This is a genomic window from Streptomyces sp. NPDC000878 (genome assembly GCF_053599695.1).
In genome coordinates, this window is record NZ_JBSFMT010000023.1 from 1 (window position 1) to 57,671 (window position 57,671).

General features: G+C 71.1%; 46 protein-coding genes and 1 riboswitch (1 of these 47 running past the window's edge). Of the genes, 15 read left to right on the forward strand and 31 right to left on the reverse strand.

Annotation, left to right across the window (positions count from 1 at the left end; translation table 11 throughout):
• Nucleotides 1–102: 102 nt before the first annotated feature.
• The 3 genes from ACWDR4_RS21480 to ACWDR4_RS21490 are packed head-to-tail and all read right to left on the reverse strand — an operon-like array spanning nt 103 to nt 2,016.
• Complete coding sequence (locus tag ACWDR4_RS21480; RefSeq protein WP_369029369.1) at nt 103–867, reverse strand: DUF3710 domain-containing protein; 765 nt, start codon at nt 865–867, stop codon at nt 103–105.
• 1 nt (nt 868) lies between these two features.
• Nucleotides 869–1,420 carry a dUTP diphosphatase gene (dut, locus tag ACWDR4_RS21485; RefSeq protein WP_450410778.1) on the reverse strand — a complete coding sequence of 184 codons (552 nt, stop codon included), beginning with the start codon at nt 1,418–1,420 and terminating at the stop codon, nt 869–871.
• 11 nt (nt 1,421–1,431) lie between these two features.
• Entirely contained in the window at nt 1,432–2,016 is a 585-nt protein-coding gene (locus tag ACWDR4_RS21490) for a PaaI family thioesterase (RefSeq protein WP_450410634.1), read from the reverse strand.
• 58 nt (nt 2,017–2,074) lie between these two features.
• Here ACWDR4_RS21490 and ACWDR4_RS21495 point away from each other — a divergent pair, with 58 nt between their 5' ends.
• Complete coding sequence (locus ACWDR4_RS21495) at nt 2,075–2,551, forward strand: DUF3093 domain-containing protein (RefSeq protein ID WP_450410636.1); 477 nt, start codon at nt 2,075–2,077, stop codon at nt 2,549–2,551.
• Between the two features lie 118 nt (nt 2,552–2,669).
• On the opposite strand, the gene ACWDR4_RS21500 is transcribed toward ACWDR4_RS21495, so the two are convergent.
• The 4 genes from ACWDR4_RS21500 to ACWDR4_RS21515 form a co-directional block, all read right to left on the reverse strand.
• Nucleotides 2,670–3,593 carry a hypothetical protein gene (locus ACWDR4_RS21500; RefSeq protein WP_450410637.1) on the reverse strand — a complete coding sequence of 308 codons (924 nt, stop codon included), beginning with the start codon at nt 3,591–3,593 and terminating at the stop codon, nt 2,670–2,672.
• Between the two features lie 13 nt (nt 3,594–3,606).
• Nucleotides 3,607–3,903: a DUF4193 domain-containing protein gene (locus ACWDR4_RS21505; RefSeq protein WP_235474357.1), complete on the reverse strand. Its 297-nt coding sequence runs from the start codon at nt 3,901–3,903 to the stop codon at nt 3,607–3,609.
• 394 nt (nt 3,904–4,297) lie between these two features.
• A complete protein-coding gene (locus ACWDR4_RS21510) occupies nt 4,298–5,542 on the reverse strand; it encodes a sensor histidine kinase (RefSeq protein WP_450410638.1) in 1,245 nt (414 codons plus the stop codon).
• Nucleotides 5,543–5,548: 6 nt separating this feature from the next.
• Complete coding sequence (locus tag ACWDR4_RS21515) at nt 5,549–6,202, reverse strand: response regulator transcription factor (RefSeq protein ID WP_006380516.1); 654 nt, start codon at nt 6,200–6,202, stop codon at nt 5,549–5,551.
• Nucleotides 6,203–6,636: 434 nt separating this feature from the next.
• On the opposite strand from ACWDR4_RS21515, the gene ACWDR4_RS21520 reads away from it, so the two are divergent.
• Entirely contained in the window at nt 6,637–6,810 is a 174-nt protein-coding gene (locus ACWDR4_RS21520) for a hypothetical protein (RefSeq protein WP_167467697.1), read from the forward strand.
• 94 nt (nt 6,811–6,904) lie between these two features.
• Here ACWDR4_RS21520 and ACWDR4_RS21525 read toward each other — a convergent pair whose 3' ends face one another.
• Nucleotides 6,905–7,720: an inositol monophosphatase family protein gene (locus tag ACWDR4_RS21525; protein ID WP_450410640.1), complete on the reverse strand. Its 816-nt coding sequence runs from the start codon at nt 7,718–7,720 to the stop codon at nt 6,905–6,907.
• 8 nt (nt 7,721–7,728) lie between these two features.
• The gene (locus ACWDR4_RS21530; protein ID WP_450410641.1) at nt 7,729–8,856 is read right to left on the reverse strand and encodes a ferrochelatase; all 1,128 of its coding nucleotides are present in this window, start codon (nt 8,854–8,856) and stop codon (nt 7,729–7,731) included.
• Nucleotides 8,857–8,943: 87 nt separating this feature from the next.
• On the opposite strand from ACWDR4_RS21530, the gene ACWDR4_RS21535 reads away from it, so the two are divergent.
• The 3 genes from ACWDR4_RS21535 to sepH all read left to right on the forward strand — a co-directional run bounded on the left by ACWDR4_RS21535 (nt 8,944) and on the right by sepH (nt 12,947).
• Nucleotides 8,944–10,248 carry an MFS transporter gene (locus ACWDR4_RS21535; RefSeq protein WP_450410642.1) on the forward strand — a complete coding sequence of 435 codons (1,305 nt, stop codon included), beginning with the start codon at nt 8,944–8,946 and terminating at the stop codon, nt 10,246–10,248.
• Nucleotides 10,208–11,527, forward strand: coding sequence for a D-arabinono-1,4-lactone oxidase (locus ACWDR4_RS21540; protein ID WP_450410644.1), 1,320 nt, complete (start codon nt 10,208–10,210; stop codon nt 11,525–11,527). The genes ACWDR4_RS21535 and ACWDR4_RS21540 overlap by 41 nt, the downstream gene beginning before the upstream one ends.
• A gap of 406 nt (nt 11,528–11,933) precedes the next feature.
• Nucleotides 11,934–12,947: a septation protein SepH gene (gene sepH, locus ACWDR4_RS21545; RefSeq protein WP_450410646.1), complete on the forward strand. Its 1,014-nt coding sequence runs from the start codon at nt 11,934–11,936 to the stop codon at nt 12,945–12,947.
• Between the two features lie 137 nt (nt 12,948–13,084).
• On the opposite strand, the gene ACWDR4_RS21550 is transcribed toward sepH, so the two are convergent.
• Nucleotides 13,085–13,927 carry a sulfurtransferase gene (locus tag ACWDR4_RS21550; protein WP_450410648.1) on the reverse strand — a complete coding sequence of 281 codons (843 nt, stop codon included), beginning with the start codon at nt 13,925–13,927 and terminating at the stop codon, nt 13,085–13,087.
• Between the two features lie 381 nt (nt 13,928–14,308).
• On the opposite strand from ACWDR4_RS21550, the gene ACWDR4_RS21555 reads away from it, so the two are divergent.
• Nucleotides 14,309–15,112: a VOC family protein gene (locus ACWDR4_RS21555; protein ID WP_450410650.1), complete on the forward strand. Its 804-nt coding sequence runs from the start codon at nt 14,309–14,311 to the stop codon at nt 15,110–15,112.
• A 19-nt stretch (nt 15,113–15,131) separates the two neighbouring features.
• Here the strand turns inward: ACWDR4_RS21555 and ACWDR4_RS21560 are convergent, their stop codons facing one another.
• From ACWDR4_RS21560 to ACWDR4_RS21580, 5 genes are all read right to left on the reverse strand, one after another.
• A complete protein-coding gene (locus ACWDR4_RS21560) occupies nt 15,132–16,445 on the reverse strand; it encodes an NlpC/P60 family protein (RefSeq protein WP_450410652.1) in 1,314 nt (437 codons plus the stop codon).
• Between the two features lie 244 nt (nt 16,446–16,689).
• Nucleotides 16,690–17,340, reverse strand: a complete 651-nt coding sequence (locus tag ACWDR4_RS21565; protein ID WP_450410653.1) for a thymidine kinase — start codon at nt 17,338–17,340, stop codon at nt 16,690–16,692.
• A 67-nt stretch (nt 17,341–17,407) separates the two neighbouring features.
• Nucleotides 17,408–18,598, reverse strand: coding sequence for an alkaline phosphatase family protein (locus ACWDR4_RS21570; protein WP_450410655.1), 1,191 nt, complete (start codon nt 18,596–18,598; stop codon nt 17,408–17,410).
• Nucleotides 18,598–19,185, reverse strand: a complete 588-nt coding sequence (locus ACWDR4_RS21575; RefSeq protein ID WP_389356130.1) for a DUF5998 family protein — start codon at nt 19,183–19,185, stop codon at nt 18,598–18,600. Before ACWDR4_RS21575 ends, ACWDR4_RS21570 begins: the two co-directional genes overlap by 1 nt.
• A gap of 40 nt (nt 19,186–19,225) precedes the next feature.
• Nucleotides 19,226–22,162 (reverse strand): bifunctional acetate--CoA ligase family protein/GNAT family N-acetyltransferase, encoded by a 2,937-nt coding sequence (locus tag ACWDR4_RS21580; RefSeq protein WP_450410657.1) that lies wholly within the window; start codon nt 22,160–22,162, stop codon nt 19,226–19,228.
• Nucleotides 22,163–22,340: 178 nt separating this feature from the next.
• Between ACWDR4_RS21580 and ACWDR4_RS21585 the strand changes: the two genes are divergently transcribed.
• The gene (locus ACWDR4_RS21585; protein ID WP_006379745.1) at nt 22,341–22,622 is read left to right on the forward strand and encodes an HPr family phosphocarrier protein; all 282 of its coding nucleotides are present in this window, start codon (nt 22,341–22,343) and stop codon (nt 22,620–22,622) included.
• A 155-nt stretch (nt 22,623–22,777) separates the two neighbouring features.
• Here ACWDR4_RS21585 and ACWDR4_RS21590 read toward each other — a convergent pair whose 3' ends face one another.
• The 4 genes from ACWDR4_RS21590 to ACWDR4_RS21605 form a co-directional block, all read right to left on the reverse strand.
• A complete protein-coding gene (locus ACWDR4_RS21590) occupies nt 22,778–23,473 on the reverse strand; it encodes a GntR family transcriptional regulator (RefSeq protein ID WP_450410658.1) in 696 nt (231 codons plus the stop codon).
• 188 nt (nt 23,474–23,661) lie between these two features.
• Nucleotides 23,662–24,435: a M23 family metallopeptidase gene (locus ACWDR4_RS21595; RefSeq protein WP_450410659.1), complete on the reverse strand. Its 774-nt coding sequence runs from the start codon at nt 24,433–24,435 to the stop codon at nt 23,662–23,664.
• Between the two features lie 13 nt (nt 24,436–24,448).
• Nucleotides 24,449–24,616: riboswitch (cyclic di-AMP (ydaO/yuaA leader) on the reverse strand.
• Nucleotides 24,617–24,831: 215 nt separating this feature from the next.
• Complete coding sequence (locus ACWDR4_RS21600) at nt 24,832–26,220, reverse strand: M16 family metallopeptidase (RefSeq protein WP_450410661.1); 1,389 nt, start codon at nt 26,218–26,220, stop codon at nt 24,832–24,834.
• Complete coding sequence (locus ACWDR4_RS21605) at nt 26,217–27,557, reverse strand: M16 family metallopeptidase (RefSeq protein ID WP_450410663.1); 1,341 nt, start codon at nt 27,555–27,557, stop codon at nt 26,217–26,219. Before ACWDR4_RS21605 ends, ACWDR4_RS21600 begins: the two co-directional genes overlap by 4 nt.
• A 308-nt stretch (nt 27,558–27,865) precedes the next feature.
• Between ACWDR4_RS21605 and ACWDR4_RS21610 the strand changes: the two genes are divergently transcribed.
• The gene (locus ACWDR4_RS21610; protein ID WP_450410665.1) at nt 27,866–30,322 is read left to right on the forward strand and encodes a DNA gyrase/topoisomerase IV subunit A; all 2,457 of its coding nucleotides are present in this window, start codon (nt 27,866–27,868) and stop codon (nt 30,320–30,322) included.
• Between the two features lie 15 nt (nt 30,323–30,337).
• Here ACWDR4_RS21610 and ACWDR4_RS21615 read toward each other — a convergent pair whose 3' ends face one another.
• Nucleotides 30,338–31,429, reverse strand: coding sequence for a CobW family GTP-binding protein (locus ACWDR4_RS21615; RefSeq protein WP_450410666.1), 1,092 nt, complete (start codon nt 31,427–31,429; stop codon nt 30,338–30,340).
• Between the two features lie 200 nt (nt 31,430–31,629).
• Nucleotides 31,630–32,805: a citrate synthase gene (locus ACWDR4_RS21620; protein ID WP_450410668.1), complete on the reverse strand. Its 1,176-nt coding sequence runs from the start codon at nt 32,803–32,805 to the stop codon at nt 31,630–31,632.
• A 98-nt stretch (nt 32,806–32,903) separates the two neighbouring features.
• Here ACWDR4_RS21620 and ACWDR4_RS21625 point away from each other — a divergent pair, with 98 nt between their 5' ends.
• The 5 genes from ACWDR4_RS21625 (at nt 32,904) to ACWDR4_RS21645 (ending at nt 38,545) form a co-directional block, all read left to right on the forward strand.
• Entirely contained in the window at nt 32,904–34,160 is a 1,257-nt protein-coding gene (locus tag ACWDR4_RS21625) for a citrate synthase (RefSeq protein ID WP_450410669.1), read from the forward strand.
• Nucleotides 34,161–34,292: 132 nt separating this feature from the next.
• Nucleotides 34,293–35,231 (forward strand): sucrase ferredoxin, encoded by a 939-nt coding sequence (locus ACWDR4_RS21630; protein WP_450410671.1) that lies wholly within the window; start codon nt 34,293–34,295, stop codon nt 35,229–35,231.
• 120 nt (nt 35,232–35,351) lie between these two features.
• Complete coding sequence (locus ACWDR4_RS21635; RefSeq protein WP_450410673.1) at nt 35,352–37,076, forward strand: ATP-binding protein; 1,725 nt, start codon at nt 35,352–35,354, stop codon at nt 37,074–37,076.
• Nucleotides 37,073–37,753 (forward strand): response regulator, encoded by a 681-nt coding sequence (locus ACWDR4_RS21640; protein ID WP_450410675.1) that lies wholly within the window; start codon nt 37,073–37,075, stop codon nt 37,751–37,753. Before ACWDR4_RS21635 ends, ACWDR4_RS21640 begins: the two co-directional genes overlap by 4 nt.
• A gap of 99 nt (nt 37,754–37,852) precedes the next feature.
• Nucleotides 37,853–38,545, forward strand: a complete 693-nt coding sequence (locus ACWDR4_RS21645) for a response regulator (RefSeq protein ID WP_450410676.1) — start codon at nt 37,853–37,855, stop codon at nt 38,543–38,545.
• 64 nt (nt 38,546–38,609) lie between these two features.
• On the opposite strand, the gene ACWDR4_RS21650 is transcribed toward ACWDR4_RS21645, so the two are convergent.
• The 3 genes from ACWDR4_RS21650 to ACWDR4_RS21660 all read right to left on the reverse strand — a co-directional run bounded on the left by ACWDR4_RS21650 (nt 38,610) and on the right by ACWDR4_RS21660 (nt 43,023).
• Nucleotides 38,610–40,202 carry a solute symporter family protein gene (locus ACWDR4_RS21650; protein ID WP_450410678.1) on the reverse strand — a complete coding sequence of 531 codons (1,593 nt, stop codon included), beginning with the start codon at nt 40,200–40,202 and terminating at the stop codon, nt 38,610–38,612.
• Nucleotides 40,199–40,765, reverse strand: coding sequence for a DUF485 domain-containing protein (locus ACWDR4_RS21655; protein ID WP_450410679.1), 567 nt, complete (start codon nt 40,763–40,765; stop codon nt 40,199–40,201). Before ACWDR4_RS21655 ends, ACWDR4_RS21650 begins: the two co-directional genes overlap by 4 nt.
• A 137-nt stretch (nt 40,766–40,902) precedes the next feature.
• Nucleotides 40,903–43,023, reverse strand: coding sequence for a DNA gyrase/topoisomerase IV subunit B (locus ACWDR4_RS21660; protein WP_450410681.1), 2,121 nt, complete (start codon nt 43,021–43,023; stop codon nt 40,903–40,905).
• 451 nt (nt 43,024–43,474) lie between these two features.
• Between ACWDR4_RS21660 and ACWDR4_RS21665 the strand changes: the two genes are divergently transcribed.
• Nucleotides 43,475–43,705, forward strand: a complete 231-nt coding sequence (locus ACWDR4_RS21665) for a DUF7455 domain-containing protein (RefSeq protein ID WP_055532400.1) — start codon at nt 43,475–43,477, stop codon at nt 43,703–43,705.
• Nucleotides 43,706–43,888: 183 nt separating this feature from the next.
• On the opposite strand, the gene ACWDR4_RS21670 is transcribed toward ACWDR4_RS21665, so the two are convergent.
• From ACWDR4_RS21670 to ACWDR4_RS21700, 7 genes are all read right to left on the reverse strand, one after another.
• On the reverse strand, nt 43,889–44,767 hold the full coding sequence (locus ACWDR4_RS21670; RefSeq protein WP_450410684.1) for a S1 family peptidase: 879 nt from the start codon (nt 44,765–44,767) through the stop codon (nt 43,889–43,891).
• 227 nt (nt 44,768–44,994) lie between these two features.
• Entirely contained in the window at nt 44,995–46,530 is a 1,536-nt protein-coding gene (locus ACWDR4_RS21675) for an RNA polymerase sigma factor (protein ID WP_450410685.1), read from the reverse strand.
• Nucleotides 46,531–47,099: 569 nt separating this feature from the next.
• Complete coding sequence (locus ACWDR4_RS21680) at nt 47,100–47,987, reverse strand: FadR/GntR family transcriptional regulator (RefSeq protein WP_450410687.1); 888 nt, start codon at nt 47,985–47,987, stop codon at nt 47,100–47,102.
• 162 nt (nt 47,988–48,149) lie between these two features.
• The gene (locus tag ACWDR4_RS21685) at nt 48,150–50,165 is read right to left on the reverse strand and encodes an ABC transporter ATP-binding protein (RefSeq protein WP_450410689.1); all 2,016 of its coding nucleotides are present in this window, start codon (nt 50,163–50,165) and stop codon (nt 48,150–48,152) included.
• Between the two features lie 82 nt (nt 50,166–50,247).
• Nucleotides 50,248–51,006: an NUDIX hydrolase gene (locus ACWDR4_RS21690; protein ID WP_450410690.1), complete on the reverse strand. Its 759-nt coding sequence runs from the start codon at nt 51,004–51,006 to the stop codon at nt 50,248–50,250.
• 131 nt (nt 51,007–51,137) lie between these two features.
• Nucleotides 51,138–53,318 (reverse strand): glycogen debranching N-terminal domain-containing protein, encoded by a 2,181-nt coding sequence (locus ACWDR4_RS21695; protein ID WP_450410692.1) that lies wholly within the window; start codon nt 53,316–53,318, stop codon nt 51,138–51,140.
• Between the two features lie 545 nt (nt 53,319–53,863).
• The gene (locus ACWDR4_RS21700) at nt 53,864–55,468 is read right to left on the reverse strand and encodes a DUF4192 domain-containing protein (protein ID WP_450410694.1); all 1,605 of its coding nucleotides are present in this window, start codon (nt 55,466–55,468) and stop codon (nt 53,864–53,866) included.
• Nucleotides 55,469–55,699: 231 nt separating this feature from the next.
• Here ACWDR4_RS21700 and ACWDR4_RS21705 point away from each other — a divergent pair, with 231 nt between their 5' ends.
• Nucleotides 55,700–57,671: the 5' portion of a RecQ family ATP-dependent DNA helicase gene (locus tag ACWDR4_RS21705; RefSeq protein WP_450410695.1), read on the forward strand. It continues 194 nt past the right edge of the window; only the first 1,972 of its 2,166 coding nucleotides appear in the window; the start codon lies at nt 55,700–55,702; its stop codon lies off the right edge, out of view.

The following is a 57,671-nucleotide window of genomic DNA, read 5'->3' on the forward strand; positions in this document are numbered from 1 at the left end:
CCTTCCGGGGCGAAGCCCGGAAGGGGCGCGGGGCTGTATCTGATCTGCGGCTCCGCCGCGGGGCGCGACCAGCCCCCACCGGGCCGGCAGCAAACAACCGACCTAGCGAACCTCAGTGATCTCCGGCCCACGCTGCAGCTGGCCCATGCCGCCGCCGAAGCGGGACCCCTGCTCCTCCTGCTGAACACCCTCAGGCACCATCTGCGCGTCGTTCGGCAGCTTCAGGACGATCGGGTCGCGAGGCGCCATCGGCCCCTCGCCACGGACGACGACCGTGTCCCTGAAGATCTGCTCCAGCAGACCGGCAGCCTGCGGCTGCACAGCGCCCTGCCCGGAGATGACACCCCGCAGGAACCACCGCGGACCGTCCACCCCGACGAACCGCACGACCTGGAAACCGCCCGTGCCGTCCGGCAGCTGCACCGGCACCTGCGCACGCAGCTCCCAGCCCAGCGGCCCCTCGACCTCGTCGACGATGCCACCCTGCTGGGTGATGCCGCTGGCGATCTCCTCGCGCACCTCGCCCCAGATGCCCTCGCGCTTGGGCGCAGCGAAGGCCTGGAGCTGCACGGCGCTGTCGCGCAGCACGACGGTCGCCGCGACGATCGCGTCACCCGCGACCTCGACCCGCAGCTCCATGCCGTCGACCCCGGGCACGAACAGTCCGCCCAGGTCCACCCGGCCCTCGCCGGGCTCGCGGACCTCGGTGTCGTCCCAGGGCCCGTCGGGACGCGGTTCCGGCTCCAGCCGGACGCGTCCACGCCCGCCCGCGGCTTCCTCGTCCGCCTCAGTGCCGCTGTCGACGACCTGCTCGGCCTCGCCGGCCGCGTCCTCGGCGGCACCCTTCTTCTTGCGACGTCCGAACACGTCACTGTCCTTCCCGGTCGGATACGACCGAAGCGTATCGATTCCCACCCGTTGTGCCGCCCACTGCGGCCTGACCGCTGTGACCGCTCGCACCGCCCACCGAGGCGTGACCGCCGGTGGACCCGAAGCCCCCCTCGGCCCGCGCCGAGCCGGGAAGTTCCGCGACCTCCCGGAAGCGGACCTTCTCGACCTGCTGGACGACCAGTTGGGCAATCCTGTCGAAGCGCTCGAATCGCACGGGTTCGTGCGGGTCGAGATTCACCACGATCACCTTGATCTCCCCACGGTACCCGGCATCAACCGTCCCCGGGGCATTCACCAGAGCGACACCGCAGCGGGCGGCGAGCCCCGAACGAGGGTGCACGAAGGCCGCGTACCCGTCCGGGAGTGCGATGGACACCCCGGTGGGCAGAACGGCCCGTTCCCCCGGTTTCAGTTCGCGTTCCTCGGTCGTCCGCAGGTCGGCTCCGGCGTCGCCGGGCTGCGCGTACGACGGAAGCGGTACGTCCGGATCGACGCGGCGGATGAGGACGTCCAGGGGCTCACGGCCCATGGGTGCGGGGCTCACGGGTTCACCTCGAATGCGCGGGCGCGCCGGACCTGGTCCGGGTCGCTCATGGCGGCCCGGATCTCCTCCGGGCGGCCGTGGTCGATGAAGTGGTCGACCTTGACCTCGATGAAGAGGGCGTCGGCGCGCACCGCGACGGGCCCGTCGGGGCCGCCGATGCGTCCGACGGCGGTCGAGTAGATCTTCCGCCGGGCCACCGCGGTGACCTCGGCCTCCAGATGCAGCACCGTGCCGAGGGGCACGGGCCGGACGAACTCGGTCTCCAGCCGTCCGGTCACCGCGATGGTGCGCAGCAGCCAGTTCAGCGAGCCGAGCGTCTCGTCCAGGGCGCTGGCGAGCACTCCGCCGTGGGCGAGACCGGGGGCGCCCTGGTGGGCCTCCCGCACGGTGAACTCGGCGGTGACGGTGACCCCGTCGCCGGCCCGCGCGGCGAGGTGCAGCCCGTGGGCCTGTTCGCCACCACATCCGAAACACTGTTCGTAGTGGGCACCGAGCAGTTCTCCGGGCGCGGGCGCGTCCGGGTGTCGCACGGGCGCCACGGCGTCGGCGGGGGGCTTCAGAGCTGCGGATGTACCACTCACAGCCGCAGACCTTACCCGCGAGTCGGCCGTCGACCGACACCATGCCAAGCTTGGCTCCATGCAGCTTTCGGCCTCCCCGTACGAAGAACGCCTCACGGCCCCCCGCTCCTGGTGGCTGATCTCCTTCCTGGTCGGCGTCTCCTTCGCCCTGATCCTGCTCCCGTTCGGCACCCTGCCCCTGCTCGGCGGTCTGGTGGGCGGTACGGCGGCAGCCGCGGTGGCGGCCAGTTCGTACGGTTCGATCCGCATCCGGATCGTGGGCGACGCGCTGATCGCGGGTGAGGCGAAGATCCCGGTGGCGGCCCTGGGCGAGGCGGAGATCCTGGACGCGGAGGAGGCCCGCGCCTGGCGCACGTACAAGGCCGACACCCGTGCCTTCATGCTGCTGCGCTCCTACATCCCCACGGCGCTGCGCGTCCAGGTCACGGACCCCGAGGACCCCACCCCGTACCTGTATCTGTCGACGCGGGAGCCCGAGCAGCTGGTGGCGGCGCTGGAATCGGCGCGGGCGGCTGCCGCGCGCGACGCCGGCTGAACCGGGCGCGGCGGCGGCTCCGCGGGCGTCGGCGCGGGTCGGCAAATTCTTCCTCGGCGGCGGGCAAAGACTTGCCCGCCGCTCCTGTACCCGGGGTTTTCCGAGCCCCTGCGGGCCGCTACTTCCCGAGTTCCTTCGGACCGTTCCCGATGTCCAGCGCGTCGGTGGGCGGCGGCAGCGGAGGCAGTTCCGGGAGCTGGTCCCAGGGGACCTGGAACTTCCGCAGGTCCTTGCGGACGTGGCCCGCGAGCTTTCTGGTGTCACGCCGGTTCATGACCGCGCCGACGGCGGCGCCCACCATGAACGGGATCAGGTTGGGCAGGTCCCGGATCATCCGCTTCATGATCTGCTGGCGCAGTTCGCGCTTCATCTGGCCCCCGAGGGCCGAGTTGAACGTCGACGGCTTCGTCACGTCGATGCCACGCTCACCCGACCACGAGTTCAGGTACGCGGTACTGCGCTGCTTCAGATTGCCCGGTGGCCGTACGCCGTAGACCTCGTGCAGCTCGGCGATCATCTTCAGCTCGATCGCGGCCACACTGGTGATCTCGGCGGCCAGCTCGGTCGGCATGGCCGGTGGCACCGGCAGCATCGCCGCGGCCCCGATGCCCGCGCCGACGGCCGCCGTCGCGCTCGCGGCGCCCGCGACGAGCTTGTCCGCGATCTCCTCGGGCCCGAGGCCCGGGAACTGTCTGCGGAGGGTGGCGAGGTCGCGTACGGGGATACGCGGGGCGTTCTCGATGATCCGGTCGGTGAGGTACGCCAGGCTCGCCTTCGCCCGGCTGCCGCCCTTGCGGACGCCTTCCCTGGCCCTGTCCCGGATCGTGGCCGTCCGTCGCGGGACGACGGATGCGGAAGGCTCGGCCGACACCGGGAGGTCATCCCCGTGATCGGCCGGCCTGTCGGCCGGTTCGAGCGAGGCCGATCCTGGATCGGATGAGCCCCGCTCGTCGTCACGCACACCATGAGGGCCGTCCTGCGGCCCCTGGTCCGCTTCCCGCTTGGGGAAGCGGCGCTTCCAAGGAGGGGTCGAGCCAGTCACGGCCGACCCGCCCTCAGTCGCAGTCGCGGCAGATCGGCTGACCGTTCTTCTCGCGGGCCAGCTGACTGCGGTGGTGCACCAGGAAGCAGGTCATGCAGGTGAACTCGTCCTGCTGCTTGGGCAGCACCCGGACGGCCAACTCCTCGTTCGAGAGGTCCGCTCCGGGCAGTTCAAGGCCTTCGGCGGCCTCGAACTCGTCGACGTCCACGGCGGAAGTCGACTTGTCGTTCCTCCTGGCCTTCAGTTCTTCAAGGCTGTCCGAGTCGACGTCGTCGTCGGTCTTGCGTGGGGTGTCGTAATCCGTTGCCATGTCGCGCTCTCCCCCTCTGGGTGTCTGCGGTGTCTCAGCGCAGGTAACGCGTGAGAGGCCGGACTTGTGCCCGACCTGAGGCGGAGATTTTGCCTCACATCAAGGTCTGTTACTCAATCGACACCCAACCGACCTCCTCGAGAGAGATCGGCATGGATGGCGATGCGGACCGTACACGGTCCGAATACCGCACTTCAAAGGCGCCCCACCGTGTACTTCCCGTGATCAAGACCCCCGAAAACCCGGATTATCCGGGCCTTACGGCAGGTCACATGATCACGGACAGTAGATGGCCGGAATTTCGCCCTTGTGATCGATCACACACGAGGTCACCGGGAAAGCGCCCCGGAAATTCCGCGCAAAGCGAACATCCTCGCGTGTCGGCGACATGATCTCAGATAGGAAGGGCGACTCGCATCACGAGCCCACCCCCCTCACGCGGCTGGGCCGAGATATGGCCACCGTGAGCGCGCGCCACAGAGCGCGCGATCGACAGCCCGAGGCCCACACCCTTGTCACTGCCCGTTCGCTCCGTACGCAGCCGCCTGAAGGGCTCGAAGAGGTTGTCGACCTCGTACGCCGGGACCACTGGACCCGTGTTCGAGACGACCAGCACCGCCTGCCCGTGCTGGACCACGGTGTTCACCTCGACCCAGCCGTCCTCCGGCACGTTGTACCGCACCGCGTTCTGCACGAGGTTCAGCGCGATCCGCTCCAGCAGTACGCCGTTGCCCTGGACGACCACAGGGTCACGCTTCCCGCGGAACTCGACCCCCTTGGCCTCCGCCTCGGCATGCGTCTGGTCGACGGCCTGCGAGGCGACCTCCGCCAGATCGACCGGTTTCCGCTCGACGATCTGGTTGTCGCTGCGGGCCAGCAGCAGCAACCCCTCGACCAGTTGCTCGCTGCGCTCGTTGGTCGCCAGCAGCGTCTTGCCGAGCTGCTGGAGTTCCGGTGGCGCCGCCGGGTCCGACAGGTGCACCTCAAGGAGCGTGCGGTTGATCGCGAGTGGTGTTCTCAGCTCGTGCGACGCGTTGCCGACGAACCTCTGCTGGGCCGTGAACGCCCGCTGGAGACGCTCCAGCATCTCGTCCAGGGTGTCCGCCAGCTCCTTCAGCTCGTCGTCGGGGCCGTCCAGCTCGATCCGGCGGGACAGGTCCGAGCCGGCCACCGCACGGGCGGTACGGGTGATCCGGCCGAGCGGGGTCAGGACCCGTCCGGCCATGGCGTAACCGAAGGCGAAGGCGATCACGGCGAGACCCAGCAGCGTCAGCAGCGAGCGGCTGAGCAGGCTGTCCAGGGCGTGCTGGCGCAGGGCGTCACTGCACGCCTTGAGCGCGGCGTTGCGCTGGTTGTCGGTGGTCGCGGTGTCCAGCACCGGGCAGGTGTCACTGGTGATCCTGGTGACGGTGCCCTCGATCTGGAACGACTGGTTGCTGCCCTCACGGATGGCCTGGGCGGCCAGCAGATAGATGATCGACAGCAGCAGGATGCCGGCGATCAGGAACATGCCGCCGTAGAGCAGCGTCAGCCGTATGCGGATGGTCGGGCGCAGCCAGGGCAGCGGCAGCTGCTGCGGCTTCCTCGGGTCCCAGGTGGGCTTCGGAGGCGCTTTCGGGGGAGCGGGTGTCGTGGCCATCGAACATCAGATCCGGTAACCGGAACCCGGCACAGTGACGATCACCGGAGGCTCGCCCAGCTTGCGGCGCAGGGTCATCACCGTCACACGTACGACGTTGGTGAACGGGTCGGTGTTCTCGTCCCAGGCCTTCTCCAGGAGCTGCTCGGCGGAGACGACCGCGCCCTCGCTGCGCAGCAGCACCTCCAGGACGGCGAACTCCTTCGGCGCGAGCTGGACCTCCTTGCCGTCGCGGAAGACCTCGCGGCGGTTCGGGTCGAGCTTGATCCCGGCGCGCTCCAGGACGGGCGGCAGCGGCAGGCTCGTACGCCGGCCGAGGGCACGCACGCGTGCCGTCAGCTCGCTGAAGGCGAAGGGCTTGGGGAGGTAGTCGTCGGCACCGATCTCCAGTCCCTCGACGCGGTCGCTGACATCTCCGGACGCCGTGAGCATCAACACGCGCGTGGGCATGCCGAGTTCGACGATCTTGCGGCAGACGTCGTCGCCGTGCACCAACGGGAGGTCGCGGTCGAGGACGACCACGTCGTAGTCGTTGACGCCGATGCGCTCCAGGGCCGCCGCGCCGTCGTACACGACGTCGACGGCCATGGCCTCCCGGCGCAGTCCGGTGGCCACCGCATCGGCGAGCAGTTGCTCGTCCTCGACGACGAGTACGCGCACGTCGTTTGTCCTTCCTCGGGGTCGCCCGCGGGCCTGGACGGCACGTTGGCGGAATCTTTTCGTGTGGTCAGGCCTCCATCCTGCCGCTTTCGCCCGTAAACCGGTTGTAAGAGGGCTCAGGACGATCACCGCAGGACACCTTCCCGGCCGCCCCGGGCCGCCCTCGCCGACGGCGGAGGGAAGAATTTTTGGCGGGTTGGGGTTTCCCCGGAACGGAGCGGGGGGAGGACGGATTTACACCCCGCGATCACGCTCTGCGTGTGCCATGACACCTAGTGGCACAACGGACCGCTTTCCGCAGAGCGGGCGTGGGTGTCCGGCACCGTCGCCGCCCAGCAGGGCAGCGCTGGGCACCCAGTTGGAGACGTGATCGCCCCTTCCGAACGGCACACCCCCGTGCCATCGACCCACGACCCAGGACGAGGGGGCGCAGCATGGACGCATTCACCGCAGGACTTCTGCAGCGCATAAGGGCGACCGAGACCGACCTCACGCGGGCTCGCGACGAGGGCGACGACTTCCTCGTCGAGGTGGAACAGGCCGAGCTCGACGACCTGCGCCGCCTCGCCGCCGAACACGGTGTGGAGGTCGGCGCGACGAGCGTCTGACGTGGTGCGTACGCACTACGTCGCAGCAACAGCGGAACCCCGGCGAATCCAGCGCCGGGGTTCCGCTGTTTCCGGCCCCTGGGCCGGCTCCCCATCAGTCGTGCCAGGCGCCGAAGTCCTCCAAGAGCCCTTGGAGGGGTTCGAAGACGCCGGGGGTGCCCGCGACCGTCAGATCGCGTGACGGGCGCTCTCCGGGGCGTCCACCGGTCAGGGCGCCCGCCTCACGGGCGATCAGGTCACCCGCGGCCACGTCCCAGGCGTTGAGGCCGCGTTCGTAGTAGCCGTCCAGGCGGCCCGCCGCCACATCGCACAGGTCCACCGCCGCCGAGCCGCCGCGCCTGATGTCGCGCAGCAGCGGGATCAGCTGCCGGGCCACCTCGGCCTGGTGGGCCTTGACCTCGGCGACGTAGTTGAAGCCCGTCGACACCAGGGCCTGGTCCAGGGGCGGGGCCGGGCGGACGGTGAGCCGGCGTTCGCCCTCCCAGGCACCGGTGGCCCAGGCTCCCCCGCCGAGCACCGCGTGGTACGTCTCACCGCGCATCGGCGCCGCGACCACGCCGACGATCCGCTCGCCGTCCCGCTCGGCCGCGATGGAGACGGACCAGGTGGGCAGCCCGTACAGGTAGTTGACCGTGCCGTCGAGCGGGTCGATGACCCAGCGGATGCCGCTGCTGCCCTCGCTGGAGGCGCCCTCCTCGCCGAGGAAGCCGTCGTCCGGGCGGTGGGCGGAGATCACGTCGGTGATCAGCTTCTCCGCCGCGATGTCCATCTCCGTGACGACGTCGATGGGGCTGGACTTGGTGGCGGCGACCGCGAGGTCGGCCGGCCTGCCGTCCCGCAGCAGCTCTCCCGCGCGGCGGGCGGCCTCCTGGGCGAGCCGGAGCAGTTCGGGCAGCAGGGGGTCGGTCACTGGGTTCCTCACGCGTACGGGCTGTCGGCGCCCGCGGCGGCGGGCCTGGGGGCACGGGACGGGCAGCAGCCCACCGGGCAGAGGTCACGGGTCGCGCCGAGCGCGCCCAGGGCGCACGGTGTGATGTCCTGCCCGCTCTCGGTGGCGGCGCGCTCCAGGACGAGTTCGCGGATCGCGGCGGCGAAGCGCGGGTCGGCGCCCACGGTCGCGGAGCGGCGCATGGGCAGGCCCAGTTCCGCCGCCTTGTCCTTGGCCTCCGTGTCGAGGTCGTACAGGACCTCCATGTGGTCCGACACGAACCCGATGGGCGCGATCACGACGCCCGGGGCTCCGGCGCCGTGCCGCTCCTCCAGGTGGTCGCAGATGTCGGGCTCCAGCCACGGGATGTGCGGCGCTCCGGAGCGCGACTGGTAGACGAGCTGCCAGGGATGGTCGACGCCGGTCCGCTCGCGCACCGCGTCCGCGATCAGCTGCGCGGTGTCCAGGTGCTGCTTCACGTACGCCCCGCCGTCCCCGTGATCCTCGACGGGCCCGGAGGTGTCGGCGGACGCGGTCGGGATGGAGTGGGTCGAGAAGGCGAGGTGCGCGCCGTCCCTGACGTCCTCGGGGAGGTCGGCGAGGGAACTGAGCACGCCCTCGATCATGGGCTCCAGGAAGCCGGGGTGGTTGAAGTAGTGCCGCAGCTTGTCGACCTGGGGGAGGTCGAGACCTTCGGCCTCCAGGGCGGCCAGCGAGTCCGCGAGGTTCTCGCGGTACTGGCGGCAGCCCGAGTACGAGGCGTACGCGCTGGTGGCGAGGACGAGGATGCGGCGGCGGCCGTCCTGGACCATCTCGCGGAGGGTGTCGGTGAGGTACGGGGCCCAGTTGCGGTTGCCCCAGTAGACCGGCAGGTCGAGGCCGTGGTCCGCGAAGTCCTTGCGCAGGGCGTCCAGGAGGGCGCGGTTCTGGTCGTTGATCGGGCTGACCCCGCCGAACAGGAAGTAGTGCTGTCCGACTTCCTTGAGGCGTTCCTTGGGGATGCCCCGCCCACGCGTCACGTTCTCCAGGAACGGAACCACGTCGTCCGGGCCCTCGGGGCCGCCGAAGGAGAGCAGGAGCAGGGCGTCGTAGGGGGTGGCGTCGAGCGCATCTCGCATGGTTCCGATCCTGCCACCCCCCTCTGACAGCCGGGATCGCGGCCCGTCCCCGACGGCTGCGTCAGGGTCACCTGACCCGTAAGCTGTATGGGCTTTCTTCACACCTTACCCACGCGTCCCTCACGTCTCACCGGATCGACCGGAGTCTCCCGCGTGCCCAGCCCCTACCGCGCCCTGTTCGCCGCCCCCGGCTCCAGGCGCTTCACCGCCGCGGGGTTCCTCGGCCGGATGCCGCTGTCGATGATGGGCATCGGCGTGGTCACGATGATCTCCCAGCTCACCGGGCGGTACGGGCTGGCGGGCGCGCTCTCGGCGACGATCGCCCTGGCCGCCGCGGTGGCGGGCCCGCAGGTCTCTCGGCTGGTCGACCAGTTCGGGCAGCGCCGCGTGCTGCGTCCCGCGACGCTCTGCGCCCTGCTGGCCTCGGCCGGGCTGCTGCTCGCCGCGCACTTCGAGTGGCCGGACTGGGTGCTGTTCGTGTGCGGCGCCAGCATCGGCTGCGTGCCGAGCGTCGGCGCGATGACCCGCGCGCGGTGGGCGGCCCTGTACCGGGACACCCCGCAGCTGCACACCGCGTACTCCTTCGAGTCCGTGGTGGACGAGGTCTGCTTCATCTTCGGGCCGATCATCTCCATCGGGCTGTCCACGGTGTGGTTCCCGGAGGCGGGGCCGCTGCTCGCCGCCTGTTTCCTGGCGGCCGGTGTCTTCTGGCTGACGGCGCAGCGGGAGACCGAGCCCGCACCGCATCCGCGCGCGCAGCACAAGGCCGGCTCGGCGCTGCACTCCCCCGGTCTCCAGGTCCTGGTGGTCACCTTCGCGGCGACCGGGGCGATCTTCGGGGCGGTCGACGTGGTCACCGTCGCCTTCGCCGAGGAGCGGGGCCATCAGGGCGCCGCGAGCGTCGTGCTGGCCCTCTACGCGGCGGGCTCCTGCGTGGCGGGCGCGGTGTTCGGGCTGCTGCACCTTCCGGGGGCCCCGGAACGCCGGTGGCTGCTGGGCATATGTGCGATGGCCGTGAGTATGATCCCCCTCCTACTGGTCGGAAACTTGCCGTTTCTGGCCGTGGCGCTGTTCGTTGCGGGCCTGTCCATCGCTCCCACGATGATCACGACGATGTCCCTCATCGAACAGCACGTACCACGCGCGCAACTGACCGAGGGCATGACCTGGGTGAGCACCGGGCTCGCGGTCGGTGTCGCGCTCGGCTCCTCCGTGTCCGGCTGGGTGATCGACGCCGCCGGTGCGAGCGCCGGGTACGGGGTTCCGGTGGCGTCCGGGGCCGTCGCGGTCGCGGTCGGTTTCCTCGGGTACCGCCGGCTGAGCAGGCCGGCTCCGCGTCGGGGAGGCACCGTTGAGCAGCACAGCGAGCGGCAAGAGCGGCACGTGGCGTAACTGGGCGGGCAACGTCACCGCCCGGCCCGCCCGGGAGGTCACGCCCGCTTCCGTGGAGGAACTGTCGGCGGCGGTACGGAAGGCAGCCGCGGACGGTCTGAAGGTGAAGGCAGTCGGCACCGGGCACTCCTTCACGGCCGCCGCCGCCACCGACGGGGTGTTGATCCGCCCTCAACTGTTGACCGGTATCCGCAATATTGACCGCGAGAACCTGACGGTCACAGTCGAGGCGGGCACTCCGCTCAAGAGACTCAACATGGCTCTCGCCCGCGAGGGTCTGTCGCTCACGAACATGGGCGACATCATGGAGCAGACAGTCTCGGGCGCCACGAGCACCGGCACCCACGGCACGGGCCGCGAGTCGGGCTCGATAGCCGCCCAGATCAAGGGCCTTGAGCTGGTGACGGCGGACGGCTCGGTCCTCATCTGCTCCGAGAAGGAGAATCCGGAGGTCTTCGCGGCGGCCCGGGTCGGCATCGGCGCCCTGGGGATCATCACCGCGATCACGTTCGCCGTGGAGCCGCTCTTCCTGCTCACCGCCCGCGAGGAGCCGATGACCTTCGACAAGGTCACCAGCGCCTTCGACGAACTCTGGGCCGAGAACGAGCACTTCGAGTTCTACTGGTTCCCGCACACCGGCAGCACCAACACCAAGCGCAACAACCGCAGCGCCGGCCCCGAGAAACCGGTCGGTCGGGTCAGCGGCTGGATCGAGGACGAGTTCCTCTCCAACGGCGTTTTCCAGGCGGCCCAGTTGGTCGGCCGCACGTTGCCTGCCACGATCCCGACGATCGCCCGGATCTCCAGCAGGGCCCTGTCCGCGCGGACGTACACCGACATCCCGTACAAGGTCTACACGTCTCCGCGCCGGGTGCGCTTCGTGGAGATGGAGTACGCCGTTCCGCGCGAGGCCCTGGTGGAGACGCTGCGCGAACTCAAGGCGATGGTCGACCGGTCGGACCTGCGGGTCGGCTTCCCTGTAGAGGTGCGTACAGCCCCGGCGGACGACATCGCGCTCTCCACGGCCTCGGGCCGCGACAGCGCCTATGTGGCCGTCCACATGTTCCGGGGGACGCCCTATCAGGCGTACTTCACCGCCGCCGAGCGCATCTTCACGGCGCACGAGGGCCGGCCGCACTGGGGCAAGGTGCACACGCGGGACGCCGAGTACTTCGCGGGGGTCTACCCCCGTTTCGGGGAGTTCACCGCCCTGCGGGACCGGCTCGACCCCGAACGGCTGTTCCAGAACGACTACTTGCGACGGGTTCTAGGCGCGTAGCGAAGCAATTGGTTCCGTTTCCGATGTTTACGTGAACTGCGTTGCGTCCGAGGTCACGGAACCGGCGGGAGAACGGCCAACTCGCACTCCCCGGCAGGAATTGGGTGGCGTGCCAATCCACGCACGTGGCCCAAATGGAGTACTGTTGCGAGCCCTGGGTCCGGTCTCCCGCCTGGGCGTCCGGGACCTTCCGGGATCGCCAAGAGGGAGCCCGTTGCACAGGGTGACGGAGTTTGTCACTTAGCGTTGCGAATAGATAACCGTGACATAACGGCGATCTCGGGCCCGCGCCCGACACGCCGGGCAACTCGGCAAGGTTGTGGCAGGCTGCACCCGGGCAGGCCACACTCGACTAGCGGAAGCAGCGACGCACGTGACGTCGGCAGGCACCACCCGGGAGGTCCCCATGCCCGAACTGCGTGTCGTGGCCGTCTCTAACGACGGCACACGACTGGTGCTGAAGGCTGCGGACAGCACGGAGTACACGCTTCCGATCGACGAGCGTCTGCGCGCCGCCGTACGCGGCGACCGTCCCCGCCTCGGCCAGATCGAGATCGAGGTGGAGAGTCATCTCCGCCCCCGCGACATCCAGGCACGCATACGTGCCGGCGCGTCCGCGGAAGAGGTGGCGCAGCTCGCCGGGATTCCGGTCGATCGGGTGCGTCGCTTCGAGGGCCCCGTGCTGGCCGAACGAGCCTTCATGGCCGAGCGCGCCCGGAAGACTCCGGTCCGTCGGCCCGGTGAGAACGCCGGTCCACAGCTCGGCGAGGCCGTGCAGGAGCGGCTGACGATCCGTGGCGCCGACAAGGATACCGTTCAGTGGGACTCCTGGCGCCGCGACGACGGCACCTGGGAAGTCCTGCTGGTCTACCTGGTCGCCGGTGAACCGCACTCGGCGAGCTGGACGTACGACCCGCCCCGGCGGCTCGTCCAGGCCGTCGACGAGGAGGCCCGCTCGCTGATCGGCGAGTCGGACGACCTCTCGGCGCCCGAGCCCAGCTTCCCGTTCGTCCCTCGTATCGCCCGGCTGCCGCGCGACCGCCCGCTGGACCGTCCGGCCCTGCCCGCGCCGTCGCCGGAAGCCACCGAGGAGAGCGAGCGCGATTCGCTGACCAGCCTGCTGGAGGCGGTACCGAGCTTCCGCGGCGACATGGTCGTGCCGGAACGACCCTCCTCCACGGAAACCCCGGAGGAACCGGCACCCGAACCCGAGGTGGAGGAGCCCCCGGCTCCCGCGGCCTCGGCCGGTTCCGCGTACGCGGACGTACTGATGCCGCGCTCGGTCGGCGCCCACCGCGACCGGCTGGTCGGGGCGACCGACCGCCAGGCGGAGGCGGACGGGGTGCGTCCCGGGCGTAGAGCGGCGGTTCCGAGCTGGGACGAGATCGTGTTCGGCACGCGCCGCAAGAACAAGGAGTAGCTCCGCTGGAGGGGCCGCGAGGGGTTGTCGGTTTGCTGCGGCGCCGTCGTGGCCTGTCGCGCAGTTCCCCGCGCCCCTGAACGGGGCGCTGCGCGCCCCCCCCGTTCAGCCGAACGGGGGGGCGTGGAACTGTTGGTCTACTGCGGGTCCGGGCCCACGGCCACCGGGCGCAACGGATCACTCGACCACTCCGACCACGAGCCGACGTACAGCGCCGCCGGGATGCCCGCGACCGCCAGGGCCAGGACCTCGTGGGCGCCCGAGACGCCCGAGCCGCAGTACACGCCCACCGCGGTGGTGTCCGTCGTGCCCAGGGCCTTGAAACGGGCCGTCAGCTCGTCCGCGGGCAGGAAGCTCCCGTCGGGCCCCACGTTCTCGTTCGTCGGGGCCGAGACCGCGCCCGGGATATGGCCCCCGACCCGGTCGATGGGCTCGACCTCGCCCCGGTAACGCTCCCCCGCGCGCGCGTCGAGCAGCAGCCCGGAGCGGGCCAGCGCGGCGGCCCCGTCCGCGTCCAGCAGCTCGACCGCTCCCGGTACCGGCGTGAAGTCGCCCTCGGCGGGCGCGGGTACGTCCGTGTCGAGCGCCCCCTCCCAGGACGGCAACCCGCCGTCAAGGACCCGCACGTCCGGGTGACCCGTCCAACGCAGCAGCCACCACGCGCGGGCCGCCGCCCAGCCCTGTCCACCGTCGTACACAACGACCGGGACGCCGGACGAGACGCCCGCGCGGCGCATGGCGGCGCCGAACACCTCCGGGTCGGGCAGCGGATGCCGGCCGGCCGCCCCCGACGCGGAGGCGAGTTCCCGGTCCAGGTCGACGAAGACCGCGCCGGGGAGATGCCCGGCCACGTACGCGACACGCCCGTCGAAGGGGGCCGCGCCGGGCATGCTCAGCTGCCAGCGGATGTCGAGCAGGACCGGCGGACGGGAACCGGCCAGCTCGTTCACTAGTTCGAGTGCGGAGATGATGGCGTTCATGGCTCCATCCTTGCGCACGGGGTGGCCGCGGCGGCCAGGTCGGGCTACTCTCCCGCCGGACAGGTTCGATCACCAGGCGTACTGGATCGGGCACATGCTGTACGACCGATGGACACCCTGCGGCAATCGCACGGAAACGGGCGGGAAACGGCGGATCGGGCACCCTCAGGACGAGGACGTGCGGGGGTCGGCGCGGCCGGAGCGCGCGGTACCGCGGGTGGTGCGAGCATCGGCACGGGGCGTGCGTGCGCGTGGGATCACGGCACGGCACGACGGACGTACGGGACGAGGCACACCGTACGACGGCATGCGGCAGGTCCGCCGATGCGGCGGACAGCGGAAGTGACACGGCCACCGCGAGGGGTCGAGGAGAGAGTGACGATGACCGAGGCACGGGAGTCGGCCGGCCGGAACAGCGAGGCGCACGACCGGCACGCGCCCGGCACACCCTGCTGGGTGAGTCTGATGGTGCACGGAATGACCGCGACCCAGGACTTCTACGGAGACCTGTTCGGCTGGGAGTTCGAACCGGGCCCCCAGCAGCTCGGCTGGTACGTCCGGGCCCGGCTGGACGGCCATGAGGTGGCCGGCATCGGCCAGCTGCCGCCGGACCGCCATCTCCCGATCGCGTGGACGCCGTACCTCGCCTCGGACGACGCGGACCTCACGGCGGAGATGGTCCGGCACTCGGGCGGCACGGTGGGCGTCGGCCCGCTGGACGCGGCCGAGGCGGGACGGCTGGCGATCGCCTCCGACCCGATGGGAGCGGTGTTCGGCATCTGGCAGGCCGCCGCCCATCTGGGCACGGACATCACCGGCGTCCCCGGCACGCCCGCCTGGAACGAGCTGGTGACCCGGGACTCGTCGAGCGTCGCCAAGTTCTACAAGACCGTCTTCGGCTACGAGGAGGAGCCTGTGGTGTCGGCGAACTTCGACTACGTCACCCTGCACGTCGAGGGCCGTCCGGTCGCCGGCATCCACGGCGTGGGCAACGCCCTGCCCCGGGACCGGGGCCCGCACTGGATGACGTACTTCGAAGTCGCCGACGCGGACGCGGCGGTCGCCCGTCTGGTGGACCTGGGCGGCCATGTCGTCAAGCCTCCGCACGACAGCCCACACGGCCGCGTGGCGACGGTGACGGACCCGGAGGGGGCGATGTTCTCCCTGATCCAGGGGGCGCACTGAAGGCCCCCTGGAAGGGCCTTTAGGCCGGCCGCAGAACGCTGTGGATCGCCGCCTCGCCGGCCGCGAAGATCGAGTCCTCGCGCACCGTCGCGCCCGGACTCGGTGCGTGCATCATCGTTCCGTCGCCGACACAGATGCCCACGTGACCGACGTGGCCCAGGTCGCCGTGGAAGAAGACCAGGTCACCGGGCCGGATGTCGGCGAGGTGGATCGCCATGCCGGCGCTCGCCTGCTCGTGCACGGCACGCGGGAGGGCGACCCCGGCGGCCTTCCAGGCGGCCTGGATGAGACCGGAGTTGTCGTAGGACCCCGGTCCCACCGCGCCCCAGACGCACGGCCTGCCGATCTGCGCACGGGCGAAGGCGACCGCCTTCGCGGCCTTCGCACCGGGCTCCAGACCGAACGCGATGCCGTTGCCGATGCTCGCGCCCGCCCCGGCGCCACCGCCGCCAAGGAACGGGTCGGTGCCGTAGTAGGTTCCCGTGCCGTAGGACGTCTGCGCGACGTACGAGGTCTGCGCGACGTAGGGCGCCTGTGCGACGTAGGGCGTCTCCGCGACGGGGAACGGATCGGTGACGGGGAACGGGTCCGCCACCGGGAACGGGTTCGCGACCAGGGGGAGTTCGGTGACGAGGGCGTAGTTCCCGTCGCGGAGCGTGCCCGCGTAGAGGGGCGTGCCTTCGAGGGACGCGTCCGCTCCGAGGCCGGCCGGCTGGGGCAGTTGCGGCACCTCTGCCGGCAGGGAGCCGGCCGTCGGGAGCGGAGCGGTGCCCATGGCGGGCGTCGGGAACCAACTGGGCTCGGCGGGAAGCGCGGTCAGGCCCCCCGTGGCTTCCTGCCGTGGTGAGGGCACGCCCGGCAGCACGGTCGTGGGCGCGGCAGGCAGTTCGGCGACCGGCGCGGGCGGCAGTTCGGCCCTGGGTGCGGGCGACAGTTCGAGCGCCGATCCCGCGGGCAACGCGGCCATGGGTCCGGCGGTCAGCTCCGGCACAGGGCGGGCTGCCGGCTCGGCGGGAGGGCTCGCGGGGCGAGCGGGGCGGGACTCGGCCGCGCGGGCCGGCCTCCTGTCGGGCGGCAGTACGGCCGGCAGGGTCGGGCCCAGTTTGGCGCGCGCCGCGTCGAACCACGGCCGGGTGACCTCGTCGAGGGCGGGGTCGGAGCGCCTGCGGGCGGTGTCGGGCGTCGGGTTGACGCGCCTGCGCATGCCGACCTTCATCGCACGGGTGGCGTTGAAGGTCCCGGATGCGCTTTCGGCCTGGTCGTAGAGGCTGTTGATCCGCTGCTGGACCTCCTCACGGCTCGGCCCATCATTACGGGTTCGTTCCGGCGCCATGCGGGACGAGCTCCTTCCGTGTTCCACCCCCGAGTCAACTGTCAGCTTCGAACAGCGACTTGGGAAGAAGTCGTACGGAGGTCAACTTAGCCAACTTGTGCGGTTCAAGTGAAGGTTGAAGCGCGAAATGTCCGATACGTAATTGTGACCTTCGTCGTATCGGGGGTGGTTCGGGGTTCGGGCGAGGCGTTCGGGGAACGCGAGACGACCTGAGAAACGGAGTGGTCCGCTCGGTCTGCGGCGCTCAGGCAGGGCCGACCGGCAGGACGTCCGGTGAGAGCACGCCGGCGTGGGCGGAGGCGCTCGTCATACGGCGACGGTGGTGGCGTCGGCACAGCACCTCGTAGCCGACCTCCGCGGCGAGGCTGCTCACATCGCCGACCACGACCTGCTCGCCCTCCACCACCATCTCGCCGTTGACGGTGCGGGCGTTGTGCGTGGCACGCGCTCCGCACCAGCACATCGCCTCCACCTGGAGCGTCTCTATCCGGTCCGCCAGCTCGATCAGCCGCCGCGAGCCCGGGAAGAGCTTCGTGCGGAAGTCGGTGGTGATGCCGAAGGCGTAGACGTCGAGCCGCAGGTCGTCGACCACGCGCGCGAGTTGGTCGATCTGGTCCGGCGCCAGGAACTGCGCCTCGTCCACGATCAGATAGTCGACCCGGCCGCCCTGCGACACCCGGTCCACGACATAGCCGTACAGATCCATCCCCAGGACCGCCTCGACCGCGTCGGTCACCAGACCGAGCCGCGAGGAGAGCTTGCCCTCCCCCGCGCGGTCGTCCCGGGTGAAGATCAGGCCCTGCAGTCCCCTCGCCGACCGGTTGTGCGCGATCTGCAGCGCCAGGGTCGACTTCCCGCAGTCCATCGTCCCGGAGAAGAACACCAGCTCGGACATGGGAGGTTGAGCACCTTTCGGCGAGGGACACGGGGGAGGGTCGGGCGGGTCGGGAAGGGGGCGAGCGTCAGGAGCGTACTTGGAGCAGCGGGACGAGCTGTTCCGCGGGGGTCATCGAACCGTGGTTGCCGACCATCGCGGACTCCCTCGGCTCCCGCTCGGAGGCGACGATCAGGACGTCGTCCCGCGCCGCTGCGACGACATCGCCGATCCGGGCGTACACCCGTTCGTCGACCGTCGGTCCGAACCAGCCCGCCGCGATCGCCTCGTCGCGCGAGGCCACCCAGAACTGCTCACCGAGCACCTCGCGCCAGCAGGTCAGTACGTCGGACTGGGCACCCGGCACCGCGTACACGTGCCGCGCCCGGCCCTCGCCGCCCAACAGGGCGACGCCGGCGCGCAGTTCCCAGTCCTCGTCGAAGTCGATGCGGTGCTGCTCGTCGAACGGGATGTCGATCATGCCGTGGTCCGCGGTGACGTACAGCGCGGCGCGCGGCGGGAGTTGCTCCGCCAGTCGCTGGACGAGCCGGTCGACGTACATGAGCTGACCGCGCCAGGCGTCCGAGTCGACGCCGAAGCGGTGGCCCTTGCCGTCCACCTCGGCGTAGTACGTGTAGACCAACGAGCGGTCACCGGCGGCCAGTTGCTGGGCGGCGAGGTCCATGCGGTCCTCGCCGGAGAGCTTCCCCCGGAACGTTCCGCCACTGAGCGCGATCTTGGTCAACGGGGTGTTCTCGAAGGTCGGCGAGGAGACCTGAGCGGTGTGCACACCGGCCTCGTGCGCCCGCTGGAACACCGTGGGGTACGGCTGCCACGCGCGCGGGTCCGTCCACGGCTGCCAGCGCAGCTGGTTCATCAGCTCGCCGGTGGCCGGGTTGCGGACGGTGTAGCCGGGCAGGCCGTGCGCGCCCGGCGGCAGCCCGGTGCCGACCGAGGCGAGGGAGGTCGCGGTGGTCGCCGGGTAGCCGGCGGTGATCGGGCGGCCCGTGTCACCGCGTGAGCTGCTGAGCAGCGAGGTCATGAAGGGAGCCTCGTCCGGGTGGTCCCGGAGCTGCTCCCAGCCCAGTCCGTCGATCAGGAACACGCAGTTCCGGTCGGCGGGCGCCAGCTCCGGGATGGCCGGAGACATGCCCGGTACGTCCATGCCCGCTGCCAGGGTGGGCAGCAGGTCGGCGAGCGAGCCCGTGCCGTAGTGCGGGACGGGGGCGGAGGAGACTGCGAGTGGTTCCGGGTGGTCCCAGGTGGTGGGCTGGGACATCAGCGGGCGACGTCCGCGGTCGCCTCGGAGAGGGCCTGCGCGAAGACGAGGGCCTGGCGCACCGTCTCGGGACCGTCCCCGGCCTCGCTGACGCGCAGGCTCAGGTCGTCCGCCGTGGAGCTGCCCGTGTAGCCGTGGTCGGCCTCGCAGTTGGGGTCACCGCAGGCGGCCGGCTCCAGGTCGATGCGGGCGACGGCGCCCCAGCCGATGGTCAGGACGACCTCACGGGGCAGCGTGCCGGGCGTGTACGACTCCGGGTTGGCGACGACTCTGCTGAGCACGACGGACGAGATCCGGCCGAGCTTCACGGACTCCGTGGACGTGGTGGCGTACGGCGTCGGGGACGTGGTGTCCGCGGCCTGCTCGTCGGTGTGGCTGACGATGAAACGGTTGCCCGTGAGGACGAGCACGGTCACGTGCCGACGCACCTCGTTGGCGTCGAACGTCGTCTCCTGGTGGACCAGGTACGACCTGATGGAGTCGCCGCCGATCGCGGCCTCCACCGCCTCGGCCACGAGGGCCGGGTAGTAGCCGCTGCGCTCGATCGCCGCTCGCAGCCCCTGGGTCGTCGTACTGGTCTTGGCCATGTGCCCATCCTACGGGGGCCCACTGACTGCGAGGCACCGCTCAGTACACAGGAAGTGTCCTGGGACCCAGGTCGTCACGGACGGGCGGCGGCGCCAGCCGCACCGACGCCCCGAGCACGCTCAGACCGTGCTGTGCGACGACCACCGGCTCCAGGGACACCGCGATGACCTCGGGGTGGTCGTCGACGAGCCGCGACACCCTGAGCAGCAGCTCCTCCAGCGCCTCCGTGTCGACCGGAGCCGAACCACGCCAGCCGAAGAGGAGCGGCGCCGTCCGGATCGACCGGATCAGCGAGGCCGCGTCGCGGTCGGTGACCGGTATCAGCCGGTGCGCGGTGTCCCCGAGGAGCTGCGAGGCGGGCCCGGCGAGCCCGAAGGAGAGCACCGCTCCGGCCGCCGGGTCGATGACCGCCCGTACGACGGTGTCGACTCCCCGCGATGCCATCCCCTGCACGACGGGCCGCACCTCGTCCGGCTCCCCGAAGAGGTCGGTCAACTCGGCGTACGCCCGCCGCAGTTGCTCCTCGTCCGCGAGATCCAGGCGTACGCCGCCCAGGTCGGCGCGGTGGCGCAGGTGCGGGGCGGTGGCCTTGAGGGCGACGGGGTAACCGATGGTCCGCGCGGCGGCCACGGCGTCGTCGGGACTCAGCGCGGGGAGGGCCCTGCGCACCGGGATGCCGTACGTCCCGAGCAGCTCGCACGTCTCGTCCGTACCGAGGGTGAGCCCCTGCCCGCGCGCGAGGAGCCCGCCGATCAGCTCGGCGGCCCCCTTCTCGTCGATGTCCGCGTCGATGGACTCGGGCACCTTGCCGGGCTCGGCGGCCTCCCGCCGCCACTGCGCGTACTTCACGGCCTCGGAGAGGGCCCGGACGGCACGCTCGGCGGCGGGGTAGGCGGGGATGAGACGGGAGCAGGAGTCGGGGGAGGGTGGGGGCGGCGACGCCGGTGTCGGTGACACGGGTGCGGTGGGCGGCAGGCCTGGCCCCGCGGTGGGCGGCTGCCCCGGCCCCACGGCGAGCGGGCGGTCCGCCTCCTCGGTGGGCGGGCGTTCCGCAGGGCGGAGCCGCTGGGCACCGCCGGGTGCCGTGGAACCCGCCTGTGGTGCGGTGCTGGCGGCGGCCGACAGCGCCTCCGCAAGCCCGCCCAGCTCCACGTGCACCACCAGCACCGGCTTACCGGGAACCTCCGCCGCGGCCGACCGAAGCGCCTCGGCCAACGCGGCGTCCCGTGGGGGTCCCTCCCCCACCGTGGGGATCGCGGTCACGACCACCGCATCGCACCCCTCGTCCGCCAGCGCCTCCGACAGCGCCCGGCGGAAGTCCTCCGGCGACGCCCCCGTCGTCAGGTCCAGCGGCGCCGACGGCCGCAGCTCCTCGGAGAGGCACGCGTCGTACGTCAGCAGGCCCAGCGACTCCGAGTTCCCCAGAATCGCCACCCGCGGGCCGGCGGGCAGTGGCTGCCGGGCCAGCAGCAGCCCCGCGTCGACCAGTTCGGTGATCGTGTCCACCCGGATCACCCCGGCCTGCCGCAGCAGCGCGGACACCGTCGCGTGCGGCAGCCGCGTGGCCCGTACGGCATGCCCCTGGGGAGCGGCACCTCCGTGCCGCGTCCCCTGCACGACCACCAGCGGCTTCGCCGCCGCCGTGCGCCGCGCGAGGCGCGTGAACTTGCGCGGGTTGCCGATGGACTCGAGGTACATGAGGACGACATCGGTGTCCGGGTCGTCGTACCAGTACTGGAGTACGTCGTTGCCGGACACGTCGGCCCGGTTGCCGGAGGAGACGAACGTCGACACGCCCGTGACCCCGGTGACGCCTCCCCCGCGCCGGTGCAGCCGGGAGAGAAGTGCGATCCCGATGGCACCGGACTGCGCGAACAGGCCGATCCTGCCGGGCCTCGGCATCTCGGGGGCGAGCGACGCGTTCAGCCGGACGTCCTCGGCCGTGTTGATGACGCCGAAGGCGTTGGGGCCGATGATGCGCATCCCGTACGTGCGCGCGTGCCGTACGAGTTCGCGCTGCCGCTCCCGTCCCTCGGGGCCGCCGCTCTCGGCGTACCCGGCGGAGACCACGACGAGCCCCTGTACTCCGTGCTCTCCGCACTCGGCGACGACATCGGGGACGTACGCGGCCGGGACGGCGACCACCGCGAGGTCGACGGAGCCCTCGATCTCACGCACCGACCGGTGGGCCGGCACTCCGTCGATGTCCTTCTGCTCCTCCGGGAAGGCGCTGTTGACCGCGTACAGGTCACCGGTGAAACCGGCCTCCCTGATGTGGTCGAGGACGCTGCGGCCGACACCGCCGGGGGCGCGGCCGACGCCGATGACGGCCACGGCGCCCGGGACGAGCAGCCGCCGTACGGAACGTCCCTCGGCCCGCTGCTCCCGCGCGCGCTGGACGGCGAGCGAGCGGTCGGTGGGCTCCAGGTCGAACTCCAGGCGGACGACGCCGTCCTCGAAGCTGCGCTTCTGGGTGTACCCGGCGTCCGTGAACACCTTGATCATCTTGTTGTTGGCCGGCAGCACCTCGGCGGCGAAGCGGCGGATGTCGCGCTCGCGGGCGACGGCCGCGATGTGTTCGAGGAGGGCGGAGGCGACACCCCGGCCCTGGTGGGCGTCCTGCACCAGAAAGGCGACCTCGGCCTCGTGGGCGGGGCCGGACGCGGGCAGGCCGTCGGCATCAATGCGGTCATAGCGTACGGTGGCGATGAACTCGCCGCCGACCGTGGCCGCGAGCCCCACCCGGTCCACGAAGTCGTGGTGGGTGAAGCGGTGGACGTCCTTTGCGGACAGGCGCGGGTAGGGCGCGAAGAAGCGGTAGTACTTCGACTCGTCCGAAACCTGCTCGTAGAAGCTGACCAGCCGGTCGGCGTCGTCCGCGGTGATGGGCCGGATGCGCGCGGTGCCGCCGTCACGCAGCACGACGTCCGCCTCCCAGTGGGCGGGGTACTCGTGCCGGTCCGACGAGTTCTGCATGCGCCCCAGAGTACGGCTCGCGTCCGACAACGTCGCGAGGCAGTCTGTGGGGAACCGAAGTCGGGCCCAGGCCGGTGTCCGAACGCGGTTCCGGGACAGGTTTCCCCCTGCTTCCCGGCACGCTTCACGCTATGGAACAATGGTCTAGACAACCCTGAGAGCTGAAGGGCAGCATCACATGGCTGAGCGCCGCGTCAACGTCGGCTGGGCGGAGGGCCTCCACGCCCGCCCCGCCTCCATCTTCGTCCGTGCGGCCACGGCCGCCGGCGTCCCCATGACGATCGCCAAGGCCGACGGCAACCCCGTCAACGCGGCCTCCATGCTGGCGGTCCTCGGCCTGGGTGCCCAGGGCGGCGAGGAGATCGTCCTCGCTTCTGAGGCAGAGGGCGCCGACGCGGCACTCGACCGCCTGGCGAAGCTGGTGGCCGAGGGACTGGAAGAACTCCCCGAGACGGTCTGAGAAATTGAGGGCGGCGACAGCCGTCGCCCCAAAGGCGCCACCCGCACACGCGAAGGGCTCACCCGGAATTCCGGGTGAGCCCTTCGCGTTTATCGTTTACGGGCAGCAGAAATAATCCCCCGCGAATTCCACCCTCTTTGTATACGGCGCCCGTGTTAATGCCGCAGGCCCGTCATGTTTACGGGATGTTGCGAAGTCCTCACACGCTCCGGACGGTCTCCGTTGCCCGGAAAGCGCAGCCGGTGCGCGCCGGTCGCCCGCTCGGTGTGCAGTGCCGTGATCGCCCGCGCCCGCTCACTGTCACCGCGCGCCACGGCGTCCACGATCGCCCCGTGCTCGGTCCAGGACTCGACGGGGTTCGCCGGGGCCTCCACCGCGTACATCCACGCGATCTTGTGCCGGAGCTGGGTGAGCGTCGCGGTGAGGGCGTGGCTTCCGGAGGCCTGGGCGAGCGTCTCGTGGAACCAGCCGCCCAGGGAGCGCAGATCCTCACTATTGCCCCTCCTGGCCCGCTCCTGCCCCAGCCTGACCAGGCCGCGCAGCACCTTCAGATGGGCCTCGGTGCGCCGCTGGGCGGCCCGGGAGGCACCGAGCGGCTCCAGGAGCATGCGCATCTCCAGCAGGTCGGAGGCCTCCTGCTCGGTGGGTTCCGCGACGCACGCGCCCGCGTGCCGCCGGGTCACCACGAAGCCCTCGGCCTCCAGGGTGCGCAGGGCCTCGCGGACGGGGACGCGCGAGACGCCGTACCGGCGCGCGAGCAGTTCCTCGGTGAGCCGGCTGCCGCGCTCGTAGACACCGGCGACGATGTCGTCCCGGATCGCCGTGCATACCGAGTGCGCCGGAATACGCATGTCCGACCTCCGCTTTAATCCCCGTGAAACGTCGACGATTGACGTGTGTTCAGTGACTCTATTGCAGAGAACCGGAATTTCCGACGGCAGGCCGGAATCCAGGGATATTTTTTGGACACAGGGCCACCGGAAACGCCGAAAGCCCCGACTCGGGGAGCCGGGGCGACGACAAGAGATGCGGGCGGTTGTCAGACGTTCACACCGTGCGAGCGGAGGTAGGCGACGGGGTCCATGTCCGAGCCGTACTCCGGGGTCGTACGGGCCTCGAAGTGGAGGTGCGCACCGGTGACGTTGCCGGTGGCCCCGGAGAGACCTATCTGCTGGCCCGGGGTGACCGTCTGCCCGACGGACACGTTGATGGACGACAGATGACCGTACTGAGTGTACGTACCATCAATCATCTTGATCACGATGTTGTTGCCGTAGGAGCCGCCCCAGCCTGCCTCGACGACGGTGCCGGAGCCCACCGCGTGGACGGTGGTGCCGGACGCGGCGTGGAAGTCGATGCCGGTGTGGTTGCCGGAGGACCAGACGGCGCCGCCCGCCTTGTAGCCGGTGGAGATGTACGAGCCGGAGATCGGGGTGACGAAGGTGTTGAGGCGCTTGCGCTCGACCTCGCGGGCGGCGCGGGCCTCCGCCTCGCGTGCCTCCTTGACCCGCTCCTCCGCCTCCTTCTTCGCGGCGGCCAGGGCCCGCTTCTCGGCGGCGGCCTTCTCTGCGGCCTGCTCCTGGGCCGCGGCCTGCGCGTCGATCTGGTCGGCGAGCGACTCGCCGATGGAGATCACCGGGGTGAGGCCGGTCTGCTCGACCGCGGACTCCGCGGCGAGCGCCGGGGCGGCGAGGCTGCCGACGGCGCCGGTGGTGGCGAGGGCCGCGACGCCGGCCGCGCGGACGGTCGTACGGGTGACAAGGCTGGGGCGGCGGGGACGACGGTGCTTCCCGGTGGCGCGGGTGAACGCCATGTAGTGGCTGGTCCTTTCCTTCCTTCTCGCCTACCGGGTTAGCTGACGGGTTCGGAGCAGGAAGGTCTCCTACGGACCCCCTCGCTGGGCGCGCGGGCGTCCGATTCACCCCAGGGACTGCACAGTGTGGGTCCCCGGCTCCCCTGGCTCGCGCCATGTGGGGACTCGGCGATGACTGTCCGGGTGCCGCGGCTGCGGCGCACTGCGTGACGGACAGCCGGACCGACGCTAAGCCGCACAACTTTCAATCAACAAACCGATCACGGGTTTTGTAGCGTATGCCACAGGGCAGACGGTCAACCTCTCCATCAATACGGGCAACTTGCACATCAATATGGACAAGAGGGGCCCGGTGACGCTTCCGTCACCGGGCCCCTGTCGTGTACGCGGGTGCCGTTACTCGGCGGGTACGACGGTCACTTCGCCGATACCGAGGGCCCGGACGGGCTCCTCGATCGTCGCCGCGTCGCCGACGAGGACCGTCACCAGCCGGTCCACCGGGAAGGCGTTCACGGCCGCCGCCGTGGCCTCCACGGTGCCGGTGGCGGCGAGCTGCCGGTACAGCGTGGCCTGGTAGTCGTCAGGCAGGTGCTGCTCCACCTGGTCGGCCAGCGTGCTCGCCACGGCCGCCGCAGTTTCGTACTTGAGCGGAGCGACGCCCACCAGGTTCTGCACCGCGACATCACGCTCGGCGTCTGTGAGCCCCTCGGCCGCGAGCGTGCGCAGCACCTTCCACAGGTCCTCCAGGGCGGGACCGGTGTTCGGGGTGTCGACGGAGCCGCTGATGGCGAGCAGCGCGGCGCCCGAACCGTCCGGGGCCGAGCGCAGGACCTGGCCGAACGCCCGCACACCGTAGGTGTAGCCCTTCTCCTCGCGCAGAACGCGGTCCAGGCGGGAGGTGAGGGTGCCGCCGAGGCAGTACGTGCCGAGGACCTGGGCGGCCCAGACGCGGTCGTGCCGGTCGGCGCCGACGCGGCCGATGAGCAGCTGGGTCTGTACGGCGCCCGGGCGGTCCACGATGACGACCCGGCCGGTGTCGTCGGCGGTCACCGGCGGCACGGGCCGCGGTTCGGCCGTCGAGCCGGTCCACTCCCCCAGGGTGTCGCCGAGCAGCGCGTCCAGGTCGACACCGGTGAGGTCGCCGACGACCACGGCGGTGGCCGTGGCGGGGCGGACATGCCTCTCGTAGAAGGCCCGTACGGCCGCGGAGTCGATCTTCGCGACCGTCTCCTCGGTGCCCTGGCGCGGACGCGACATGCGCGAGGTCTCCGGGAACAGCTCCTTGTAGAGCTGCTTGGCGGAGCGGCGGGCCGGGTTGGCCGTCTCGTGCGGGATCTCGTCGAGCCGGTTGCGCACCAGCCGCTCGATCTCGCTGTCCGCGAACGCGGGTGCCCTGAGGGCGTCGGCCAGCAGACCGAGCGCCTTGGGGAGCCGCGACACGGGGACTTCGAGGCTGAGGCGTACGCAGGGGTGGTCGGCGTGCGCGTCGAGGGTGGCGCCGCAGCGCTCCAGTTCGGCGGCGAACTCCTCGGCGGAGTGCTTGTCGGTGCCTTCGGAGAAGGCCCTGGCCATGATCGTGGCCACGCCGTCGAGACCGGCCGGCTCGGCCTCCAGGGGAGCGTCGACGAGTACCTCGACGGCGACGATCTGCTGGCCGGGGCGGTGGCAGCGCAGGACGGTCAGGCCGTTGCCGAGCGTGCCGCGTCCGGGGGCCGGGAAGGCCCAGGGCCTGGCCTCGCCCGCCTGGGGCTGGGGGTGGAACTCCATCGTGGCGAGCCCGGTCACTTGGCCGCCTCCTCGGTGTCGGTGGCGTTGTCGGCGGTCAGGGGCTCGTAGACGAGCACCGCGCGGTTGTCGGGGCGCAGCCGGTCCTTGGCGGCCTGCTGGACCTCCTCGGCGGTCACCTCCAGCACGCGCTGGACGGCGGTCAGCGCGAGCTGCGGGTCACCGAACAGCACGGCGAAGCGGCACAGTTCGTCGGCGCGGCCCGCGACCGTGCCGAGGCGGTCCAGCCACTCGCGCTCCAACTGCGCCTGGGCGCGCTCCATTTCCTCGGCCGTGGGGCCCTCGGCGGCGAACCGGGCGAGTTCCTCGTCGACGGCGGCCTCGATGACCGGCACCTCGACGTCCGCGGAGGTCTTCACGTCCAGCCAGCCCAGCGAGGGCGCTCCGGCCAGCCGCAGCAGACCGAACCCGGCCGCAACGGCCGTACGGTCCCGCCGTACGAGCCGGTTGTAGAGCCGGGAGGACTCGCCGCCGCCGAGGACGGTGAGCGCCAGGTCGGCCGCGTCGCACGCGCGCGTGCCGTCCTCCGGGAGCCGGTAGGCGGCCATCAACGCGCGCGCGGGGACCTCCTCCACGACGACCTCGCGCAGCTGCTCGCCGATGACGTCGGGGAGGGCGCCGGAGCGCGGCGCGGGCTTGCCGTCGTGCCCGGCGATGGAGCCGAAGTACTTCTCGACCCAGGCGAGTGTCTCCTCGGGGTCGATGTCCCCGACGACCGACAGGACGGCGTTGTTGGGCGCGTAGTACGTGCGGAAGAACGCCCGCGCGTCCTCCAGGGTCGCCGCGTCCAGGTCCGCCATCGAGCCGATCGGCGTGTGGTGGTAGGGGTGGCCCTCCGGGTAGGCGAGGGCGGTCAGCTTCTCGAACGCCGTCCCGTAGGGGACGTTGTCGTAGCGCTGGCGGCGCTCGTTCTTGACGACGTCCCGCTGGTTCTCCATGGACTCGTCGTCGAGGGCCGCGAGCAGCGAGCCCATGCGGTCGGCCTCCAGCCAGAGGGCCAGCTCCAGCTGGTGGGTGGGCATGGTCTCGAAGTAGTTGGTGCGCTCGAAGCTGGTGGTGCCGTTGAGCGAGCCGCCCGCGCCCTGGACCAGTTCGAAGTGGCCGTTGCCCTTCACCTGGCCCGAGCCCTGGAACATCAGGTGCTCGAAGAGGTGAGCCAGGCCCGTACGGCCCTTGACCTCGTGGCGTGACCCGACGTCGTACCAGAGGCACACCGCCGCGACCGGGGTCAGGTGGTCCTCGGAGAGCACCACGCGCAGCCCGTTGGCGAGGCGGTGCTCTGTCGCTGTCAGGCCGCCGGAGCCTGCCTCGGCTGTGGCCGTGTGACCCATGGGCATGTACGTCCCTTCGATCGCGGATGCGGTTGTTGCAACCGCTGATTTCCTGCCGGTCCTGCCACTGTATGCAAGCGTGTGGAGTGCTGGCGAAGTTCCCGGCGGACGTACGCCGAGAGCGAGATTCCCCGGCTCCGGGGCGGTACGTTTCAGCAACGTCGCCCACCACCGAACACCGCCGCAGGCACGGGCCTTGGTCCGCGTTGTCAGTGCGGCAGTCCACAATGGTCCGCGTCAGATCCCGTTCACGTCTCAGCAAGAGTGAAGCGCCCCGTAGGCGAACGACCAGGAAACAGAAGGAGCCGGCAGCGATGGCCCGCCGCAGCACGAAGACCCCGCCGCCCGATGACTTCGAGGAGCGGATCCTCGACATCGACGTCGTCGACGAGATGCAGGGCTCCTTCCTCGAGTACGCGTACTCGGTCATCTACTCCCGAGCCCTGCCCGATGCCCGCGACGGCCTCAAACCGGTACACCGTCGCATCGTCTACCAGATGAACGAGATGGGCCTGCGCCCCGACCGCGGCTATGTGAAGTGCGCCCGCGTCGTGGGCGAGGTCATGGGTAAGCTGCACCCCCACGGCGACTCGTCGATCTACGACGCCCTGGTGCGGCTCGCCCAGCCGTTCTCCATGCGTGTGCCGCTGGTCGACGGCCACGGCAACTTCGGTTCGCTGGGCAACGACGACCCGCCGGCCGCCATGCGGTACACCGAGGCCCGGATGGCCGACGCGACGTCCCTGATGACGGAGTCGATCGAAGAGGACACGGTCGACTTCGCGCCCAACTACGACGGCCAGGAGCAGGAACCGGTGGCGCTGCCCGCCGCCTTCCCGAACCTGCTGGTGAACGGCGCGTCGGGCATCGCCGTCGGTATGGCCACCAACATGCCGCCGCACAACCTCGGCGAGGTCATCTCGGCCGCCCGTCACCTGATCCGCTACCCGAACGCGGACCTCGACACGCTGATGCGGCACGTCCCGGGCCCCGACCTGCCCACCGGCGGCCGGATCGTCGGCCTCGCCGGCATCAGGGACGCGTACGAGACGGGCCGTGGCACGTTCAAGATCCGCGCCACGGTGGCGGTGGAGAACGTGACGCCGCGCCGTATGGGCCTGGTCGTCACCGAACTGCCCTTCACCGTCGGCCCGGAGAAGGTGATCGCCAAGATCAAGGACCTGGTCGGTTCGAAGAAGCTCCAGGGCATCGCCGACGTCAAGGACCTCACCGACCGCAACCACGGCCTGCGTCTCGTCATCGAGATCAAGAACGGCTTCGTGCCGGAAGCCGTCCTGGAACAGCTCTACAAGCTGACGCCGATGGAGGAGTCCTTCGGCATCAACAACGTGGCGCTGGTGGACGGCCAGCCCCTCACGCTCGGCCTCAAGGAACTCCTTGAGGTCTACCTCGACCACCGCTTCGAGGTCGTCAGGCGCCGCTCGGAGTTCCGCCGCAGCAAGCGCCGTAACCGGCTGCACCTGGTCGAGGGCCTGCTCACCGCGCTGGTGGACATCGACGAGGTCATCCGGCTGATCCGCTCCAGCGACAACTCCGCGCAGGCGAAGGAACGCCTGATGGAGCGCTTCGGCCTGTCCGAGATCCAGACGCAGTACATCCTGGACACCCCGTTGCGCCGGCTGACCCGGTTCGACCGCATCGAGCTGGAGTCCGAGAAGGACCGGCTGGCCGCCGAGATCGCGGAGCTGACCCGGATCCTGGAGTCGGACGCGGAACTCCGCAAGCTGGTCTCGACCGAACTGGCCTCGGTGGCCAAGAAGTTCGGCACCGAGCGGCGTACGGTCCTGCTGGAGTCGGCCGGTGCCGCCACCGCCGCCGCGGTCCCGCTCCAGGTGGCCGACGACCCGTGCCGGGTCCTGCTGTCCTCGACGGACCTGCTGGCGCGTACGGCGAACGGCCAGCCGTTCCCGGCGGACGAGGACGGCCGGCGCGCGAAGCACGACCTGATCGTCTCGGCGGTCCCGGCGACAGCGCGGGGCGAGGTGGGCGCGGTGACTTCGTCCGGCCGTCTGCTGCGCATCAACGTCATCGACCTCCCCCAGCTCCCCGACACGATGGCGGCGCCCAACCTCTCGGGCGGCGCCCCGCTGTCGGAGTTCCTCTCCCTGGAGGACGGCGAGACGGTGGTCTGTCTGACGACGCTCGACGAGTCGTCCCCGGGCCTCGCGATCGGCACGGAACAGGGCGTCGTCAAGCGGGTGGTCCCCGACTATCCCTCCAACAAGGAGGAGTTGGAGGTCATCACGCTCAAGGACGGCGACCGGATCGTCGGCGCCGCCGAGCTGCGTACGGGCGAGGAGGACCTGGTCTTCATCACGGACGACGCCCAGCTGCTGCGTTTCCAGGCCGCCCATGTCCGTCCCCAGGGCCGTCCGGCCGGCGGTATGGCCGGCATCAAGCTGACGGACGGCGCCAAGGTGATCTCGTTCACGGCGGTGGACCCGGCGGTGGACGCGGTCGTCTTCACGGTCGCGGGCTCGCGCGGCACTTTGGACGACTCGGTGCAGACGACGGCGAAGCTGACCCCGTTCGACCAGTACCCGCGCAAGGGCCGCGCGACCGGCGGTGTCCGCTGCCAGCGGTTCCTGAAGGGCGAGGACTGTCTGTCCGTGGCCTGGGCGGGCCCGGCTCCGGCACGCGCGTCCCAGAAGAACGGCATGCCGGCGGAACTCCCGGAGATGGACCCGCGCCGCGACGGCTCGGGCGTGTCGCTGCCGAAGACGGTGGGCGTGGTGACGGGCCCGATGTAGACGGGCCCGCGCAGGTCAGCCGATCTCTTCGGAGCCCTCCGGGCTCGGCTCCTGTACGTATCTCAGGACGCCCCACATGCTGTGCTCGTCGGCGTGTGGGGCGTCGTCCATACAGGCCTCCAACTCCTTGCCGAGGGCGGGCAGTCCGATGCCGGACCCGATGAGGACGAGCCGGCTGAGCCGCTCCTCACCGTCGGCCCAGGGCTCGGGATAGAACCGCAGGAACGGCCCGACGGCATGCACGGCGTACCGGTTGCGCGGGTCGTGCGGCCCGAAGTCGACGTACCCCTTGATGCGGTAGAGCCCTTCGGGCCTGCTGTCGAGGAACTCCATCAGCCGACGCGGCTGGAGGGGAGCCGAGGAGCTGAAGGAGAGGCTGTCGTAGGCGGCGTGCAGATGCCCGGAGTGGTCCCCCTCGCTCTCCTCCCCGCCGTCCTCCTCGTGTTCGTGCAGGTCGTCGAAGGACAGCTGCCCGATACGTTCCTCGGTCGGCCGGCAGTCGAAGAGGAACTCGGGGTCCACGCGCCCGTAGTCGGCGGGGACGACGGCGGCACGGTCGACCAGCCCGCGGACGATCCCCAGGACCCGCTCACCGCCGTCGGCGACCCGGCCGACCTTGTTGACGACGACGAGGTCGGCGAGGGCGAGATGGCGGTCGATCTCGGGATGCTTCGCCCGCGTGTCGTCGAACTCGACGGCGTCGACGACCTCGACGAGCCCCCCGTACACGACCCGGGGATTCTCACTGGCGAGCACCATGCGCACGAGTTCCTGCGGTTCGGCGAGCCCGCTGGCCTCGATGACGATGACGTCGATCCGGGTTGAGGGTTGAGCGAGTCGATCAAGATAGACATCAAGTTCACTCGCATCAACAGCACAGCACAGACACCCGTTCCCCAGGGAGACGGTGGAGTCCCCCAGGGCCCCCGCGACGGCCATGGCGTCAATCTCGATGGCCCCGAAGTCATTGACGAGGGCCCCGATACGGCTGCCACCGCTGCGGTGCAGGAGGTGGTTGAGGAGGGTGGTCTTGCCGGAGCCGAGGAAGCCGGCGAGAACGATGACGGGGATCTGACGACGGCTCGGACCCGGACCCGGCTGACTCAATCTGCGACCTCTCTCACGCGGACGCACACACCGGCTCACGGCCGCGCGCACGTACGGGGAACGAATGCGGCCCCAGGATACGAGCCGGGGGATCGTCCCTGAGTGAACGATTGTCGGCAGCCGGGAAGCTGGGCTCCACCGCGCTCACGCTCCTGCTCGCCGCCAGAACGGCACCTGGCCGCACGCGTGTCAGACCACCGTCAGACCATCAACGGCACCGCCACCGGAGGCACAGGCCCCACATACCGCGCCGCCGGCCGAATGATCTTCGAGTCCTCCGCCTGTTCCAGGATGTTGGCGCTCCAGCCCACCACCCGCGCCGCCGCGAACGTCGGCGTGAACATCTCGCGCGGCAGACCGCACAGTTCCATGACGACGCCCGCGTAGAACTCGACGTTCGTGCGCAGTTCGCGGCCCGGCTTCAGTTCGGCCAGGATCGCCTCCACCCGCCGTTCGACCTCGACCGCCAGGTCGACCAGCGGGCCGCCGAACTGCTCGGCGATGCCTCGGAGCATGCGGGAGCGAGGGTCCTCGGTGCGGTAGACCGGGTGGCCGAAGCCCATGATGCGGTCACCGGCGAGGACGCGTTCGCGGATCCAGGCGTCGATGCGGTCCGCCGTGCCGATCGCGTCCAGGGTGTCCAGCGCGCGGCTCGGGGCGCCTCCGTGCAGCGGGCCCGACAGGGCTCCCACCGCGCCCACCAGAGACGCCGCCACATCCGCCCCGGTCGACGCGATGACCCTCGCCGTGAATGTTGATGCATTGAATCCGTGGTCAATGGTTGAGATCAAGTATTGCTCGATCGCCCTGGCATGCAGTGGGTCCGGCTCGGACCCCGTCAACATGTACAAGTAGTTGGCCGCGTACGGGAGGTCCTCCCGCGGTTCCACCGGGTCGAGGCCCCGCCCCAGCCGATGCAGTGCAGTCAGCATGGTCGGAACGGCCGCCGAGGCGACCAGGGCGTCCGCGCGCCGCTGCTCCGCGTCGATGTCGTACACGGGACGGAATCCCTTCGCCGCACCGAGCAGCGACAGCGCCGTACGCATCCCGGCCAGCGGTCCGGACCGACCGCTCGCCGCCGCGATCGCGGGCAGCGCCGCGCGCACCTCGTCGGGCAGCCGCCGCAGCGCCGCAGTCTCGGCAGTGAAGGCGGCGAGACGGTCCGCGTCCGGCAGGTCGCCGTGGACCAGAAGGTGCCAGACGTCCTCGAAGCCGCGGGTCTGCGCGAGTTCGACGGCGGAATATTGGCGGTAGTGGTAAAAGCCCTCACGCCCCCTGACGTCACCAATTCGGGTGTCGGTGACGACGACGCCCGCGAGCCCTCGCGGTACGTCGACAGCGGTGGTGGCCGCTGTGGCGGCCCGGCTGATCGGCATGTTTCCTCCCTGAACTTGATTCGACTGTCCATGATTGACGGAAACGATGTCAATATTGATTGAATCAATGCTCAGTCCACACGGATACGGTGACCCCCATGCGCGATCAAGAACCCGCCCCCGACCACACCGGCCGACGGCTGAGCACCAAGGAGACCGCCGAGCTGCTCGGTGTGAAGCCCGAGACCGTGTACGCGTACGTGAGCCGCGGTCAGCTCAGCAGCCGACGCGATCCCAGTGGCCGCGGCAGCACCTTCGACGCCAAGGAAGTTGAGGCGCTCGCCCGCCGCAACAAACGGGAAGGCAGCGGGAGTCCGGGCTCCGGCGGTGAGCTGTCGGTACGGACCCGGCTCACCCTCATCGACAAGGACCGGTACTACTTCCGGGGCGTCGACGCCGCCGAACTGGCCGCGCGTCACTCCTACGAAGAGGTCGCCGAGTGGCTGTGGACCGGCACCCTGCGCCCCGGCGTCACCTTCACCGCCCCCAAGGCCTCTGTCGCCGCCGCCCGCCGCTCCGTCAACGCGCTGCCCGAGCACAGCGACCCGGTCGACCGGCTCCGGGTCGCCGCGATCGCCGCGGCGGCGGCCGACCCGCTCCGCTTCGACCTCTCCGAGGACACCGTCCTGGGCACCGCCCGCACCCTCATCCCCACTCTCGTCGCCGCCCTGCCGACACTCTCGCCGGGCCACCGCGACGAGGGCCCGCTGGCCCACCGCCTCTGGACCCGGCTCGCCTTCCGGGCCGCCGACGAGGCGTCGCTGCGCACCCTGGACACGGCACTCGGTCTGCTCGTCGACCACGACCTGGCCGCCTCGACCCTGGCCGTACGCGTCGCCGCGTCCGCCCGCGCGCACCCCTACGCGGCAGTCTCGGCCGGCCTCGGCGTCCTCGATGGCCCGCTGCACGGCGCCGCCAGCGGCCTGGCCCACAAGATGCTCCTGGCCGTGCTCGACGAGGGCGACGCGACTCCCGTGGTCGCAGACGAGTTGCGCGCGGGCCGCCGCGTCCCCGGGCTCGGTCACCGGCTCTACCCCGGCGAGGATCCACGCGCGCGTGCCCTCTTCGCCCTCCTGGAGGAGATGCCCCAGGCCGCGCCCGCCCTCGCCGCGGCCCGCGACGTCGTGACCACCACCGCCCGTCACACACCGCTGCACGCCAACGTGGACCTCGCCCTGGCCGTGTTCACCGTCGCCTGCGGCATGGGAGCGTCGGCAGGCGAGACGATCTTCGCCGTGGCCCGTACGGCGGGCTGGATCGCGCACGCCCTGGAGGAGTACGACGAGCGCCCCCTGCGGATGCGCCCGTCCGGAACCTACGTGGGCGAGCGCCCGCCGCAACCGCTCCCGGAGTAGCCCTGGCATTAACCCCTCCCGGAGTAGCCCGACCACGCCGGAACCACGCGGGAACCACCCCCAACCGCCCTGAACCACCCGTTCCGCGCGGCTGGAAGTCGTCCCGCTCCAAGTCAGGTTAGGCTCACCTGTGTGAGTAGGTGCGCGACCGTCTCCCGGGACCTCGACGAGCCCATCGCGGGAACCGCGGCGACCGCGAGGACATGGCTGCTGCTGGAGCAGTCCGGCCCGTGGGGTGCCCAGGCGCTCACCATGAGCCACCTGGACCCCGCGTTCGGCCGCGCCCTGGAGAAGGCCACGGAGGGCACCGGCGTACGGATCGCGCTGATCCGCCGCCCCGGCCGCCACGCGGACTTCGGAACGCCCGCCGTACGACAGGTGTACGCGGCCCACACCACGCCCGGGAACGCCTGGCTGCACGGCGCCACGACCCGCACCCCCGAGCAGCTGCTCGGCCTCGACTTCGCCGCGCTCGGCAAGGGTGACCCGCGGTCCTTCGAGAGCGCGCTCCAGGGGCGGCCCCACACCGGCGATCCCCTCGCGCTCGTCTGCACCAACGGCAAGCGTGACCGCTGTTGCGCGCTGCTCGGCCGTCCCCTCGCGGCCGAACTGGCCGCCTCCGGGGTCGAGGGCGCCTGGGAGGTCACGCACCTCGGCGGACACCGCTTCTCCCCGACACTGCTCGTCCTGCCGTACGGCTACGCCTACGGCCGCGCCCAGGCACCGCACGTCAAGGAGATCCTCCAGGGCGTGCGCGAAGGGCGTGTCGTCGTGGAGGGCTGCCGCGGCGGTTCCGCCTGGGAACGGCCCGGACAGGCTGCGGAACTCGCCGTCCGCTCTGCGGCACGCGAGGACACGGCGGACGCGCTGAGCGTCGTACGGACGGACGGCTCGGCCCCGCACTGGGAGGTGACCGTCGCGCACCGGGACGGGCGCCGGTGGAGTGTCGAGGTGGTCCAGAGCGCCTCCGCGCCGCCTCGTCCGGAGAGCTGCGGATCGGCGCTGGGTTCGCCGGCGCGGATGGATGTGGTGTCGGTGCGTGCACTGGAGCCGACGGCTCCCACACGTTGATCGCGCAACGCAGAAGACGGCCGTGATCCACCCGTCAATCACCCCGTACACGTATTGATCAAGGGATCCACGTCACACCCCACTACGGCACAGCCCGCTCATCCCCGTACCTTCTTGGGTATGAGCCCCACTCCCCGCGTACGCCGCCTGCGCCTCGGTCTGCCGAGGCGGATGTTCTCGCAGGTGCTGCTGATGCAGGTGGCGATCGCCGCGGGAGTCGCGGTGCTCGCGACCGGGCTGTTCCTCGCGCCACTCAGTGATCAGCTGGACGACCAGGCCATGCGCCGGGCGCTGGCGATCGCGCAGACCACCGCGGCCCAGCCGCAGTTCGCCGAGGATCTGCGGGGAAGCAGTCCGTCGGTCGACGGGCCGGTGCAGACCGAGGCGGAGCGGATCCGGAAGGCCAGCGGGGCCGAGTACGTCGTGGTGATGGACATGCGGGGCGTGCGCTGGTCGCACACGGACCCGAAGGAGATCGGCAAGGTCGTCTCCACCGACCCCCGCCAGGCCCTGGCCGGCAAGGAGGTCATGGAGATCGACAGCGGCACCCTGGGCCGCTCGGCCCGTGGCAAGGTGCCGCTGCGCGACACCGGCGGCAGGATCGTCGGGGCGGTCTCGGTCGGCATCGAGTACGACAGCGTGCGTGCCCGGCTGATCCACGCGATCCCGGGGCTGTTCGCGTACGCCGGCGGCGCCATGGCCGTGGGTGCCCTGGCCGCCTGGGTGATCTCCCGCAGGGTGCACCGGCAGACCCGGGACCTGGCCTTCTCCGACATCGCGGCGCTGCTCGCGGAACGTGAGGCCGTACTGCACGGCATCCGCGAAGGTGTCGTCGCCCTGGACCGCGCGGGCCGCGTCCGGCTCCTCAACGACGAGGCGCAGCGCCTCCTGGGCATCGGTGAGGAGGCCGTCGGCCGCTCCCTGGACGAGGCGCTCGGTGCCGGACGTACGACCGATGTGCTGGCCGGGCGCGTGACCGGCACCGATCTGCTCACCGTGCGTGGCCAGCGGGTCCTGGTCGCCAACCGCATGCCCACCGACGACGGGGGCGCCGTCGCCACCCTGCGCGACCGCACCGAGCTGGAGCAGCTCGGCCGCGAACTCGACTCCACGCACGGTCTGCTCGACGCCCTGCGCGCCCAGGACCACGAACACGCCAACCGTATGCACACGCTGCTGGGGCTGCTCGAACTGGAGATGTACGACGACGCCGTGGAGTTCGTCGGCGAGGTGGTCGGCGACCATCGGGCCACCGCGGAGCAGGTCGCCGAGAAGATCCGCGATCCGCTGCTCGCCGCGCTGCTGGTCGGGAAGGCCACCGTGGCGGCGGAGCGCGGTGTCGCCCTGTGGGTCTCGGACCGGACGCTGCTCCCGAACCGGCTGATCGACCCCAGGGAGCTGGTCACGGTCGTCGGCAACCTGGTCGACAACGCGCTGGACGCCGTCGCCGGCACTCCGCACGCGCGCGTGGAGGTCGAACTGCGCACGGAGGGCCGTACCGCGGTCCTCCGGGTGCGCGACACCGGGCCCGGCATCCCGGCGGAACAGCGCGAGTTGATCTTCACTGAGGGGTGGTCCACGAAGAAGCCCCCGGCGCACGGCAAGCGCGGAATCGGGCTCCCCCTGGTGCGCCGGCTCGCGGAGCGGCAGGGCGGCAGGGCGCGCGTGGCCGACGCCGAGGGCGGGGGCGCGGAGTTCACGGTCGTCCTGCCGGAGGCACTCGCGGAGCCGGACCCGGCGCCGGAGCAGGCGCGCGTCCCGGACACCGGACGGCCCCTGGAGCCGGCCGCCACCACAGCCACCACCGCCGGCGCCACCGCCAGCGCCGAGGAGGAGTCGAGATGATCGAGGTCCTGGTCGTGGACGACGACATCCGGGTGGCGCGCGTCAACGCCGCCTATGTGGAGAAGGTGCCCGGCTTCCATGTCGCGGGAGAGGCGCACAGCGCGGCCGAGGCCCTGCGGCAGCTGGAGGCGCTGGCGCAGCTGGACCTCGTCCTCATGGACCACTACCTGCCCGACGACACGGGCCTCTCGGTCGTCCAGGAGATGCGCCGGCGCGGCCACGAGACCGACGTGATCATGGTGACGGCGGCCCGTGACGTGTCGACCGTGCAGGCGGCGATGCGGCAGGGGGCGCTGCAGTATCTGGTCAAGCCGTTCGCCTTCGCGGGGCTGCGCTCCAAGCTGGAGGCGTACGCGGAGCTGCGCCGCACCCTCGACGGCGGCGGCGAGGCCGAACAGGCCGAGGTGGACCGGATCTTCGGCGCCCTGTCCTCGGGCCCCGAGCCCGAACTGCCCAAGGGCCACTCCCCCACCACCGCGGAACTCGTGCGCCGCGCCCTGGTGAACGCCGAAGGCCCCCTGTCCGCCCAGGAGATCGCCGAACGGACAGGGGTGAGCCGCCAGACCGCCCAGCGCTATCTGAAGCTCCTGGAGCGCACGGGACGGGCCAGACTGACCCTCAAGTACGGCGACGCGGGCCGCCCCGAACACCGGTACGTGTGGGCGACCCGCACCTGAGGAACGGGATGACCGGCACCGGAGGACCACAGATGTGGCGCATGCCACAACATCCGCCTTCTGGGAGCAAACCGCTCCTCTGCTTGCAAGAGTGGTCCGATGATTGACGTCCTGGTGGTGGACGACGACCTCCGTGTCGCAGAGATCAACACCAAGTACGTGGAGAAGGTTCCCGGATTCAGAGTCGCCGCCTGTGTGCACACCGCTGCCCAGGCCCTGGCCGCCGTACAGCGCGGCACCATCGACCTGGTTCTGCTCGACCACTACCTGCCCGACCAGACGGGTCTCGAACTGGTCCACCGCATGCGGGAACAGGGCCACTGCACCGATGTCATCATGATCACGGGGGCCAGTGACGTGGTGACCGTGCAGACCGCGATGCGCCTGGGCGCCCTGCACTACCTGGTCAAGCCGTTCACCTTCACCGCGCTGCGCACCCGCCTGGAGTCCTACGCCGACCTGCGTCGCACCGTCGACCACGTCGGCGACCGGAACCACACCTGCCAGGAGCAGGTCGACCAGATCTTCGGCGCCCTGCGCACCCCGCCCGCCCCCGCGTCCCCCGGCCTGCCGAGCGGCCACTCGGAACCGACCACGGACCTCATCTGCGGGGTGCTCCACCGCGCCGGCCACGCCCTCTCGGCCCACGAGGTGGCCGCCGAGACGGGCCTGAGCCGCTCGACGGCCCAGCGCTACCTCCGCCACCTGGAACAGGCGGGCCGCCTCCGCCTCTCCCTCAAGTACGGCGACACGGGCCGCCCCGAACACCGGTACGCATGGGTGGCGCCCTGAGCGGCGCGCCTGGCCCGCATGGTCGTACGACGGTGAGGGCGTACGACCGTGAAATCGCCGCCCGCTAAACGGCTCCCGCCCCCGTGAGCGACCGCACCTCGGTCTCCGCGTGCTTGGCCCGGTCCGGCTCCTCCGCGGAGGTGACCGTGCCGAGCCAGCCCGCGAGGAATCCCAGCGGGATCGAGACGAGCCCCGGGTTCTGCAGCGGGAAGTACTGGAAGTCCATCCCGGGGAACAGTGATTCGGGGCTGCCCGACACCACGGGCGACAGCAGCACGAGGATCACCGACGGAACCAGCCCCCCGTACACCGACCACACCGCGCCCCGGGTCGTGAAGCCGCCCCAGAACAGCGAGTAGAGCAGCACCGGCAGATTCGCGGACGCCGCGACCGCGAAGGCGAGGCCCACCAGGAAGGCGACGTTCAGGTCGCGGGCCAGCAGGCCGAGGGCGATCGCGACCACGCCGATACCGACCGCGGCGGTGCGTGCCACGGCCACCTCGCTGCGCGGCTTGGCGCGCGGGCGCCGCAGCGACGCGTACAGGTCATGGGCCACGGACGCCGAGGACGCGAGCGTGATGCCGGCGACCACCGCGAGAATCGTTGCGAAGGCGATGGCGGCGACGATCGCGAACAGAACCGTTCCGCCTGTGGAGTCCGCGCCGCCCCCCAGATCGAGGGCCAGGAGTGGCACCGCCGTGTTCCCTGCCGCGTTCGACCCACGGACCGCCTCCGGTCCCACGATCGCCGCCGCGCCGAAGCCGAGGACGATCGTCATCAGATAGAAGCCGCCGATGAGCCCGATCGACCAGACGACCGACCGGCGCGCGGCCCGGGCGGTCGGCACGGTGTAGAAGCGGGACAGGATGTGCGGCAGCCCGGCCGTACCCAGGACGAGGGCGAGCCCGAGGCTGATGAAGTCGAAGCGCGAGGTCCAGTCGCCGCCGTACCTCAGCCCGGGGGCGAGGAACGCGTCACCGTGACCGCTGCGCTCGGCCGCCGTGCGCAGCAGTTGGTCGAAGTCGCCGTGGAACCGGACCAGCACCAGCACGGTCAGCGCGATCGCCCCGCCCATCAGCAGGACCGCCTTGACGATCTGGATCCAGGTGGTGGCCCGCATCCCTCCCAACGACACATAGATCACCATGAGCGCGCCGACCGCGATCACCGTCCAGGACTGCGCCGCCTCGCTCGTCCCGCCCAGCAGCAGCGCGACCAGGCTGCCCGCCCCGACCATTTGCGCCACCAAATACAGAACGGACACGGTGACCGAGGAAGTTCCCGCCGCGATCCGCACCGGCCGCTCCCGCATCCGCGACGCGACGACGTCGGCCAGCGTGAACCGCCCGCAGTTGCGCACCAGTTCGGCGACGAGGAACAGCACGACGAGCCAGGCCACCAGGAAGCCCACCGAGTACAGCAGTCCGTCGTAGCCGAAGAGCGCGATGAGGCCGGAGATGCCGAGGAAGGAGGCGGCCGACATGTAGTCGCCCGCGATGGCAAAACCATTCTCCATCGGGGAGAAGAGCCGACCGCCCGCGTAGAACTCCTCGGCCGAACCCTGCCGGTGCCGGCTCACCCAGGTGGTGATGCCCAGGGTGACGGCGACGAACGCGCTGAACAGCACCAGCGCCAGCATCTGATGATCACCCGTCACGATCCACCGCCCCTGAGGCCCCGCGTCAGTTCCTGGGTGTCCCAGCGCAGATCGAGCGCGGCCCGGTCCCTGCGCAGCCGTGCGTGGCGCGCGTACGCCCAGGTGAACAGGAACGTCGTGAGGAACTGTCCGAGTCCCGCCAGCATCGCCACGTTCACCGCGCCCACCACGGGCCGGGCCATGAATCCGGGCGCCATGGTGGCCGTCACGACATAGCCCACATACCAGGTGAAGAAGACGGCGACGCCGGGGATCACGAACCTCCGGTACCGGCCGCGCACCTCCTGGAAGGCCGCGCTGCGCTGCACCTCCAGGTAGACGTCGGCCGCGCCGCCACCCCGGCGCTCCTGCTCCCGGCGCGCGGGCGGGACTACGGCGGCGGGCGCACCCGTGCCGTCCAACTCGCCCCAGCCGGAGGCGAGCGCGTCGTACCAGGGGTCCTCGAACCGCGTGTCCCCGCCCACCCCCGCGTGGGTGGGGACGACGTCTCGACCTTCGTGGGTCTCGGCCGAACTCTCGGGGCCGCCCCCGCGTCTGCGCGGACGACCGGTGCTTGACTGCATGCCCAAGGATGGACAGAACGGGAAGATCCCCGGCTCTTCTTCTCCCTGGGCTTCACCCCATTAGGTGATTCATCCCGTGAGAACGGTTCGCGGTGGGTCGGATGGACATCCAGGGGTGTACACCCGACCCGCCGCGGTCACGCGTCGATCCGGGACCTGTCCAGCGTCGCCGCCGAGCTCGAGATGAACTCCTTGCGCGGAGCGACGTCGTTGCCCATCAGGAGGTCGAAGACCTGTTCGGCGGAGTCCAGGTCGGACAGGTTGATCCGGCGCAGGGTGCGATGGCGGGGATCCATCGTGGTCTCGGCCAGCTGGTCGGCGTCCATTTCGCCGAGACCCTTATAGCGCTGGATCGAGTCCTTGTAGCGGACACCCTTGCTCTGGAACTCCAGCAGCTTCTCGCGCAGCTCACGGTCCGAGTACGTGTAGACGTATTTGTCCTGGCCCTTCTTCGGCTGGACGAGTTCGACGCGGTGCAACGGCGGCACCGCGGCGAACACCCGGCCCGCCTCGACCATGGGCCGCATGTAGCGGTGGAAGAGCGTCAGGAGCAGGGTGCGGATGTGAGAGCCGTCGACGTCGGCGTCGGTCATCATGATGATCTTGCCATAGCGGGCCGCGTCGATGTCGAACGTACGACCGGACCCTGCCCCTATGACCTGGATGATCGCGCCGCACTCGGCGTTCTTCAGCATGTCGGTCACGGACGACTTCTGGACGTTGAGGATCTTGCCCCGGATCGGCAGCAGAGCCTGGAACTCCGAGTTCCGGGCGAGCTTGGCCGTGCCGAGCGCGGAGTCGCCCTCCACGATGAACAGTTCGCTGCGCTCGACGTCGTCACTGCGGCAGTCGGCGAGCTTCGCGGGCAGCGAGGAGGACTCCAGGGCCGTCTTCCGGCGCTGCGCGTCCTTGTGCTGACGGGCCGCGATGCGCGTACGAGCCGCGGCCACCGCCTTCTCCATGACGACGCGGGCCTGCGCGGCGGCGTCCCGCTTGGTGGTGGTCAGGAAGTCCTTGAGCTCCTTGGACACCACGTTCGTCACGATGCGGCGGGCCGCCGACGTACCGAGCACCTCCTTGGTCTGACCCTCGAACTGCGGCTCGGCGAGACGCACGGTGACGACCGCGGTGAGGCCCTCAAGTGCGTCGTCCTTGACGATGTCGTCCTCGGCCACGCGCAGCAGCTTCTTGGTGCGCAGCACCTCGTTCATCGTCTTCGCGACGGCCTGTTCGAAGCCCGCGACATGGGTGCCGCCCTTGGGGGTGGCGATGATGTTCACGAACGACTTCAGGGTCACGTCGTACCCCGTGCCCCAGCGCAGCGCCACGTCGACACCCAGCTCGCGGGTGACCTCGGTGGGCGTCATCTGGCCGTGGTCGTCCAGGACCGGGACCGTCTCCTTGAAGGTGCCCTGCCCGGAGAAGCGGAGGACGTCGCACACCGGCTTGTCGGTGGCCAGGTACTCGCAGAACTCGCTGATGCCGCCGTCGAAGCGGAATGACTCCTCACCCTTGCTGCCGCCCTCGCCGAGCCCGAACTCGTCACGGACGACGATGGTGAGGCCCGGCACCAGGAACGCGGTCTGCCGAGCGCGCTGGTGGAGGTGCTCCAGGGAGAGCTTGGCGTCCTTGAGGAAGATCTGGCGGTCGGCCCAGTAACGCACGCGCGTACCGGTACGGGTCTTGGGGATCCGCTTGGTCTTGCGCAGGCCTCCCGGCTCGAAGGCGGCGTCCGGGCCGATGGCGTCGAAGGAGCCGGGCACGCCCCGCCGGAAGCTGATCGCGTGGGTGTTCCCCACCCGGTCGACCTCGACGTCCAGGCGCGCCGAGAGCGCGTTCACCACGGACGCGCCCACGCCGTGCAGGCCGCCGGAGGCGGCGTACGAGCCGCCGCCGAACTTGCCGCCGGCGTGCAGCTTGGTCATGACGACCTCGACACCGGAGAGGCCGGTCTTGGGTTCGACGTCGACCGGGATGCCCCGGCCGTTGTCCCGCACCTCGACGGAACCGTCGTCGTGCAGGGTGACATCGATGTGGTCGCAGTAGCCCCCGAGGGCCTCGTCGACGGAGTTGTCGATGATCTCCCAGAGACAGTGCATCAGGCCGCGGCTGTCCGTCGACCCGATGTACATGCCCGGGCGCTTGCGCACGGCTTCGAGCCCCTCAAGGACGAGCAGGTGCCGCGCGGTGTAGTTGGAACCGTCCCGGTCTGCTCCTGCCAGCAGCGCTGTGGACGGCACGGACGTATCGGCGGTCACGCGGTTCGCTCCTCGCTGAATTTGAATGGGGGCCCTGGTGGGTAGGGGCCCGGCTTCGGTAGCCGCTCAGAGGGTACCGAGGCCTGGTAGAGCCGATGTAACGCCACCCTCGTCATGAACTCACACTATTCCAGCGTCGCATGCTTGTTCGATCCCTCGATGGAGTGAAGTACATATCACGTTCCCTTCCAGGCATGAACCATTTAGGCTCCGGGCACGTCCTCAAGAACAACCGGCAACCCAGCCGGGGGGACCTACACACCGACAGACGACAGACAGCGCGAACCCGTACAGACACGAAGACACGCAATACGGCACATTCGCCGCCAACCGGCAGCAGACAGCCGCTTCGAAAAGATTTTTTCGAGGAAGAGCCGCAAGCGGGAACGTTTTCGGCCTGGTTGGATGTTGACCCTGGTACGACAGCTCGTCGAGCTAGAGAAGAGGCGACGTGACTACTGTTCTGACCCCCGCGAGCCCGCTGACGGCCGCTGATCGCTGCGACCGCTGCGGCGCCCAGGCATACCTTCGCGTTGTCTTGGCGAGCGGCGGAGAACTGCTCTTCTGCGCCCACCACGGCCGCAAGTTCGAGCCGGAACTCAAGAAGATCGCCGCTGAGATACAGGACGAGACGGAGCGCCTGACGACCGTTCCGGCCAGCTCCAACGAAGAAGAACGCTGATACTGCGCTTCGACGACGAGCCAGCTCCGGCACAGGCCGGTTGATCCGGGCGGCCACTCCTGCACTCAGGAGTGGCCGCCCGCTTCATGCGAACTCGCTCACGGACCGCGAGACGGCCGTTGCGGGGCCGTCGCGCCCTGGTCGCGCTCCAAGGAACCCCTCAGGCAGCCGCCCACAGGGCCCTCAGGCGCCGCTGCCACCAGTGGCGGCGGTGTCCCACCCCATCGTCCGTACGACGTCGGAGACCCGCGTGTAGACGCCCGGGCTGCCGGGCCGTCCGCAGCCGCTGCCCCAGGACACGAGCCCGACCAGCCGCCCCTGGGCGACCAGCGGCCCTCCGCTGTCCCCCTGGCAGGCGTCCGGCCCCCCTACGGCCTCGCCGGCACACAGCATGCTGTCGGCCTTGTACGTGCCGTCGGCGCTGCCCGGATACGCCCGCTCACAGAGCGCGTCGGCCAGCACGTGCACACGTGCGGCCCGCAGACTGCGCGCGTAGTCGCCGCCGCCCGTGATGTCGCCCCAGCCGTAGACCGTGGCGTTCGTACCGGGCTGGTAGGCCGGGTCGCCGACTCCTGCCATCCCGATGACCGAGGTCTGCGGGAGCGCCTCGGCGAGGGTGAGCACGGCGAAGTCCCCGGCGTTGCTGGTCTTGTCGTAGCCCGGATTGACCCAGGTGTCGCGTACGGCGATCTCCTTGCCCTGAGCAGACGTCAGTTCCGTACGCCCGGTGATGACCTTCAGGTCCTGTACGCGGTCGGGCGGCGCTCCCAGGACATCCGCGCCCATGCAGTGGGCCGCGGTCAGTACGGTGGTCCGGCCGACGGCCACGCCTCCGCAGAACTGCCCGGCCCGGGTACCCCCGAACCGGTCACGGCTGGACAGGGCCACCGTCCACGGGCCCTCGGACACGTCGACCGGGAATCCACCGACGACAACGCCGTCGGCGGCGACAGGGGCGGCGGACGCCAGCGGTATCACGCCCGCCGAGGCCGCCAGGACCAGCGACCGGGTCAGCGCCCGGGACAGGGCCCGGGACAGGGCCCGGACAATGGGACGACGCATGCGCGCTCCTCACTCTGGGATGATCACGAGAAACCCAGAGTGATCCAACCGGCCCCGCCCCGCACGCGCGGGCCACGAAAGAGGGACGCCGTCGGCTGGAGCACCGTGCTCCGCACGCGCCGGGCCGCGCTCCCCGCACGCCGGGTGCGACGGCCCCGCGCCCGCCCAGCACGAAGGCCCGGCTCCCGTCGAGGGAGGCCGGGCCTTTCGTGTCGTACGACCGCGACCTAGTCGAGGTAGTCGCGCAGCACCTGGGAACGCGACGGGTGGCGCAGCTTCGACATGGTCTTGGACTCGATCTGGCGGATGCGCTCGCGGGTGACCCCGTACACCTTGCCGATCTCGTCGAGGGTCTTCGGCTGACCGTCGGTGAGACCGAAGCGCATCGAGACGACGCCCGCCTCGCGCTCGGAGAGGGTGTCGAGGACCGAGTGCAGCTGCTCCTGGAGGAGCGTGAAACTGACCGCGTCGGCCGGGACGACCGCTTCGGAGTCCTCGATGAGGTCACCGAACTCACTGTCGCCGTCCTCACCCAGGGGGGTGTGGAGGGAGATCGGCTCACGGCCGTACTTCTGGACCTCGATGACCTTCTCGGGGGTCATGTCGAGTTCCTTGGCCAGCTCCTCCGGGGTGGGCTCGCGGCCCAGGTCCTGGAGCATCTGGCGCTGCACGCGCGCGAGCTTGTTGATGACCTCGACCATGTGCACCGGGATACGGATGGTGCGGGCCTGGTCGGCCATCGCGCGGGTGATCGCCTGACGGATCCACCAGGTGGCGTACGTGGAGAACTTGTAGCCCTTGGTGTAGTCGAACTTCTCGACCGCGCGGATCAGACCGAGGTTGCCCTCCTGGATGAGGTCCAGGAAGAGCATGCCGCGGCCGGTGTAGCGCTTGGCCAGGGAGACCACCAGACGGAGGTTGGCCTCCAGGAGGTGGTTCTTGGCGCGGCGGCCGTCCTCGGCGATGATCTCCAGCTCACGCTTGAGCTTGGGGGCGAGCTTGTCGGCGTTGGCCAGCTTGTCCTCGGCGAACAGACCGGCCTCGATGCGCTTGGCGAGCTCGACCTCCTGCTCGGCGTTGAGCAGCGGGACCTTGCCGATCTGCTTGAGGTAGTCCTTGACCGGGTCGGCGGTGGCACCGGCGACCGCGACCTGCTGGGCCGGAGCGTCGTCCTCGTCGTCGTCGGAGAGGACGAAGCCCTTGTTCTCGGCCCCCTCCTCTTCCTCTTCACCGGGCTTGGCGTCCTCAAGGACCTCGTCCTCGGCGACTTCGGCGTCGTCCTTGCCGGCGGTCGTCTTCTTGGCCGCCGTCTTCTTGGCGACGGTCTTCTTCGCGACCGCCTTCTTGGCGGTCGTCGTCTTCTTGGCGGCGGCCTTCTTCGCGGGCGCCTCGTCCTCGACGGAGGACTCGGCGGCGGGGGCCGCCGGGGTGGCGGTGGCAGTGGCCTTCTTCGTGGTCACCGTCTTCGCCGCGACCGTCTTGGTGGCGGTGCGCTTGGCCGGACTCTTCGCTGCGACGCTCTTTCGGGTGCGCTTTGGCTCCGCGGCACTGACCATCAGCGTCACACCCTCTTCCTCGAGGATCTGGTTGAGGCTGCGCAGTACGTTCTTCCACTGAGTGGCCGGAATCTGGTCAGCTTCGAAGGCCCGACGCACGTCATCGCCGGCGATCTGCCCCTCAGCCTTTCCCCGCTCGATGAGCGCCATGACAGAGACGGACTCGGCGATCTCCGGCGGGAGCGTACGGGATGTGCTGGCCGACACGAACAACCTCTCGGAACGTTGGAAAACGGCTTCCGGCCCCGTCCACTAGGGAACAGGAGCCGACGACCGCCGACTGGGGATGGGCCGACGGCGCGGGCGGGGGCCGGGAAGATGCACAGCGCCTTGAACGGCGTCTGTATTCCCTCCTCGGCTGCCACCTCTTAGGTCATCGCGCTGCTTCCGCAAGCGTTACGCCCAATCTGCGTGGCCCGAGTCACACCCCGTAAGCGCACAAAAGCGGTCAGATACGGCTAGATATGGTCAGCCGTGGTGGCGACCGGGCCGTTCCTGCCGATTCGTGCCCGCATCGGCAGACACATCGACAGCCATAACGACATCCAGAACAACAGTCGCATCCACAGCCCGATCGGCAGCCGTGACAAACGCCTCAGGACCGGCCGCCGCCGCTTCGGCCCACCGCTCACCGCTCCGCCCACCCGCCCGTCCCTACCGCCGGGCCCCGCCGGGCCCTCTCGGGATCCGGCAGGGTCCGGCGGCGACGGTTCGCGAGCCGAGCGATGATCCGGGAGGGCGACACGGCCCCCGATCGCGCCGGCCTCGGCGCGCGGTCAGTGCTCGCGCGGGGCAGGGACCACGCGCTCCACCTCGGGGTGCACGATGAGGAGCTGCCGCATGGCCGCCTCCGCCCCCGCGCCGTCACCCGCCGCGAGAGCGTCGGCGATCCGGGCGTGGTGCCCCAGGGACGCCTCGGTGGGCCGGTCACACCCGGTGATCGGACCGCCGGACACCTGGAGGGCGGAGGACACGATCCCGGAGAGGTGCTCCAGCATGCGGTTGCCGGCGAGCTGGATGAGCAGCGAGTGGAACTCGGCGTCGGCGCGCGAGAACGTCAGCGCGTCGCCCTGGCTCATGGCGTGGCCCATGATCTCGACCATGTCGACGATCCGCTGCTGGACGTCCTCGCGTCCGTGTCCGGCGGCGAGGCGGGCGGCGAGCGGCTCGATCGTCCAGCGCAGCTCGCTCAGCTCGCGGCGCTGGTCGTCGCGCTGCGGCCCGAAGGCACGCCACTCGATGATGTCGGGGTCGAGGAGGTTCCAGTCGCTGACGGGACGCACGCGCGTGCCCACGTTCGGCCGGGCGCTCACCAGGCCCTTGGCCTCCAGGACGCGGAGCGACTCACGGACGACGGTGCGGGAGACCTCGAAGCGCTGGCCGATCTCCTCGGGCACGAGGGGACGGTCCGCGCCCAGGTCGCCGGAGACGATCATCTGGCCCAGCTGCTGGACGAGTTGACCGTGCAGCCCGCGACCGCGGCTGCCCGCGCTGCGGCGGCCGACACGGCCCAGCTCCGGGTCCGCGGCGTCCCAGGAAGGAACTCCGACGCGGTCGACCCCGGGGGCCTCCGCGTAGGGGTAGCGGTCGAGTTCGCCCGGGCCGACGAGACCGGAGTCTGCGGAGCGGGCGGCGGTCATCATGGTGTGCGCAAGGGTACTCACGGATCTTTTGTCGGCTCCGTCTCCAACTCCCTTGAGGTCTTTGGTGAAAAGCACACGAAAGGGTGATCGCTCACCCCGTCGCAATTGACGCCTTATCGGAAAGAAATGGGCGTTCCCCGGGGAGTTGTGCGCAGGGCGGGACCGGAAGGGCGCGGGCGATCGTCATCGGACCCTGCTTCGCAGGGTCGTGAGCAGATACGCGCAGAGCAGGGCAGTCAGCGACAACGCCAGTGCGCCACCGACGGGTTGGGCCATCATTCGCGCTCCGGCGGCCAGATACCGCTCGCCCCCGAACGGCCACTGCGCGAGGAGCAGTTCCCGCAGCCGCACGGAGAACCCGGCCGCGCTCCGCACGGACGCCCCCTCCAGGACCTTCTGCACGAGGGGCACCACGAGGACCGGTACGGCGACCACCGCCGCGAGCCCGGCGGTGGTGGACCGGAAGATGCCCGCGGCCAGCACCCCGGCCCACGAGCAGCCGATCACGAGCCCGATCCAGCTCGCGGTCAGCGCGAGCCAGTCCGCGGGAACCTTCGCCAGCTCCCGTCCGTAGACGAGGTAGAGCACTTCGGCGTCGCAGCCCACCGTGAGGAAGGCCAGCAGCAGCCCGGTGGCCGCGGCTACGAGGAGTTTGGCGGCGAGCAGTCCCAGCCGGCGGGGCACGGTGCCGCGGTCCACCGCCAGGGCGGGGTGGCGGAACTCGTCGCCGAAGGCGATGGCGCCGAGCAGCCCGGCGCCGAGTGCCGCGGGCGGCAGGGGCAGCTCCTGCGGCCAGGCGGCCAGCAGGCGGTGCTGCGGGGTGTGTCCGATGCGGGCCAGGAGTACGGCGACCAGCGCGGACGAGACGAGCACGGCGGCACCGGTCAGAAACCCGGTGCCGACACCTCCGGCCCGGCGCAGCTCGTAGCGGAGGGGACGCAGCGGACTCGGAGCGGGGCGGACGGAGATGGGGGGTGGAAGCGGGGGCGGGTTGTCGGCGGCCAGGACGCCGGAGGCGCGCGTGCGGAGGCCCTGGGGGCGCACGGGCGCGGACACTGCCGGGGTACGGCCGGCCGCCGGCACGGAGACACGGGTGACCGTCGGCACGCGACTGGGGGGCACGTCCGGCCCGGGGAGACAAGTCGCAGGGGTGACCTCGGTTGACGCCTCGGTTGACGCGCGGGGGCTGTGCTCGGCAGAGCCGTGCGCCGGGGAAGCCCCCGGAGGCTCGGCGGAACCCTGACTCCGGGCAGCGCCCTCGAGCACGGTCACGGCGGTCTTCTGTTCGTCTGTGTGTTCATCCCGGCGCGTCGAATCGGCGTCGGAACCCATGTCACCGACCTCGTCGGCGAGTTGGTGTACGAGGATGCCGTGCCGGAACGCGATCTCGCCGACGTCCGCACAGGTGCTGCCGTACACGGAGAGCCGGTTGCCGGACTCCGGTACGACCTCCACGGAGCGCTGCGCCGTGCGGGCCTCCTTGGTCAGCAGGGCCGCAAGGCGGGTGGCGTGCGGGCTGCGGACGGCGACCCGGGGGCGCAGCCGGGTGCGGGAGAAGTCCGCGGCGTCCTGGTCGGCGACGAGCCGGCCCTGTTCGAGGGTGATGATCCGGTCGGCGGTGCGGGCCGCCTCCTTGGGGTCGGTGGTGGTGAACAGGACGGTGCCGCCCTGGGTCGCGTGGGCGCGCAGCATGCCGTGCAGCCAATGGCTTTCGCGGGCGGACAGACCCTCGGTGAGGGAGTCCAGCACGAGGGTGTGCGGGTCCGCCAGCAGGGCGCAGGCCAGGCCGAGCCGACGGTCCATGCCGCGGGACAGGGTGCCGAGGCGTTCGTCGCGCAGGCTGACGAGGCCGACCACCTCAAGGACCTCGTCGGCACGGCGGACCGGGACGCCCGCCGCCGCGCACAGCATGCGGAGTTGGCCTCGGACCGTGCGCGCGGGGTGCCCCGGCACATCACCCAGGAGAACGCCGACCTCACGGGACGGATGGGCGATGCGGTGCAGTGGCCGGCCCCTGAAGTAGGTGATTCCACGGCCCTGTTGGAGTTCGAGCATGAGCCTGAGCACCGCCGTCTTACCGGCGCCCGGGGTACCGAGGAGTGTGGTGACGCATCCCGCGCGCGCCTCGAAGGAGACGTCGTCGACGGCGGGGGGAAGCTCCTTGCGAGGGTTGCTGGTCAGTCCGAAGGCCTGGATCACCCGTAGCAAGATAGCGCGTTATGTCCGTTTTCTACGGTGTGGCAGGGCCCGCGTGCGCACATCCGTCCACGAGGTTCGTGTGTCAGACCTCGGGGCGCAGCATCGGAGGGTTGAGCAGTGTGGCGCCACCGGCTCGGAAGAGCTGGGCCGGGCGGCCCCCCTGCCGGGTGGTCGTGCCTCCGGTGGGGACGAGGAAGCCCGGGGTGCCCGTGACCTTGCGGTGGAAGTTGCGGGGGTCGAGGACCACGCCCCAGACCGCCTCGTACACCCGGCGCAACTCACCGACGGTGAACTCGGTCGGGCAGAACGCGGTGGCCAGCGACGAGTACTCGATCTTGGAGCGGGCGCGCTCGACTCCGTCCGACAGGATCTGGGCGTGGTCGAAGGCGAGTGGTGCCGCCTGCTCGCCGTCGCGGCCGTAGCCGCCCTGGTGCAGCAGTTCCTCGACGGGTGCCCAGCGCGCGCTGTTGGCGTCACCGCCGGCCCGGGGCGCGGGCAGGTCGGGGGCGAGCGCGAGATGGGCGACGCTGACCACCCGCATCCGGGGGTCGCGCTTGGGGTCGCCGTAAGTCGCGAGCTGTTCCAGGTGGGCGCCGTTGTCCTGTGCCGGAGCGTCCGGGTCGTGGGCACGCAGGCCGGTCTCCTCGGCCAGTTCACGCGCCGCGGCCTGCCCCAGATCCTCGTCGGCCCGCACGAAACCGCCGGGGAGTGCCCAGCGCCCCTGAAAGGGCGGCTCACCCCTGCGTACCGCCAGCGCGCACAGGGCGTGACGACGCACGGTCAGCACGACCAGGTCCACGGTGACGGCGAAGGGCGGAAAGGCTGACGGGTCGTAGGGCATGCGGCGATCATAGTCGTCTGCCTGACGATAAACACTCCCCTCTCCGGCCGCACCCATGACTGTTCCACGGTGGTCGAACACGGGTGTCACCGGCCGCTTCCGGTCCTCCTCCCGGGGCATGTCGTACGAGGTCACGCTCCCAGTTGCAGTCCAGCGGCGGCCTCCTCGACCATGGCGACGCCGAGCCGGCCGACCCGTACGGAGAAGGGCTCACCCACGATCCGCAGGCCCGTCAGGCCGATCTCGCCCAGCGGCACGCTGCGTACCGGACGGAGCATGACCGTGTTCGCCGGGGCGTCCGGACGGATGCCGGCCAGGGTGGCGAGCAGCAGCACTCCGGAGGCGGCAGCGGTGGCCGACGGCCGGCAGGCCGCCGGGTGGGGCAGCGGGGCGCCTCCTGCTGTGCGCTGCTCCCCCGCGTACATCTCCGGCAGCCGGTGGTCGAAGGCCTCGGCCGCCGCCAGGAGGCCGCGCAGCAGCGAACTCGCCTCCTTCTCGTACCCGGCGGTGGCCAGGCCCGCGACGGCCACCGCGGTCTCCTGGACCCGCACGGCACCGCTGCGGTGACCGAACGGGTTGTAGCCCGCCTCCTTGACGCCGAGGCCGCGCAGTCCCCAGCCCGAGTCCATGGCCGGGCTGCCGAACAGCCGGGCGAGCTGTTCGGTCTGCACCTTGTCGAGCAGCCCGGGGGCCGACTCGCCCGCGCCCAGCAGACCCGTGTCGAGGAGATGGGCGGCGATCGCGCCGAAGTGCGGCACGGTACGCCCGTCCGGGGTACGGGCAGCCGCCGGTCTGCCGCCGCCCCGGTCCTCGACCCAGAAGTCGTCCCGGAACGCGGTGCGCAGTTCCTGGGCCCACTGCCGCAGCCCGGCACCGCCGGGTCGGCCGTAAGCGTCGAGGAGATCGGCGCCGAGGAGGGCGGCGCGGTGTGCGTGGGCCTGCGTCTCGCAGCGCAGCGGGCCGCCCGGCTGTGGATCGGGCAAGTAGGTGCCGTCGCCCACGGTCGTGCGCAGCCAGGTCAGACAGCGCTCGGCGGTGGGCAGCAGTTCCTCGGTCGTCTGTTCCGGGAGCCCCCAGCGGCGGGCCTCGGCGAGGAGTACGGGGAAGAGCAGGGTGGCCTCCGTACCCGTGCAACCCGGTGGCAGGTGTGCGCCCGCGTCCCGGCGCGGTCCGGGGAGCATGCCGGCCCTCGGGCCCGGACCCGGGATCTGGGTGCGGGCGAGGGTTCGCAGGGTGCCCGCCGCGAGCCCGGTGCCGAGGGGGAGCGTCATCCGGGCGGCGGCGAGAGCCTCGGCCGGGGCCATGCCGCAGCGCCACGGTGCCCCTGCCGCGAGATGCGTGTCGGAGGGATGCGCGGAGTCGCGCAGGAGCAGCGCCTGGAGGTCCTCGATGCTGGTGCTGAGGAGCGCCCCGACGCGTGGATCGTCACCGACGGCCCGTGCCGGGGCGAGGGGGCTCGTCGCCACGTGGCCCACGGCTCGGACGGGTCCCGCGCCGTCCTGCCGTATGCGCAGCTCCAGGGTCGTGGAACCGCCCGGGGGCAGGTCGAGTTCCCAGCGCAGCAGGCCCGCGGAGGCCAGTGCGTCGGCGGGCGGCGGGTCGGCCGTGACGGCCGCGCCGCCGGTGGCGCCGGCCCAGCGCAGGCCGAAGGCGTGGACGCTGGCGGGCAGTTCGGGGCCTGCGGTGCCGGAGGCGATCGTGCCCAGGTCGGCCAGGTCGGTTCCGAGTGACACCTCGACCGGCAGGCGCAGGGGGCGCGGCGCCGAGCTGTGCAGGGTGATCCGCTCGGTGCCGTCCGCGTGGCGGATGCGCTCGACGACGACGTCCGGGTCCGGCCCGCCGTCCGGGGAGGCGCGCAGTGTCCCCACGAAGCGGGCGCGGTCGGCGGCGGTCATCCGGGCCTGGACCGCGAGCGGTTCACGGCCGGCCACCCGGACCTGGCACCGGGCGAGCAGGCGCCTCCCGCCGCGATAGAAGCCCTCCAGTCCTCGGCCGGTGAGCTGTCCCTGGTCCGTGGAGATCGCGAGCCCGGGGAGGGCGACGCAGATCAGGGTGGTGTGGGTCGGTGGCAGTTGGGCGGAACGGCGGGTGGCAGGGGGCGGCGCAAGCGGTGGCCGACCGGCGGGAGGCGGCGGCGCGCCTCTTGCCGGGGGTGCGGAAGGCCGTCCGGTGCCCGGGAAGCGCGGCTCCGAGCCGCGCGGGTCGCCTGCGTTCCCGGGCGCTCCGCCGCCACCTCCCCGCAAGGGCGACGCGGGTGGGCTCACGGCACGGCGATCGTCGTCGGCGGCCGAGGGCGGGGTCGGCGGATGCATGGGCGGCTTCTTCTGCGCTCTGGGCGCCGGGGGCGCGCTCGGCGCCTGGTAGGGAGCTTCGGCGGGGCAGGGGTGGGGCGGCGGCTCGGCCCGTCCAAGGGTTCCGCCACTCAGGTGAACGGACCAGGGCTTCCCCGAGTCACGCCCCCGGCGGGACAAGCCGACCGAATGGCGGTGCGGCGGGGCCTGCGCCCGGCTGGTACCAGGACAACCGCACCGGCAGTTCGCCGCGGTCGGGATGGTGAGGTGTCCGTCAGCTGTCCTGGCGCCGGTCAGTTGTACGTGGACGGCGCCGCCGTTGCTCAATCGCCGCTTGCGCGTTGCGGCGCCGCCGAACCGTCCGCCGCCCATCATGCGCCTGCCCGGACTCCCGTGCGCTGTCCCGGCGCTGACGAGTCGCGGCTCATGCCTCCGATCCCTGCGCGGCGATCGGCCGCTGATCCCGTCGCCGTCCAGGCACCGGTCGACCGCCCCGCCCTTGTCGGTCCGGCCGGCCGGTGCCCAACCGCTGCCCTGGCGCCCTTGGACTGTTGTCCCACCCCCGTTCACGCATCGTCCCCCTTCGCCCTGTGCCCGCGCGGTGCGGCCTCTCCCGTGCCCGGGCCGCGACGACGTACGGCGGGCTTGCCCAAGGGCTGGGGACGCGTCCCGCCCGTCCCCCTGGCACGGGGGCGCGTCTCGGCGCCGTCCGGCGCTCCTACCCGGCGTCGACGCCTCGTGGCCGACTCCAGGGCCCGTGCGGCGCCACTGACCGACGTCGAGCAGGACGGGGAACCCCCGACCTCGTCGTGCGGCGTCGTGGCTCCGGTGCCGTCGAACCGGCCGTCGTTCTCGGTCCGCTGCGCGCCATCGATGCCGTCCGTTCCCTCGAAGCCCCGCGTGGACTCGAACCCGTCCGTGTCCTCGATTCCCTCCGATTCCTCGCCCCAGCCGATGCCCATGCCCATGTCCTCGCGCTCGCCCTCGTCGCTGTCGTTGTCCTCGATCCACCCGGTGTCCGGCATCGTCCGGGGCGGCCCGGCAGCCACGTGTGCTCGGCCGCCGCGCTCCGCGCGCAGACAGCGGCGGATCGACTCGGGGTCCAGGCCCTCGTTGCAGGCCTGGTGCAGCAGGCGGGCGAACAGGTAACCGGGGTCCGCGCCGAGTGCCATGGCCAGGGCCTCCCTGGCCTCCAGATCGTCGCCGGTCGACCAGGCGACCCAGCCGGCGAGCGTCAGCGGAGCCGCCGCGTGCTCCCGGTAGGAACCGACACAGCGGCGGGCGAGGGCCCGCCAGAGGCGCAGGGCCGGTGCCGCCTCGTCGCCCTCCATCCACTCCGCCGCGCGGTCCCGGGTCGTACGGTCCTGCAGACCCAGAATCAGTGCGGCGGCCTCGTCGTGGGTGAGCAGTTCGTCGTCTCGGAGGTCTGCCAGGAGCGTGCCGGACACGGCGGGGGCCTCGGCGAACCGGTCCCTGACCCGGCGTGCCTCTCGCAGGGTCTCCTCGGCGATGTCCGCGCGGCTCGCGTCGTCGAGGATTCGCGGGACCAGGCGGGCGTTCGCGTTGTGGAGCACGCGTTCCTGTTCCCGCGCCGCAGCGGTCTCCCAGGGCTGGAGCCTGCCCCGCAACTCACGCAGTGTGCCCCGCACTTGCAGACCGGCATAGGTCGCGGCGGCGGCCAGCACCGAGGTACCGGGCAGGCCCATGGACACCCCCTCGTCCGGACAGCACTCGGGCGTCACACAGCAGTAGGACCAGAAGCGGTTGTCGGCGATGCACAGCGCCTCGACCACGGGTACGTCGAGACGGCCGCACTCGGTGCGCAGCAACTGGGCGAGCGGGCGCAGCCGTTCCCGCACCTGATGCCGTGCCTCGCCCTCCGCCGGTTCCTGGCAGAGATACACGACCATGCTCTCGGGCCGTGCGCCTCTGCGCTCGCTGCCGGTCACCAGACCGTGCGTCAACTGCTGTGCCACGGCGGGCCAGTCGTCCGGGTTCGTGGGAATCCCGAGCCGGGCCCGGCCGCCGAACCGGCCGCGTCCGTCCCGGTCGTGCAGTGCGACCAGGACGATGCTGTCCTCGGGGTGGTAGCCGAGCAGATACGGCAGGGCGTCGGCCAGTTCGGCCGGGGTGCGCAGGGTGACCTGATGCGTTTCGCTGTGATTCGTCATGCGGTGACGATCTCGCGGATTTCCAGGTTCCGCTTGAGCCTGTGGATAACCTCAAGCAGGGGCACGTCAAGGCGGCGCCGGGCAGGTCGGGCACGGGGCCGGGCACCGGGTGCGGAGACCGGCGCCCGCCATGTCCGCCCACGCCCGCACGCGGACGCGCGCGCCCGACAGGTGGCTGTGATGCGCCGTCCCACGTCCCGGTTGTCAGTGACGTCCTGTTGTATGGGGTGCATGGAGCACACGAGCAACGCGGATCTCCGGGCGGCGGCCGACACGGTCCTCGCCCGCCTCGTCGGGGACGCCACAGGCGCCGCCCGGCTGCGCGAGGACCAGTGGCGGGCGATCGAGGCGCTGGTCGCCGACAAGCGCCGGGCCCTGGTCGTACAGCGCACGGGGTGGGGCAAGTCCGCGGTGTACTTCGTGGCGACCTCGCTGCTGCGGGCCCAGGGCAGTGGGCCCACCGTGATCGTCTCTCCGCTGCTCGCGCTGATGCGCAACCAGGTGGACGCCGCGGCCCGGGCGGGCATCCACGCGCGGACGATCAACTCCTCGAACACCGAGGAATGGGACACGGTCCAGGAGGAGATCGCGGCGGGCACGGTCGACGTCCTGCTGGTCAGCCCCGAACGCCTCAACAACCCCGACTTCCGCGACCAGGTGCTGCCCAAGCTCGCCGCCGCGACGGGCCTGCTCGTGGTGGACGAGGCCCACTGCATCTCCGACTGGGGCCACGACTTCCGCCCGGACTACCGCCGGCTGCGCACTATGCTCACCGACCTCGCGCCGGGCGTGCCCGTCCTGGCCACCACCGCCACGGCCAACGCGCGCGTGACCGCCGACGTGGCCGAACAACTGGGTACCGGCGGCGCTTCGGACGCGCTGGTGCTGCGCGGCCCCCTGGACCGGGAGAGCCTGAGCCTCGGTGTGCTGCGGCTGCCTGACGCGGCACACCGGATGGCGTGGCTCGCCGACCACCTCGCCGATCTGCCGGGCTCCGGGATCATCTACACGCTCACGGTGGCCGCCGCCGAGGAGGTCACGGCCTTCCTCCGGCAGCGCGGGCACACCGTGGCCTCGTACACGGGGAAGACGGAGAACGCCGACCGGCAGCAGGCCGAGGACGACCTGCTCGGCAACAAGGTGAAGGCCCTGGTGGCGACGTCCGCGCTCGGTATGGGCTTCGACAAGCCGGACCTCGGCTTCGTCGTGCACCTCGGCTCGCCCTCCTCCCCGATCGCCTACTACCAACAGGTCGGTCGCGCCGGACGCGGTGTCGAGCACGCGGAGGTGCTGCTGCTCCCGGGGAAGGAGGACGAGGCGATCTGGGAGTACTTCGCCTCCCTCGCCTTCCCTCCGGAGGAACTGGTGCGCCGCACTCTCGACGTTCTCGCGCGCGCGGAGCGGCCGTTGTCGCTGCCCGCCCTGGAACCCCTGGTGGAACTCCGCCGCTCCCGCCTGGAGAGCATGCTCAAGGTTCTCGACGTCGACGGGGCCGTCAACCGGGTCAAGGGCGGCTGGGTCTCCACGGGCCGGCCGTGGACGTACGAGACGGAGCGGTACGAGTGGGTGGCGCGCCAGCGGAAGGCCGAGCAGCAGGCGATGCGCGCGTACGCGTCGACGACGGACTGCCGGATGGAGTTCCTGCAGCGCCAGTTGGACGACGAGGGCGCCAAGCCCTGTGGCCGCTGCGACAACTGCGCGGGCGCCCGGTTCACCCCCGACGCCTCCACGAAGGCCGTGGACGCCGCGCGCGCGGATCTGGGCCGGGCCGGTGTCGAGGTCGAGCCCCGGCGCATGTGGCCGACCGGGCTGCCGGCGATCGGAGTCGAGCTGAAGGGACGTATTCCGGTCGGTGAACAGGCCTCCACGGGGCGCGCGTTGGGCCGGTTGTCGGACATCGGCTGGGGCAACCGGCTGCGCCCGATGTTCTCGCCGCAGGCCCCGGACGGGCCGGTGCCGGACGATGTGGCCAAGGCCGTCGTCGGTGTGCTGGTCGACTGGGCGAAGGGACCCGACGGCTGGGCCTCGGGAGCCGCGGCGGCCCAGCCGCGCCCGGTCGGCATCGTCACCGTCGCCTCACGCACCCGCCCGCAGCTGATCGCGTCCCTGGGCGCGCGGATCGCGGAGATCGGCCAGCTGCCCCTGCTGGGCAGTCTGGAGTACGCCGGTGAGGCCCCGCCCGTGTCCCGCAGCAACAGCGCCC

Coding starts and splice junctions, on each gene's coding strand:
- dut (WP_450410778.1), bottom strand. CDS start 1,420: ATGGGCCGTGAGCCCCTGGACGTCCTCATCCGCCGCGTCGATCCGGAC.
- ACWDR4_RS21495 (WP_450410636.1), top strand. CDS start 2,075: ATGCAGCTTTCGGCCTCCCCGTACGAAGAACGCCTCACGGCCCCCCGC.
- ACWDR4_RS21505 (WP_235474357.1), bottom strand. CDS start 3,903: ATGGCAACGGATTACGACACCCCACGCAAGACCGACGACGACGTCGAC.
- ACWDR4_RS21510 (WP_450410638.1), bottom strand. CDS start 5,542: ATGGCCACGACACCCGCTCCCCCGAAAGCGCCTCCGAAGCCCACCTGG.
- ACWDR4_RS21520 (WP_167467697.1), top strand. CDS start 6,637: ATGGACGCATTCACCGCAGGACTTCTGCAGCGCATAAGGGCGACCGAG.
- ACWDR4_RS21530 (WP_450410641.1), bottom strand. CDS start 8,856: ATGCGAGATGCGCTCGACGCCACCCCCTACGACGCCCTGCTCCTGCTC.
- ACWDR4_RS21535 (WP_450410642.1), top strand. CDS start 8,944: ATGGGCTTTCTTCACACCTTACCCACGCGTCCCTCACGTCTCACCGGA.
- sepH (WP_450410646.1), top strand. CDS start 11,934: ATGCCCGAACTGCGTGTCGTGGCCGTCTCTAACGACGGCACACGACTG.
- ACWDR4_RS21550 (WP_450410648.1), bottom strand. CDS start 13,927: ATGAACGCCATCATCTCCGCACTCGAACTAGTGAACGAGCTGGCCGGT.
- ACWDR4_RS21555 (WP_450410650.1), top strand. CDS start 14,309: ATGACCGAGGCACGGGAGTCGGCCGGCCGGAACAGCGAGGCGCACGAC.
- ACWDR4_RS21560 (WP_450410652.1), bottom strand. CDS start 16,445: ATGGCGCCGGAACGAACCCGTAATGATGGGCCGAGCCGTGAGGAGGTC.
- ACWDR4_RS21565 (WP_450410653.1), bottom strand. CDS start 17,340: ATGTCCGAGCTGGTGTTCTTCTCCGGGACGATGGACTGCGGGAAGTCG.
- ACWDR4_RS21570 (WP_450410655.1), bottom strand. CDS start 18,598: ATGTCCCAGCCCACCACCTGGGACCACCCGGAACCACTCGCAGTCTCC.
- ACWDR4_RS21575 (WP_389356130.1), bottom strand. CDS start 19,185: ATGGCCAAGACCAGTACGACGACCCAGGGGCTGCGAGCGGCGATCGAG.
- ACWDR4_RS21580 (WP_450410657.1), bottom strand. CDS start 22,162: ATGCAGAACTCGTCGGACCGGCACGAGTACCCCGCCCACTGGGAGGCG.
- ACWDR4_RS21585 (WP_006379745.1), top strand. CDS start 22,341: ATGGCTGAGCGCCGCGTCAACGTCGGCTGGGCGGAGGGCCTCCACGCC.
- ACWDR4_RS21590 (WP_450410658.1), bottom strand. CDS start 23,473: ATGCGTATTCCGGCGCACTCGGTATGCACGGCGATCCGGGACGACATC.
- ACWDR4_RS21595 (WP_450410659.1), bottom strand. CDS start 24,435: ATGGCGTTCACCCGCGCCACCGGGAAGCACCGTCGTCCCCGCCGCCCC.
- ACWDR4_RS21605 (WP_450410663.1), bottom strand. CDS start 27,557: ATGCCCATGGGTCACACGGCCACAGCCGAGGCAGGCTCCGGCGGCCTG.
- ACWDR4_RS21610 (WP_450410665.1), top strand. CDS start 27,866: ATGGCCCGCCGCAGCACGAAGACCCCGCCGCCCGATGACTTCGAGGAG.
- ACWDR4_RS21620 (WP_450410668.1), bottom strand. CDS start 32,805: ATGCCGATCAGCCGGGCCGCCACAGCGGCCACCACCGCTGTCGACGTA.
- ACWDR4_RS21625 (WP_450410669.1), top strand. CDS start 32,904: ATGCGCGATCAAGAACCCGCCCCCGACCACACCGGCCGACGGCTGAGC.
- ACWDR4_RS21635 (WP_450410673.1), top strand. CDS start 35,352: ATGAGCCCCACTCCCCGCGTACGCCGCCTGCGCCTCGGTCTGCCGAGG.
- ACWDR4_RS21640 (WP_450410675.1), top strand. CDS start 37,073: ATGATCGAGGTCCTGGTCGTGGACGACGACATCCGGGTGGCGCGCGTC.
- ACWDR4_RS21645 (WP_450410676.1), top strand. CDS start 37,853: ATGATTGACGTCCTGGTGGTGGACGACGACCTCCGTGTCGCAGAGATC.
- ACWDR4_RS21655 (WP_450410679.1), bottom strand. CDS start 40,765: ATGCAGTCAAGCACCGGTCGTCCGCGCAGACGCGGGGGCGGCCCCGAG.
- ACWDR4_RS21670 (WP_450410684.1), bottom strand. CDS start 44,767: ATGCGTCGTCCCATTGTCCGGGCCCTGTCCCGGGCCCTGTCCCGGGCG.
- ACWDR4_RS21690 (WP_450410690.1), bottom strand. CDS start 51,006: ATGCCCTACGACCCGTCAGCCTTTCCGCCCTTCGCCGTCACCGTGGAC.
- ACWDR4_RS21695 (WP_450410692.1), bottom strand. CDS start 53,318: ATGCATCCGCCGACCCCGCCCTCGGCCGCCGACGACGATCGCCGTGCC.
- ACWDR4_RS21700 (WP_450410694.1), bottom strand. CDS start 55,468: ATGACGAATCACAGCGAAACGCATCAGGTCACCCTGCGCACCCCGGCC.